Genomic DNA, 49,504 nt, shown 5'->3' on the forward strand with positions numbered 1-49,504 from the left:
GCATCTCGACATTGCCGCGGGCACTGGTGAGCCGGGGCTGACCGTCGCCAAGCTCGCGCCGAGGGGACACGTCGTTCTGACCGACCTTGCGGCTGAGATGCTCGATATCGCGACGCGACGAGCGAACGCACAAGGGATCACCAATGTTGAGACCAAGGTGTGCAGCGCCGACGACCTGCCATTCGATGACGCGACATTCGACAGTATCTCGGTGCGGTTCGGATACATGTTCTTTCCCGACGTCGCCAAAGCGACCGCCGAGTTCGCGCGCGTGCTCAAGCCGGGCGGACGTCTCTGCTCGTCGGTATGGATCAAGCCCGAGGAGAACCCGTGGACGACGATCGCCATGCAGGCAATCGCAGCGGAGGCGGTGCTGGCGCCACCCGACCCGGACGGGCCGACCATGTTCCGGTGCGCTGCCCCGGGATATGTCAGTGCCCTGTACGAGGCCGCGGGGCTGCGCGACGTTGCCGAGTGGAACGTCGACGTCGAACTCGTGACGCGATCGCCAGCGCAGTATTGGGAGATGATCAGCGAGCACGTCTCGCTCGCAGTTGCGGCGCTTCAGCGGGTCGACGAACCGGCGCGGGAGCGGATCGCGAAAGCCGTCATCGCCAAGGTCAGCACCTACGAACAAGACGGCAAGGTAAGGATTCCGGGCGTGGCCCGCTGCATCGTCGGCACGAAGTAGGGACTCCCGAACTGCCGGTCTGACCGAACGCAAGGTGTAGATATGCCGGTGGCGCGCACCCAGCGCCTTGGATCCCAGGCGCCACACGGAGGTGCAGTCCCGCAACGGGGCGAGCCGCGCCCGGGGAAGACCGCCCTGCGTCCGCAGGATTGTGCGGCTCTCACCTCACCTTGCCGGCGAAGTCATGTCGACATGAGGCCCACGGCGCGCTCCGCCATGTCGACGCGCGTCGTCCCCACCGAGCCGGCGGCCCGGGTGAGCAGGCCGTCCACGTACACGGCCACGCTGATGGCGGCCGCCACCGGGTCGGCGACCTGGAGGGGTATCGGCTCGGTGCGCGCGTCGAGCCCGGCCGCGTCCAGAAGGGCAGCGCGTAGGCTGAGCAGCGCGTGACGGGCACCGTGCACGTCGAGGCCGCCGCGACGCATCCACAGGCTCAGCCCGAGCGGAAGCGAGAGGTTCCCCGCGGCGTGATCCTCGGGCCCGAGCACGGCGAGGCCGTGCAGGGCCTCGTGCGCGAAGCGTGTGGACCGCTGTTCGCCGACTTCGTCGGGTTGTGCGCCTGGCACCGGGAACCTCCTGGTCAGCACTCCGTCGGACCCTGTGGCCAGTGTGCTCCCCGGGTGTAACGGGGTGGTGGATCCGGGTAAGTCCTGGTCAGGGGGTCGTGACCCGTGGTTGACTGGTGGGACCCCGCCGGCGAAAGGAGCCGCCATGCCCAGGGCGATCTGGACGGGGTCGCTGAGCTTCGGCCTCGTCAACGTGCCGGTCGGGCTCTTCACCGCAACCGAGGACAAGACCGTTCACTTCAACCAGTTCCAGTCGGGGACGTCCGACCGGATCCGGCAGAAGCGCGTCAACGAGCGCACCGGCGACGAGGTGGAGTTCGCAGACGTGGTGAAGGGGTACGACCTCGGTGGTGGCGAGTACGTGATCGTCACGCCCGAGGAGCTCGAGTCCGTGGAGCCGGGCCGTACCCGCACGATCGAGATCACCGACTTCGTCGACCTCGGGGAGATCGACCCGATCTACTTCAAGTCCTCGTACTACGTGGGGCCCCAGGGCGAGCAGGCGGCGCGCCCCTACGCCTTGCTGCGCGAGGCCATGGCGGCCACGAACAAGGTGGCGATCGCCTCGCTGGTCCTGCGCACGAAGGAGCACCTCGTGGCGATCAGGCCCACCGAGTCGGTGCTCACGCTCGAGACGATGTACTTCGCCGACGAGATCCGTGACCCGGTGAACGAGCTCCCGAACCTGCCCACGGGCCTCGACTTCACCACCCGCGAGATGAACACGGCCAAGCTGCTGATCGAGTCGATGGGCAGCGCCTGGGACCCGGCGGTCTACGAGGACGAGTACCGCAAGCGCGTCGAGCAGCTGATCGACGACAAGCGCCAGGGCACGGTGGTCGTCACCGAGCGCCCTGCCGCCGCCCCGACGCCGGTCGTCGATCTCATGGCGGCCCTGCAGGCGAGCGTGGAGGCCGCCCGCTCGCACCGGCCGGGAGAACGCGTGGCCGACGCCGCCGGCACCGAGGGCACGTCACCGGCCCGGCGCCGGGCCCGGGCGGCCGCCCCGCCACCACCGGCGGCGCCGGGGGTCGACGGGGACCTGTCCACCCTCAGCAAGGCCGAGCTGCAGGCCAGGGCGGCCGCCCTCGGCGTGCCCGGGCGGTCGAGGATGTCGCGTCAGGAGCTCGAGGCGGCTCTCGCCGGCGTCCCCAGGGCGCCGAAGCGGCGCAAGGCCTCGTAGCGGGCGCCTCGGTGCCGCGCCGGGCACGGTGTGCCCGGCGGTGCCCCCCGGGGTTCCCCTGCCCTGGCGACCGGGCGGCCACCGCCGCGCCGCTCGAGTGGTCGAGGATGGCGGAGCTGTCGAGCGACCGCGCCGCCGCCCTCGTGCTGGGCGACCCGTTGGCGGCGGGTTCGACCCCATCCGGGCCGGGCACGACGTGCGACGGGGGCAGGAGCCCCCGGCGTCGGTCGAGTTCGAGGCGGCCGTCGAGCACTACGGCGACCGCTTCGTGGGCGACCGGGGGGACCTCGACCCGCGCCGAGGTCCGTGACGGGGGCGCTACGGGGTGAGGGTGCCGACGTCGCCCGGTCGGCCGCAGGTCGAGGGGGCCGGGCTCCCGTGCAGCCGGTCCGTCATCCACCGGATGATGGCGGGCACCGACACGTTCACCACCGTCCCGTGGGTCGCGCCCGGCACGTGGAGGTAGTCGACCGTGTCGCCGATGGGGCAGGCCATCGTGGTGACGTACCCGTCGGTGAGTGCCGGGGGCACGGTGGTGTCGGCGGTCCCCTGCACGACGAGCATGGGCGAGAGGTTCTTGACCCTCCCCGGGTCGTTCAGCTTGGCGTGGGCCAGCACCACGGGATTGGTGGCGGCGCCGGGCAGGAAGACGTCGCCGGCGGTGAGGTGCCGCGAGGAGATGGCGTTCACCGTGGCGTCGAGGCAGCCGTGGGGCACCACCGACGCGGCGACCTGCTCGCCGGCCGGGGTGAACAGATCCGACAGCGGGAGGTCGCGGTAGGTCCGGGCCCACGTGTACGCCACCGGGATCGTGAATTCCAGGATCCCCTGGCCGACCGACGTGTCCACCACCGACACGATGGTGCTCAGCTCGGTGGCCGGGGCGGCGGCCACCACCCCGGCGACGTGCAGGTCGGGCGCGTAGGTCGGGGCGAGCTCGCCGGCGAACAGTGCGGCGTGGCCGCCCTGTGAATGGCCGTAGATGATGACGGTGCTCGAGGTGTGCGTGCCCGGGAGGCGGTGCGCGGCGCGTGCCGCGTCGAGCACACCGCGTCCTTCGCTGGCGCCCAGGAGGTACGGGTGGATGCCGGGGGTGCCGAGGCCCTCGTAGTCGGTGGCGGCGACGACGAATCCGGCGCGCAGGTAGCTGGCCAGGCCGGGCACGAGGTACGGCCCCACCCCGCCCTGGGACGTGAACAGCGACGGGGCGCAGATCCCCGTGAACCCCGTGGTGCCGTGGGCCCACGACAGGATCGGGAAGCCCCCCGCCGGCGCCGGGCCGCCGGGCACGACGACGTAGCCCGACTCCGGGATGTCGTCGCCGTAGATCGAGCGCGAGTGGAACAGCACGCGCCACACCGTCGCCCCGGCGGGGACACCGGGGACGCCGGTGACCTTCTCGGTGCGGATGATGGTGCCGGGCGCCGCCGCCGGGAGCGGGCGCGGCGGGCTGTAGAACGCGGGGATGCCCGTGGCGTTGACGTCGGCGGCGACCGTCTTCGTGCCGGAGGACGCCGCCGCCGACGGCGTGGTGCCGCCCCCGCAGGCGGCCAGGCCCAACGCCGCGGCACCGAGGGCGGCGCCGATCGCCAGCCGGTACCGCGCCGGCCGGACGCGACGTGGGTGCGGTCTCATGGTCCCCCTTCCGGCTCCGGTGCGCGTCGGAGCGGGCGGGAGCACACTACCGCTGCGACGTCGGCGTCCCCGGTGACTCCTCGCCCACCTCTCGACGCCACCCCGGGCCCACCGGGATGACCATGCAACCCGGGGACCGCAGCCCGCGGTGGGTCCACGGTGCCGGTGTCCCTCACAGGAGCCGCCGGCCACCACCCCGCCACCACCCGGCCGCAGGGCCCGTCAGTCGGGGAAGTGCCGCTCGGCGACCACCTGGCCCACCGAGATGGAGTACGAGGCGTAGAAGCGCTGCCGCCCGAGCCGCTGGGCGGCGCGGTGCTCCGGATGGTCACGCCAGGCGTGCTGGTCCTCCAGGGTGGCGAACGTGATCACCGACACGCGCTCGCCGTCGCTCGCCTCGAACGTCTTGAAGTCCACGAATCCCGGCATCGCCCGGGCGAGGTCGAGCATGCGGGCCGCCGTGTCGTGGTACTCGGCGCCGGCCTCTGGTCGCAGGCGTGAGCGGAAGACCGTGACCACCACTGCCGCGGGTTCTCCCTCGGATGCGCCCTCGTGCACGTCGGTCAAAGGGTCGCTTCGGGTTCTTCGGCTGTTTCGAGGTGATCGGGCTGATCTGGGGAGCATGGCTGCTGGTCAGGACTCCACCAGTCCGGCGGTCCGGTGTCAAGGATCCGAGCGCCGCGTCGTCGGGGCGACGGCCCGTGGTGCCCGGCCCGGCGAAGGTCCGCGGCCTACAGCGCCAACGGCCGGATGGGGCTGAACACCAACGTCGGGTCGGTCCGCCAGTCGACCCCGGGGACGTCGATGTAGAGCTCGATCTCGTTGCCGTCGGGGTCTTTGATGTACAGGCTGTGGGTCACGGCGTGGTCGCTGGTGCCGACGACGGTGACGCCGGCGGCTTCGACCGACCGCAGCGCCTCGCGCAGCTCGTCGTCGGAGTCCCCGACCTTCAGGCCGAAGTGGTACAGCCCGAGCCGCCGCCCGGGCGGGAGGGCCTGGGCGTCCTCGCCGACCTCGATGAGCAACAGCTCGTGGTGCGTCCGGTTGGCGGGCGCGGAGAAGGCCGCGGCGGGGAAGCCGAGCTCCACGGTGGGCGCCAGCTGCCGCCACCCGAGCACGTCGCGGTAGAACGTCGCCGACCGCGCCAGGTTCCGCACGTACAGCACCAGGTGCCCGAGCTCCTTGACCTCCACCGCGCCTCCGATCCTCGTCCGGCCGTGCAGGACAACCGTGGGCGGCCACCGGCTATTCCGCGCCCGGCCCGTATGCTCGGCGCGATGGACGTCTCGGCCGAGGAGATCCGGGTGCTCGGGTGCTTGGTCGAGAAGCAGCTCACCACACCCCAGCAGTACCCGCTCACCTTGAACGCGCTGGCGTCGGCGTGCAACCAGGCCTCCAACCGCGACCCGGTCGTGGCGTACGACGAGCCGACCGTCGAAGCCGCCGTCACCAGGGCCAAGACCAAGGGGCTCGCCGGGTTCGTGCACCCTGCGCACGGCCGATCGGCCCTGCGCTTCCGCCACGCCCTCGACGAGGCCCTCGGTCTCGGCGACCGGCCGCTGGCGCTGTTGGCGGTCCTCATGCTCCGAGGCCCGCAGACCCCGGGGGAGCTGCGCGGGCGGACCGAGCGCATGGTCCCGTTCGCCGACCTGCGCGAGGTCGAGGCCGAGCTCGCCGCCCTGGCCGGCCGCGCCGAGCCCCTGGTCGCTCGCCTGGCGCGGGTTGCGGGCCAGAAGGAGGACCGCTACGCGCAGCTGCTGGGCGGCACCGCCGAGCCTGGGAGTCGCCCCGCTGCCGCGGCGACGCCGGGCGCCGCGGGCGACGGGGCCGGCGGGGCCGCGCCCTCGGGCGGGGGCCCCGACGTGGGCGATGACGCCACGACCGCCGTTCGGGGCGAAGACGGGCCGGCGGCGGGGACGTTCCCCGGCGGTCTTCGAGCCGACGTCGAGCGACTCCGGTGGGAGGTGGAACGCCTGCGGGCCGAGATCGACGGGCTCCGGCGTGACCTCGACGACCTGCGGGGACAGCTCGGGGCCTGACGGCGCGTGGCGCCGCGCCGCGCGTGCGGCTCCGGCATGATGGGACCGACCACGGCAGAATGCGGACGGAGGATCCATGGACAGTGCAGGCCGGACACCGACGATCGTCGTGGGCGTGGACGGGTCCGAGCCCTCGCGCCGGGCCCTGAAATGGGCCGCCGGGCAGGCGCAACGCACCGGCGCCGAGCTCAACGTGGTGACCACCTGGGAGTACCCCACGACCTTCGGCTGGGCCCCTCCCTACCCGCCTGCATTCGACCCCGAGGGCGACACCCGCGCCGCGCTCGAGGAGACGGTCAACGCCGTGTTGGGGCCCGAGCCGTCGGTCCCCGTGCGCCTGACGGTGGTGGAGGGCCACCCCGCGCCGGTGCTCACCGAGCAGGCGGAGGGCGCGGAGATGCTCGTCGTGGGCAGCCGCGGCCACGGCGCCTTCATGGGCATGCTGCTCGGGTCGGTGAGCGAGCACTGCGCGTCGCACGCGTCGTGCCCCGTGGTCGTCGTGCGTCACCCAGAGGATATGCAATAGCAGGTGCGCGCCGTCGACCAGTGGCGGGTGCGCCCCGGGGAGACCGTGCGCCTCGACCGGCGCGACCCGGCGTCTGTCGCCGGCGCTCCCGGCGACAAGACCGCGACCGAGCAGGCCACGCTTCCGCTGCACGAGGAGCTCTTCGGGATCCAGGACCGTCTGTGGGCCGAGTCGACGCACTCGGTGCTGGTGGTGCTGCAGGGCCTCGACGCGTCGGGGAAGGACGGCACGATCAAGCACGTCTTCCGGGGTGTGAACCCCCAGGGCACCAACGTGGCATCGTTCAAGCAACCCACCCCGGAGGAGCAGGCCCACGATTTCCTGTGGCGTGTCCACCGGCGCACGCCCGCCGCGGGCGAGATCGCCATCTTCAACCGGTCGCACTACGAGGACGTGCTCGTGGTGCGGGTGCACGGCCTCGCGCCGGAGAAGGTGTGGCGGGCCCGCTACGACGAGATCAACGCCTTCGAGCGGTTGCTCGCGCGCGGCGGCACCACCACGGTGAAGTTCTTCCTGCACGTCTCCTTCGAGGAGCAGGGTCGGCGGCTCCGGGACCGCCTGGAGCGGCCGGACAAGCGCTGGAAGGCCCGCGCCGCCGACTTCCTCGAGCGCGGACACTGGGACGCCTACCAGCGGGCCTATACCGAGGCGATCGAGAAGACCTCGACGGACGTGGCGCCGTGGTACGTCATCCCCGCCGACCACAAGTGGTACCGGAACTGGGCGGTCAGCCAGGTGCTCCTCGCCACGCTCGAGGAGATGGCCCCGCGCTATCCGGACCCCGCACCGCCCGACCTTCCCGACGGCGTGACCTGAGCCCGCTCGGGGGCGCCGCCCCCGTCACCGGCCGCCGCCCCGAGCCTCAGGCGCTGCCCGTGGCGCCGCGCTCCGCGTACCGGCAGACGCGCACGGCGAAGCCCCGCACCATGCGCCGGAGTGCGAAGCGAAGGGCCGGGCCCGTCCCCGGGACCAGCGGCTCGAGCTCGCAGCGCCATGTCACGAGCGTGCCGCCCCCGTCGTCGTCGAGGTGCACGTCGGCGCGGTAGTAGCGCACCGGGAGCCCGCGCACGGCGACGTAGCCGAGATGGCGCGGCGGGTCCCACGCCACGACCTCCTCCTGGCTGCCGCCGGGGCCGACGGCGAAACGCCGCAGCGCCCCGACCCCGTCGGGGGGCGGGTCACCCTCGCGCAGGAGGGACGTGCGTGTCATCCACGCCCATTCCTTCCAGCGCGCCACCTCGCCCACCAGCGGCCAGACCACGTCCACGGGCGCGGACGTGCGTGCCGACGCCTCGAATTCGTAGCGGCGAGTCACGTCACGTCGCGGACAGGTGGTCCTTCAGCGCCTGCAGGCTCTGCTGGTACACCTGGTGCATCATGTCGGTCATCTCGTCGGGCTCGACCTCCACGTCCCAGGTCACGTGGGACGTGGCGCCTGCACCGCTGACCGCGATGGTCGCCCGGTGGTTGCCGACGGGCACGCCGCCGGCGATGCCGTAGACGAGCACCCGATCATCGTCGTCGCGCCGCTCGAGCCGCTCGATGACCTCCATGCCCATCATCTTGATCACGCGGTCGTCGCCGTCCAGTTGGCACGACTCGACCCCCGGCATCCAGCCGGCGATCCCGCCGAAGTCACCCACGACGGCCCACACCGCGTCGGCGGGGCGGTCGATGTCGATCTCTGCACGTGCCTTGCCCACTGCTCCTCCATCGTCCAGGCGGCCATCCGCCGTCGTCCAGGCGGACAGCAGCATGCCACGGCCCCGCGCCGGTCAGGTCTGCAGGTCGAGCAGACCTCGGGCGAGGTCCTCGAGCTCGTGGCGCCAGGACGGCGGCGCCACGACGGGGCGCACCACGAACTTGGAGAACCCCACGTCGACGAACCGCTCGATCAGGCCCCGGAGCTCGTCGAGCCCGTTGGGCACGAGGTCGCGCACCGCCACGTCGGTGGGCGTCCCGCCCGCCGACGACGGTCCGTCGGTCCTGCCGGCGCCCCGTCGGGCGGCGACGCGGCGGACGAGCTCGGCCGGGGGGTTCCCCCTCGTGTAGCCGATGCTCACGCCGAAGTGCTCGGGGTCGATGCGCCTGCCGGCGGCGTCGGCCGCCTCCTCGACGGCCCGGCGACCGGCGGCGGCCTCGTCGGGGGTGCACAGTGCGGGCAGCCACCCGTCGGCGAGGGCACCGGCGCGTCGGAGCGCCCCGGGGGCGGTGCCGCCGAGCCACACGTCCAGGGGGACCTGGAACGGCTTGGGCTCGACGGTGACACCGTGCAGGGCCCAGGTGGCGCCCTCGTGCTCGACGCGGTCCTCGGTCCACAGCCGTCGCAGCAGGGGGAGGGCCTCGTCGACGGCGCGGCCCCGGTCGCCGGCGCGCACCCCCATGGCGTCGAGCTCGGCCGGCAGGCGGAGTCCCAGGACGAAGGTCACGAGGAGCCGGCCGCCGGACAGGCGGTCGAGGGTGGCGAGCTGCTTGGCCAGGCGCACGGGATTGCGCCCCGGGAGGACCAGGGTGGTCCCGATCTTCAGGCGGGCCACCCGGCCCGCCGCGAACGCCATGGCCGCCAACGGGTCGTCACCGGGGACGGTGAGGACGTCGGACCACCACAGCGAGTCGAACCCGACCTCCTCGAGGTCCTCCACGAGCGCGCCGAGCACGTCGCCGGACATGGCCGCGGTGCCCGTGCCGATGCCGATGCGGACCTTCACCGCAGGTCCCCGGCGCGGTCGGCGTCATGCATGGTCGCGAGGGTAGCGGCGCATGTCGCTGGTAGCGTCCCGCACCGCAGCGGACAGCACCGCAGCGGACAGCACCGCACGACAGGGGAGCGAGACCATGAACGCCGAAGAGGCCGCCCGCGCCACCACGGACGCCGTCGTCTATCTGCCCGCCGGCTTCATGCTCGACGGCGCCACCTACGCCCGGGGCGCCGAGCTCGGGTTCGACGGAATCGACTTCTACACCGCGGGCCGCGGCGGCGCGCTCGGGGACGTCCACGGGTCGGTGGTCGCCGCCGCCTTCGTCTTCTTCAACCCGACGTCGGTCGTGGAGGCGTGGGACCGGACCGCGCCGGTGATGGCGCGTGGCGAGGCGGCGGGCGAGTTCGCGGGGTGCCTGCGGACGTGGGCGCAGGCACACTTGGCGGACGAGGTGGACTACGCACGCCTGGCGGCGCTGACGGCGCGGGTCCTCGACGCCGCCTCGCCGTCGGCCGCACCGCTCTTCGCGGCATGGCGGGTGCTCCCCGAGCCGGCCGAGCCCAAGGCGCTGGCCCTGCACCGCCTCAACGTGCTGCGCGAGTTGCGGGGTGCCATCCACGGCGCCGCCATCGTGGCGTCGGGCCTCCAGCCGCTCGAGGCGGTGCTCGTCAAGACCCCGTTCATGGCCGGGCTCTTCGGGTGGCCCGAGCCCTACCCCGACGTCGACGAGCGGCGCGCCCAGTGGGAGCAGGCCGAGCACTCCACCGACCGTGTCCTCGCCCGTGCGTACGGCGCCCTCGACGAGAGCGAGCGCTCCGAGCTCGTCGACCTGATGGTGACGGCCCACAAGGGCGCCGGCTGAGCGACGCCTCAGGCCCCCTGGGCCAGGAGGTCGCGCACCTCCGCCAGGGTCGAGCCCTCGTGCGGCACGACCAGCTCGGAGGTGCGGACGTCGTCGGCGGCGACGAGCGTCCCGGTGTGCCGGACCTGGCCGATGAGGTCCGCGAGGGTCCCGGAGAACTCGGCCTCGTCCCCGCGCTCGAGGGCGTCGACCAGTTGGGCGTCGAGTTGCTCGATGGCCGGCAGGTCTGCCTCCGGCACGTCGTAGCGCGCCTCGCCGAGGATGCGGACGATCATCAGGCGTTCCCTCCTTCGCCCGACGCATCGCCGCCGGGCGCCGTGTCGGTTCCGGGGGCGGTGCCGGCGGCAAGGCCCGGGCTCTCGGCTCCTGCGCCGACCTGCGCCTTCAAGGCGGCGAGCTCGGCGTCCACCTGGCCTGCCCTCGACGTGGCGTCGAGCTGCTTCTGGATGTCGTCCCCACCGCCCCCGAGGGCGTCGGGGAGCGCCCCGGTGTCGAGGAGCTCGTCGATGGCCCCGGCTCTCGCCTGCATCTGGGCGATCTTGTCCTGGGCCCGGTCGAGCGTCATGCCGGCGTCGGTCATCGACTCGGAGATGCCCGACACCGCCTCCCCGATGCTGGCCTGGGCCTTGGATGCGGTGTAGCTGGCCTTCAGGGTCTCCTTCTTCGTCCGGAAGGCGTCGACCTGGGTCTGCAGGCGGGTGGCGGTGGTCTCGAGCTGCTGCTGCTGGGTCTCGACCTGCTGGTGCTGGGTGCCGAGGCTCTCGAGCTGCTCGGCCAGGGTCGCCCGTCGGGCGAGCGCCTCGCGGGCCAGGTCCTCCTGGCCCTGCCCCAGCGCCTGCTTGGCCTGGTCCTGCAGCTTCTGTGCCTGGGCCTGGAGCTGGGAGGCCTGGAGCTCCAGGCGCTTGCGGGCGGTGGCGACGTCGGCCAGGGCGCGGCGCACCTTCTGCAGGTTCTCGACCTGCTTCTCGTAGGAGAGGTCGAGCATGTCGGCGGGGTTCTCGGCCTTGTCGAGGGCCTTGTTGGCCTTGGCCTGGAGGATCCCGGACAGCCGCTTCATCACACTCATGCGTTGTGCCTTTCTGGTGTTCTCCGGTCGTGATCAGAGCACGTCGGGGACCCCCCGTCGAGAGCGGGCACCGCGGGGCGCCGCCCCGTCACCGGCTCGTGGCGGCGTCGAGGAGGTGGGCGCGGCCGTGCCGCTCGAACTCGGCGCGCAGGGCGTCGCGGTCCTCGTCCGACAACGGCCGGTAGTGCAGCGGGCCGCGTCCCGGGCTCCAGAACACCGGGTCCGTGCACCGCCAGCCCTCGTCCGCCAACGACGTCTTCGTGATCTTGCCCGTGGCGGTCAGAGGGAGGCCGGGCGACAGCCGGACGAAGCGCGGCGACCACTTGGTGCCGAGGTCGGCCTGCGACGCCAGGAAATCGGCGAAGGAGTCGGGGTCGAACCGGCTGCCGGGGCGCATCTCGAGCGCCACCATCACCTCGTCGCCCGAACGGGCGTCGGGCACGGCGTAGACCGCGGCGGCGGCCACGTCGGGGTGGCGCTCCACGATCCGCTCGACCGGCGCCGCGGCGAAGTTCTCCGAGTCCACCCGCAACCAGTCGCCGCGCCGTCCCGCGAAGTAGAAGAACCCCCGCTCGTCGCGGTAGCCGAGGTCGCCGGTCCAGTACCAGTCGTTGCGCAGGCGTTCGGCGTCGCCCTCGGCGTTGTGGTGATACCCCTCGAAGCCGCGCCCACCGCTGCGGTTCACGATCTCGCCGATGGCGACGCCGGCGTTGTCCAGCCGTCCGGCGTCGTCGAAGCGCGCCCGGGGGCATTCAGCCATGGTCCGGGGGTCGAGCACGGCCACGTCGTCGGTCGGCAGGGGGAGGCCGAGCGAGCCCGGGGGGGTGTCGGGCGTGACGTTGATGGCGGCGCCCCCCTCGCTCGATCCGTACCCTTCGACGAGCGCGCACCCGAAGCGACGCTCGAAGATGGCGCGGTCGGGGGCCGAGGCCTCCGTGCCGAACCCCTGCCGGAGGGTGTTCTCGGCGTCGTCGGGCCGCTCGGGCGTGGCCAGGACGTAGGCGAGCGCCTTGCCCACGTAGGTGAACCGCGTGGCGCCGAACCGGCGGATGTCGTCGATGAACCGGGAGGCGCTGAAGCGCCCCGCCAGCGCCACCGACGCCCCCACCGCCAGCGCCGGGGCCCACAGGGCCATGACGGCGTTGCCGTGGAACAGCGGCATCGGGCAGTAGCAGACCTCGTCGCGCTCGAAGCCGTACGCCGTGGCGGCGCGCCCCGCGATGGCGGCCAGGCGTCCCTGGGTGCAGCGCACCGCCTTGGGATCGCCGGTGGTCCCCGAGGTGAAGAGCAGCAGGAGCAGGTCGTCGGGCGAGGGCGCGGCCCACCCGTCCACGCCCGGGGCGGCGGGCGTCGCATCCGCCGCCGCCCGCGCCGCCAGGCGGGCGCCGTACTCGTCGCCGTCGACACGCAGGACCGATCCCGGGGCGACACCCAGGTCGAGTCCGGCCAGCACGCCCGCGCCGGCTTCGTCGGTGACGAGGAGCCCGCAGTCGGTGAACCGGATGTCCCGGGCGAGCTCCTCCCCCCGGCGTGTGGGGTTGATGCCCACCACGACGGCTCCGGCGAGCGCCGCGGCGCCGAGCCAGAAGAGGTACTCGGGGACGTTGTCGAGGAGGACCCCGATGTGGAACGGCCCGGGCCCGCGCATCCCCGCCGCCAAGGCCGCCCTCCGGGAGCTCTCGTCCACGACCTGGCGCCACGTCCAGCGCGCGTCGCCGAAGAGGAGACCGGGCCGGTCGTCGTCGGCCCGGGCGTGCAGGAGGTCCGCCACCGTCGCCGCCGTGGGTGGCGCCGCCGTGGGTGGCGCCGCCGTGGGTGGCGCCGCCGTGGGAGGCGCTGCCGTCGGAGGCGCCGAGGCCGGAGGGCCCGGGGGACCGCCGTGGCCCGGGTTCGGGACTTCCGGCACTAGCCCCGTCTCCGACCCGGCCGCACGATCGGAGCGTAGGGAGCGGGAGAGCCCAATGGCCAGCTCGACGAGGACCGTCACCGAGACGATGAGTGACAGTGACGCCCTGCTGTGGACGATCGGGCGTGATCCGGTCCTGCGCACCACGATCGTCGCCGTCCTGGTGCTCGACCGGTCCCCGCGCTTCGGGGAGGTGCGAGCCCGGATGGAGGGCCTGACCCAGGCCGAGCCGCGGCTGCGGTCCCGGGTGGAGCCCGCCCCGCTCGGGTGGGGACGGCCGGCCTTCGTGGACGACCCGGGCTTCGACGTGGATCTCCACCTCCGGCGGATGGTGGCGCCGCCACCGGCCACGCTGCGCACCGTGCTCGACCTGGCCCAGGTCATGGGCACCGTGAGCTTCGACCCCGCCCTGCCGTTGTGGGAGGCGGTCGTGGTCGAGGGGCTCGACGCCGGGCAGGCCGCCATGGTGATCAAGCTGCATCACGCCGTCGTGGACGGCGTGGGCGGGATCGGCGTGGCCATGCGGCTCCTCGACCGCCACCGCGGGGCGCGCCCGTCCGACCGGCCGGAGACGCCCGCCGGGCCCGGCGGGCCCGCGCCGCCCGCCGGGCCCGCATCGCCGTCGGCGTCGGCGGCGGGTGTGCTGCGGGCCGGCTGGGCACAGGCGGCGTCGGCGAGCCGTCAGCTCCTCGGCCTGGCCGCCCGCACGGCCGCCCGCCCCGTCGAGCAGGCCGCCCGGGCACGGGCGGGGGCTCGGTCCGTCGCCCGCCTCCTCGCCCCGGCGCGCCGTCCGATGTCGGCACTGCTGTCGGAGCGCGGCATCGCCCGGCGCTTCGAGGTCCTCGACCTCGACCCCCGCCGGCTGCACGAGGCCGGGGCGGCCACGCACAGCACGATGAACGACGTGTTCGTCACCGGCGTCCTGGGCGGTCTGCGCCGGTACCACGAGGCGCACGGCCGGCCCGTCGAAGCGTTGCGGGTGCTCATGCCGGTGAGCGTGCGCACCGGCGGTCACGAGGCCACCGGCAACCACTTCGTCCCGGCGCGGTTCGTCCTGCCGGCGTGCGCAGATCCGGCTGAGCGCCTGGGTCGCGTGCGCGAGATCACCGCGTCGTGGAAGAACGCTCCCGGCCTCGCCGTCAGCGACGTGCTGGCCGCCGGCCTCGACCGGCTGCCACCCCCGCTGGTGAGCCGGGTGTGGGGTTCGCTGCTGAAGGGCGACGACTTCGTCGCCACCAACGTCCCGGGCCCCCGGTTCGAGACCTACCTCGCGGGGGCGCGCATCGAGCACTTCTACGCCTTCGCGCCGCCGTCGGGTGCCGCGCTCAACGTCGCGCTCGTCACGCCGGCGGGACGGGCCTGTGTCGGAGTCAATCTCGACGCCGCCGCCGTGCGCGACCCGTCCGTGATGACCCGGTGCCTGCAGGACGGCTTCGACGAGGTTCTCGGCCTCGCCGGGCGCGTGACCCGGGCCAGCGCATGATGGCCCCCTACGAGCCGCTGGCGCCGCTCGACGCGTTCTTCCTCTACCTCGAGTCGCCGGCGACCCCCATGCACCTCGGTTCCGTGGCGATCTTCGAGGGCGGCCCCCTGCGCGACCGGCACGGGGTGCTGCGGATCGGTGCCATCCGCGACGAGATCGCCTCGCGTCTGCACCTCGTGCCGGCGCTGCGCCGACGGGTCCGCTTCCCCGCGGGCGGCGGGACGGCCCCGGTGTGGGTGGACGACGCCGGGTTCGACATCGGGTTCCACGTCCGCCACGTGGCCGTGCCCGCACCGGGCTCGGACGCCGACCTCACCGACCTGTGCGCCGAGCTCATGGCCGTGCCCCTGGACCGGGCCCGCCCGCTCTGGGAGATGTGGTTCGTGGAGGGCCTCGCGGGTGGCCGGGTCGCGCTCGTCGAGAAGCTGCACCACGCCATGGCGGACGGCATGGCCAGCGTGGAGCTGGCGACGGTGCTGCTCGACCTGGAGCGTCGCCCGGCCGAGCACCACCCGGCACGGCCGTGGCACCCCCGCCCCGGGCCGACGGGGGCGGCCGCCGTGGCCCGTGACCTCGCCCACCGGGGCACCGCGGCGGTGCGCGCCGGCACGCGGGCCCTCGGTGCCATCGTCGACCCCGCCGCCGCCGGTCGAGGCGGGACCGAGCTGCTCGAAGGGCTCGGCACCCTGGCCTCGCCGCGCACCATCGCCCCGACGTCGTCGATCAACGTCCCGGTGACCCGGGGTCGGCGCTTCGCCGTGGTGCGCCGGGACCTGGGCTCCCTGAGGATCGTGGAGGAGCGGTTCGGCGTGACCCTCAACGACGTCGTGCTGGCCGCCGTCACCGGCGGGCTCCGGGTGCTGCTGGCCGGGCGCGGGGAGTCCACCGGCGGGCGGTCGCTGCGCGCCCTGGTGCCCGTGGGCGCCGATCATCACGGTGACCGCCGGCTCGGGAACCGGGTGTCCGCGCTGCTCGTGCCGCTCCCGCTCGGCGCGGAGGACCCCGTGGCCAGGCTGCGGTCGGTGGCGGACGCCGTCGGTGTCCGCAAGGCGAGACACCAGGCACTCGTGGGCGAGGCGCTGCTCGGCCTGCTCGACCCGATGCCCACCCGCCTGCTGGCCACGCTCACGCCGCTCGTGCACCACCAGCGCCTGTGCAATCTCGTCGTGACCAACGTGCCGGGCCCGCAGTTCCCGCTCTACGCCATGGGGGCGCGCATGCTCGAGGTGTTCCCCGTGGTCCCTCTGGCCGGGAACCTGAGCGTCGGCGTCGCCGTCTTCACCTACGACGGGCAGCTCACCGTCGGGATCCTCGCGGACCGGGAGCGGTGCCGGGACGTGGCGGTCCTCGCCGCGGGGGTCGACCGTTCGTTCGCCGAGCTGGTGTCGGCCGCCACCGGCGGGCACAGCCGGCGCCCGGCGCCGGAGTCCCTCGGCGTGTCGCCGGCGCGTCCGCGCGGTGGGAGCGCGACGAGGCACGTCGAGCAGGCGAAGCGCAGTGCCGCGGCCAATGACGGAGCTCGGCGGGCCGCGCCGCCTGGGGGGTCGGTCCTATGAAGACGCGTGGTTCCACGAAAGAGCTCGTCTACCCGCGCTTCCTGCTGCCGCGTGCCGAGCGGTTCGCCGACAAGGTGGGTTTCGTGGACGTCACCAGGAACGGCACCGTCTACGAAGGCACGTTCGCCATGCACGTCGAGCGGGTGCAGCGCCTCGCCGGCGCACTGGGTGGTGAGCTGGGCGTGGGCCGCGGTGACCGGTTCGCGGTGTTGGCCATGAACGGCCACGAGTTCATCGAGCTCTACCACGCCGCGCTGTTCGGGGCCGGGATCATCAATCCCCTGAACATCCGCTTCAGCGTGGCGGAACTGGCGTACGTGCTCCAGGACTCGGGCACCACGGTGGTGTTCACCGACCCCGTCTTCGTCGGCCTGGTTGACCGGGCCCGGGACGAGGAGGGCGTCAAGATCGAGAAGATCGTCATCATCGGGGGCACGCCCGACGACGGTGTCACCGGGCGCGACGACGACACCATCTCCTACGAGGACCTGCTCGCCGCGGCCGCGCCCACGATGCCGCCCGAGCCCGCCGAGGACGACCCCGCGGTGCTGATGTACACGGGCGGGACCACCGGGCTCCCCAAGGGGGCCGTGCTCGACCAGCGCGCCGAGGTCCTGAACGTGTACCACGTGGGGCTGCAGATCGGGCTCGAAGAGACCAGGCGCTTTCTGTTCCAGTCCCCGATGTTCCATGCGGCCGTGGTCGCCGGCGTGGTGGGGATCCCCGCCAGCGGGGCCACCTCGGTGTCGATCCCGCTCTTCGACCCCGAGCTCGTACTGGCGACGATCGAGGAACAGAAGATCGACACGACCATGATGGTCCCCGTCATGCTCTCGATGCTCGAGAAGCACCCCGGGTTCTCGCCCAAGCGCCTGCGGGGGCTCCGCCAGCTCGTCTACGGCGCCGCCCCGATCGCGGCGCCGCTGCTCGAGCGCTGGCTCGACATGCTCCCCGACACCGACTTCTACCAGGGCTACGGCATGACCGAGGCCGCGTCGGTGCTCACCATGCTCGGCCCGGCCGATCACCGGCGGGGCAAGGAGTGCCTGGGCGCGGCCGGCGCGCCGCTGTTCGGCGTGGAGCTGCGGATCACCGACTCGTTCGGGAACGTGGTCGCCCCCAACCAGCCCGGCGAGGTGTGCGCCCGGGGCGGCAACCTCATGCGCGAGTACTGGGGCAAACCCGAGGAGACCGCGGCGGCGTTCCGCGACGGCTGGTACCGCACGGGTGACGTCGGGTTCGTCGACGGCGAGGGACTGCTCCACCTCACCGACCGCGTGAAGGACATGATCGTCACGGGCGGCGAGAACGTGTACTCCACCGAGGTCGAGAACGCCCTGGCCATGCACCCGGCGGTGCAGGACGTCGCCGTCATCGGGATCCCCAGCGACGCGTGGGGGGAGGCCGTCCACGCCATCGTGGTGCTCCGGGAGGACATGAAGGCGTCGGGTGAGGAGCTCATCGAGCACGCCCGCAAGTTCCTGACCAACTTCAAGGTCCCCAAGAGCGTGGAGTTCAGCGACGGGCCGCTCCCGCTGTCGGGCGCGTTCAAGCCGCTCAAGCGTGAGCTGCGGCGCCGCTACTGGGAGGGCCAGGAGCGGCAGGTCAACTGACGCGGGCGCCGCTCGGGGCCGTCGCCGCGGTCGCGCCGGGCGCGCCGGTCGCCTGCGACAGGTCTCCGTCGGTGTGGGGGTCCAGGTAGCCGTGCATCACCACATTCCCGGCGTGGTCCCGGATCCAGACGCTCTTGATCTCGGACAGCTGCAGGGCGCAGGCCATCGTCACCCGGACCGACGCGCCTGCCGTGCGGTAGGTGCCGGTCTGCCACCACGAGCCCGACACGGTCTGCATGGCGACCGACAGGACCTCGCCCTGCGGCTGCCCCGACTCCCACAGCTCCATCGCCGTGCCCCACGGCTCCGCCGTCAGGCGCACGACGGCGTGGACGCGGGGACGGCCCTGGAGCGCCACGGTCCGCGTCACCGACCCCGAAGGCCAGGCCACCGCGGCCACCACTGCGACGACGGCCACCAGTGCGGCGGCAGCAGACCCGAGCACGATGCGGGACCGGCGGCGGTGCCGGTCCGACCGGCTGTCGTCGCGCAGCCGGTCGAGCACGGCGGTGCGCAGGCCGAACGGGAGTTCCTGCTCGTCGAAGTGGTCCGGGTCCGCGGTCGGGAGGACCAGCGAGAGCACGGTGAGGTCGCGCCGTTCGTCGCGGCACGCCGGGCACCCGTCGGTGTGGGCGCTGAGCGCGAGCCGCTCGTCGACCGAGAGCCTGCCCACCACGTCCATGGCGATGAGCCCGCGGTGGTGCTCGCAGCCGTCGGCGATCACCGGTCCCACCCCATCTCCTCGAGCGTGAGCCGCAGTGACCGCAGCGCGTAGAAGAGGCGGCTTCGGACCGTGCCCTCCGGGATGCCGAGGTCTTCGGCGACCTCGCGCCCTGACCGGCCCCGGTAGTACGTCTCCACCAGCACCTGGCGGTGCTCGGGCCGGAGCCTGCGGATGGCTTCCTCGACCTGCCATCCCACCATCGCCACGTCGATCCCGTCGTCGGCCAGGGCGATGTCGGCGCTGAGGGGGTGGGCCTGGCGCACGGCGCGCCACCGGGCGTGGTCGATGACGACCCGCCGGGCGATGGTGAAGAGCCACGTCCGCAGCGTCCCCAGGGTGGTGTCGAACCGGTCCCGCGCCCGCCAGGCGCGGATGAACGTCTCCTGCACGACGTCCTCGGCGGCCGTCGCGTCACTGAGCGACCGCCGCGCGTACCCGTAGAGCTCTCCGCCGTGGGTCAGGAAGGCGGCGCGCAGGCCGGCCTCGTCGGCGGCCTCTGACACGGCCTCCGACTCGGTCACCTCCGACGCTGCCGACTCCGGAGCCGACCCCGGGGCCGCCCCCGCTCGCCCGCGTCCGCGCCCGCCGCGTCCCGGCACGGGGTCGGCGGAGGCGCGACCCGGCGTCAGCACGGCGGCCGCCCCGCGGCGCGACGGGGCGAGGGGCTCGGGCTCAATACCTGTACCCACTCGAGGTGGTCGTCGTCGTGGACGCGGGCCCGCCCGACGAGGCTGTCGTGGCCGAGCCGCTGGACGACCCCACCGCCACCTTGGCGACCGAGAACCCGCCGACGCCGTTCCCCGTCACCTGGCCGGGGGAGGGGTCGGAGAGGAACGTGTAGAGCAGGTTGCCGTTGTAGGTCACCTGCTGCGACCCGTTGGACTGCCTGGACGTGCCGAGTGTGCCGGTCACGCCGGCGCCGGGGGTGGGTGTCGTGCCGGCGGGCACCGTCAACGGCGGCCACGCCTGGATGCACGTCCCGGTGCACGTGCTCTGGGCGGCCCCGTGGTCGGGGCCGTAGGTGTACAGCGCCATGCCGCTGCTGTTCACCAGGACGGTTCCCTGGCTGGTGGACGCCGTCTTCACGGTGGCGGTGGTGGTGGACCCACCGGTGGTGGTGGCGCCCGCTCCGCGGTTGGCGCTCGGCGAGGTGGTGGCGCTCGAGCTCGCCGACGACCCGCAGGCGGCGAGGACGAGGGCGAGCGCGGCCAGGGCGCCTGCGGCGGCTCCCCCCCGGGCCGCGGCCGGGATTCGGGCCGCCGCCCGGCCCGCTCGGTGCGGGGTGTCGGTGGTGACGTCCGCGTGCTGGGTCATCGACGTTGCTCCCTCGGTGGGGCCGGCGGAAAGGGCCGGGTGGGGTCTGACACCAAGGATACGGACGAGGGTGTTCCGGTGTTCACCCGGTGTTCGCCCGGTTTCCACCCGGTGTGACGGGGGTCACCCGCGGGGTCACGGCGGTCGCGTGACCGGGTCGCTACGGTGGCCCCGGTGGCCGCACAGGACAGCCCTCCTCCGGGGGGCAGGGGCCGGGGTGACGGGGAACCGGGCACCCGGGGCTCGGACCATGCCGCCCGGGCCGAGGACGACGCGGGCACCGCCGCCCGAGCGCGCCGGGACGCGGCCGAGGTGCGCCAGGAAGACGCCGAGGTGCGCCAGGAGGAGGCGGAATGGGGGGAGCAGGCGCGTAGTGAGCCTCGCTGGCCGGCGTCGCTCGCCGTGGCGGGGTCGATCGCCCTGTACGTCGTGCTCCCCAAGCGGCTCATCGCCGGCCTCGGGCCCCGGTGGCTCGTCCCGACGCTCGAAGGTGTCCTCGGCGTGGCGCTCCTCGTCGCCAGCCCCCGCCGGATGCCACGCGAGTCGATCCGCCTGCGCTCGTTCGCCATCGTGCTCATCGCCTTCGTGAACCTGGCCAACGTGGTGTCGCTGGGCCAGCTCGTCCACGAGCTCCTCGCGGTGCACCGGCACGGGGCACCCGGCGGGCGCGCCCTCATCTACGCGTCCGCCCCGGTGTGGCTCACCAACGTCCTGGTGTTCGGGTTGTGGTACTGGGAGCTCGACCGCGGCGGCCCGGCGGCCAGGCTCCGCGTGAGCCGTCGGCAACCCGACTTCCTCTTCCCGCAGATGACGGCGCCCTCGGCGACCGTGCCGGACTGGGGACCGACGTTCCTCGACTACCTCTACGTGTCGTTCACCAATGCCACGGCCTTCAGCCCCACCGACACGATGCCGCTCACGTCGTGGGCGAAGATCCTGATGATGGTGCAGTCGCTGGCGTCGCTCCTGACGGTGGCCCTCGTCATCTCGCGGGCGGTCAACATCCTGAGCTGAACCGGGACCGCAGGGCCCCCGGGTAGTCTCCGCCGGGTGCGCCGCCGTCGAGGATGTCGTGCCGCCGCCCAGCTCGCCGATCACGCCCTCCTCCGGCCCGGCGCGTCCGTCGCCCGATTCTCGTCGGTGACGGTCCCCGCCGGCGCCGTGTGGGTGCAGCCCGGCACCGAGTACGACACGGGCGGCTACCGGCGCGTCTCCGGCGCCACCATCCACTACGTGGTGGACGGGCGGCCCGGGTCCTTCGTGATCGGCTCGATGATCAGCTGGTGCGGGGAGTGGTATGGCGTGCACCTGGCGGCGATCCGGTGACACCCCGTCCGGAGGTACCCGGCGCCCAGGGGCACGGCGCCCAGGTACCCGGCGCCCAGGGGCACGGCGCCCAGGGGCACGGCGCCCAGGCACCCGGCGCCCAGGGGCACGGCGCGGCGATATTCGACATGGACGGGTTGCTCGTCGACAGCGAGCCCATCTGGCACGAGGTGGAGATCGACGTGTTCGGCCGCCACGGCGTCCCCCTGACCGTTGAACGGTGCCTCGAGACCAAGGGGATGTTCCTCGGCGAGGCCGTCTCGCACTGGTACGCGCGCTACCCGTGGACCGGTGCGTCGGCGGCGGACGTGTCGGCCGAGATCGTCGACGCCATGGCCGCTCGCCTGGAGGAGAAGGTGGAGCTGAAGCCCGGGGCCCTGCGCTCGCTCGACTTCTGCCGCGACCGCGGGGCGCGCCTGGCACTCGCCTCCTCGTCGCCACGCCGGCTCATCGGCGCCGTGGTGCACCGGTTCGGCCTCGGCGCGCGCTTCACCGTCGTCCACTCCGCCGAGGACGAGCCCGCGGGCAAGCCCGATCCCGCCATCTTCCTCACCACGGCGAGGCAGCTGGGCGTGGCCGCGGCCGAGTGCGTGGTGTTCGAGGACTCGGTCGCGGGCGTGCTCGCCGCCAAGGCCGCCGGCATGGCGTGTGTGGCGGTGCCGGAGCCCGACCCCGTGTCGCGGCCCGCGGGGAACGAACGCGGCCTGCCGGAGGCGTTCGCACTGGCCGACGTGGTGCTGGGGTCGCTGCTCGAGCTCGACGACGACGTGTGGGCGCGGGTGGCGCCGCCGCCTGCCCGTTAAGCGCCGGAACCGCGCCGGGCGGCCATCTCTGACCGGTACCCGGGGAAGTAGCCCTCGATCACGTCGAGGCTGAACCGTCGGAGGATCGACGTCGCCGGCTCGCGCTCGAGCAGGAACTCGAACGACGCCCGGACGAGTCCCGCGCCGTCCTCGCCCCACCCCAACGCCTCGGCGAAGCCGGCGGGCACCGTGACGGCGTGGGCGGTGGAGCCGCCGCCGCCGAGCACCTCGACGGCGAACCTGCCCTCGCCTCCGGTCACGGTGATGTCGGGCACCCGGGTGACGGTAGCGTCCCCCGGCCTGCCAAGCTCAGGCCCGCCGTGCGACAATGCCCCGCCGGCCGAAGTCCCGCCCCAGGAGGAGAACGTGCCCGAGCTCTACGACATCCCCATCCACACGCTGGCCGGCGAGGAGTCGTCGCTGGCGCCCTACAAGGGCATGGCCCTGCTGCTCGTCAACGTGGCGTCGCGCTGCGGGCTCACGCCGCAGTACGCAGGGTTGCAGCGGCTGCAGGACGCCTACGGCGACAAGGGGTTCAGCGTCCTCGGGTTCCCCTGCAACCAATTCCTCGAGCAAGAGCCCGGCACGCCCGGCGAGATCGCCGAGTTCTGCTCGGTCAACTACGGCGTCACCTTCCCGCTCTTCGAGAAGATCGAGGTGAACGGCCCGGGCCGCCACCCCCTGTACGAGCAGCTCACGGCCACGGCCGACGCCGAGGGCGCCGCCGGCGACGTGCAGTGGAACTTCGAGAAGTTCCTCGTCTCGCCCGACGGGGAGATCGTGTCCCGGTTCCGGCCGGGCGTGGAGCCCGAGGACACCGGCCTGGTCGGCGCCGTCGAGGGGGCGCTGCCGGGCGGCGCCGGGTGAGGCTCGCCGACACAGCGGTCCCGTCGGGGTGCTGGGGCGCGGCCTGAATGGACACCACCCTGATCGGCGTCGACACCTCACGCCGGCGCGTCGTGGACCTGACCGAGCTCGTCGAGACGTTCTGCACCGGGCGCGGCGACGGGTTGTGCTCGGTCTTCGCCCCCCACGCCACCGCCGGTGTGGCGCTCATGGAGACGGAGTCGGGCTCCGAGCCCGACCTGGTCGATGCCCTCGACCGGCTCCTGCCGCGTGACGACCGGTACCGCCATCGTCACGGTGCGCCCGGACACGGCGCCGACCACCTGCTCCCGGTGCTGGTGTCGCCGTCGCTCGTGCTCCCGGTGCTCGGTGGCCGTCCGGCCCTCGGGACGTGGCAGCGCGTCGTGTTCGTGGACAACAACACCGACAATCCCGACCGGCAGGTGCGGCTCAGCTTCGTCGCCGACTCCTCCGCGCAGCTGGCGTGACGCGCGGGCCGGCTCGGGGCCGGCCCCGCGCTTGTGCCGGCGGCGAAAGCCGTCGAGGATGGCCGCCATGACATCCCCCATCGCATCCTCGCCGGCCACCTCGGACCATCGGGAACTGGCCGACGCCCTGTCCAGGGCACTGCACCTCGCCGTGGCGCCCATCGGGATCTCCTTCTCCGACGAGGCGCCCGCCGGTGTCCCCGCCTTCGACGAGCCCATGTCGGAGCCCGCCGCCGACGGCCGCGCCGGGCGGGTCCCCGCCGGGTGCGTGTTCTGGGTGCGCGCCGCCGAGCGGAGCTTCACGACGGTCCCCGAGGACCACGGCAACTGCTCGGTCGGCCGGTACACGCACGGGCTCGCCGGCCTCGACGACGTCGCCGGCAACGCCGACGTGGCCGCGCTGCTGGCGTCGGGGTGGGTGGACGCCGAGGCCGTGGGCGAGATCCCCACGATCACCGAGCGTGCCGCGGTGATCGCCTACGGGCCCGTGGCCGAGGCCGCCACCGTCCCCGACGTGGTGCTGCTGCGCGTGAACGGCCGGCAGATGATGGTGCTGGCCGACGCCCTGCCGGGCCTGCGCATCGAGGGCAAGCCCCAGTGCCACATCGTGGCGCTGGCCAAGGAGAGCGGCGCGGTGGCGGCCAGCGTCGGGTGCGCGCTCAGCCGGGCCCGCACGGGGATGCGCCCCGACGAGATGACCGTCGCCGTGCCCGGGAGCCGGCTGGCGGAGGTCACCACCGCGGTGGAGCGTGCCGCCGCCATCGACACCGTGGTGGCCAAGTACGCCGCCGACGACGCCCGGCGCTTCGCGGCCACCGGCTGACCCCGGGAGGTCCCGCCGGCCGCTCCCCGGCCGGTGCCGGCGGGGTCAGTAGGACTTCGGCAGCTGCAGCGAGTGCTGTGCCACGAAGTTCAGGATCATCTCCCGGCTGACCGGTGCCGTGCGCATGAGCCGGGCCAGGCCCCACATGTCGGCCAGGCCGAACTCCGACGACATGCCGTTGCCGCCGTGGGTCTGAATGGCCTGGTCGAGCGCACCCAACGCGGCCTCGGCGGCGGCGTACTTGGCCATGTTGGCGGCCTCGCCGGCGATGCCCGCGTCGGCGCCGGCGTCACACGCCCAGGCCGCCTTCTGGCACATGAGGCGCGCCAGCTCGACCTCGATCTTGGCCTTGGCGAGCGGGTGGGAGATGCCCTGATGGCGGGCGATGGGCGTTCCCCACACCACGCGCTCACGCGCGTAGGCGGCGGCCTTGTCGAGCGCGTAGCGCCCGATGCCGTTGGCCATGGCCGCGGTCATGATCCGCTCCGGGTTCAGTCCCACGAACACCTGGCGCAGCCCGTCGCCCTCGGTGCCGAGCAGCCGGTCGGCCGGGACCTCGACGTTGTCGAAGAACAGGGTGAACTGTTTCTCGGGCGCGACGATCTCCACGGGGATGAGCGTCTTGTCGAGGCCCGGGCTGTCGAGGTCGACGACGAAGAGCGACAGCTTGGCGCGCCCGGTGCCCTCGTCGACCCCCGTGCGCGTCACCACCAGGACGGCTTCGGACTCGTCGGCGCCGGAGATGTAGTACTTCGTGCCCTGGAGCCGGTAGACGTCGCCGTCGCGCGTCGCCGTGGTCGAGATGTTGTGGCTGTTGGACCCGGCGTCGGGCTCGGTGATGGCGAACGCCATCTTGAGCTCGCCCGAGCCGAAGCGGGGCAACCACCGCTGCTTCTGCGCCTGCGCGCCGAAGGCCGCGACGATCGTGGCGCAGATGGCCGGCGACACGACCAGGAGCAGCAGCGGGCAGCCGTTGGCAGCCAGCTCCTCGAGCACGATGGCGAGCTCGGCGATGCCCATCCCGCCCCCGCCGTACTCGGCGGGGACGTTGACGCCCATGAAGCCCCCCGCCGCCAGCTCGTCCCACAGCTCGTCGGCGCGCCCGCCGGCCCGCGCCCGCTCGGCGAAGTAGCCGTGGCCGTACTTCGACGCGATGCCGCCCACCGCCTCGCGCAGCATGTGCTGCTCGTCGGTCTCATTGAAGTCCATGGCTCACCTCGTGTCGTCTGCCGGTGCGGTCACTGGCGGCGCCCCGGTGTCGGTTGCGATCGGATCAGTCGGAGCGCCCCCGTCGAGCAGGGCGACGGGCACGTCCACCAGGCGTGACCGCAGGTACTCGCCCAGGCTCTTCGCCTGGGGGTCGGGCCGGGTCGACGAGGCCACGCCTTCGCCGAGCAGACCGTGCACCACGAAGTTGACGGCGAGCAGGTTGGGCAGCTCGTAGCGGTCCACGGCGAGGTCCTGGGCTTCGGGCAGCAGGCGGCGCAAGCGCTCGACCGTGAGCTCGCCCGCCAGCCAGTCGTACTCGGCCGGCCTGCGGACCCACAGGCCCACGTTGGCGTTGCCTCCCTTGTCGCCGGACCGGGCCCCGGCCAGGGTGCCCAGCGGCAGCCGGCGTGTCGCGCTCGCGCCCCGGGCCGCTCCGGCGCCGCCTGCACCGGCCGGGCCACCCGAGCCGGCCGTCGCCTCAGTGCTTGTCCGCGCCGCGGCCGTCGTGCCGGCGGGCGCGGTGGGACCCGGTGGGATCGGGACTCGGCGACCGTCGTGGAGCACCGCCGTCTCGACGGCCACGTCGCGCGGCACGAGCGTCGGCCAGAAGACCCCGTAGGCCGTGCCCTCGCCCGGCGGCGCGGTCAGGTAGAAGCCGGGATAGCTGGCCAGGGCGAGCTCGGTCGCCGCGTTCGAGAACCTCCGCCCCACCTTGTCGGGGTCGGGGTCCTTGACGGTGATGCGCAGCTGGGCGCTCGCCTGCTCGTTGGTGGGGGCGTCGGGCACGTCGGTGCGGACGAGGCGTGTGTCGTAGTGCGCCACGCGCCCCGCTCCCGACAGGAGCTCGTCCACGGTGCGACGGACGAGGGCCGCCTTCTCCTCGATGTCGAGGCCGGTCAGCACGAAGGTCATCGTGTTGCGCCATCCGGCGAGGAGGTTGACCGACACCTTGAGCTTCTCGGGCGCGGGGTGGCCGACGGCGCCCGACACGCGCACCCGGTCGTCCCCCACCTGCTCGACATGGAGCGTCGAGAAGTCCGCCACGACATCGGGGTTGGCGTACAGGGGTCCGCCGATCTCGTAGAGGAGCTGTGCGGTCACGGTGCCGACCGACACCAGGCCTCCGGTGCCGGCGTGCTTGGTGATGACCGCCGAGCCGTCCTCGGCCACCTCCGCCACGGGGAAGCCGGGGTGCTCGAGCCCGGGCACCTCGCGGAAGAACGCGTAGTTGCCACCGGTCGCCTGGGTACCGCACTCGATGACGTGGCCGACGGCCACCGCGCCCGCCAGGCGGTCCCAGTCGCTGCGGGCCCACCCGAAGTGCCACACCGCGGGGCCCACCACCAGCGAGGCGTCGGTCACCCGCCCGGTCACGACGACGTCCGCCCCGCCGGCGAGCGCCTCGGCGATGCCGAACCCGCCGAGGTAGGCGTGGGCGCTCACGGGGTCGCTGCCGGCCTCGGCCAGCGGCCTCCCGGTGTCGAGGTGGGCCAGCGGGTCGCCCGCGGCCTGCAGGCCCGGAAGGCGGTCGAGGACGTCGTCGCCTTCGACGTGGGCCACGGCGGCGTCGATCCCCAGCGTGCCGGCGAGCTCGCGCAGGCGCTCGGCCAGCCCGGCGGGGTTGAGGCCACCGGCGTTCGTCACCACCTTGACGCCGCGGTCGACACAGGTGCCGAGGACGTCCTCCATCTGCCGGTAGAAGGTGCGGGCGTAGCCGAGGCTGCGGTCACGCTGGCGCGACTTCCACAAGATGAGCATCGTCAGCTCGGCGAGGTAGTCGCCCGTGAGGACGTCGACATGACCGCCGTCGAGGAGCTCGCGCGGCGCCGCCAGGCGGTCCCCGAGAAAGCCCGAGCAGTTGGCGATGCGCACCACCCCCGGCGCGGCGCCGTCCACCATCAGCCGCCCTCGACCGAGTCGTCGTCGTCGACGACCACCAGGAGGCGTCCCGCCTCGACCTGCTCGCCCGCAACCACGTGGACCTCGGTGACCGTCCCCCCGGTCGGCGCCCGCACCTCGTGCTCCATCTTCATGGCCTCGATGGCCACGAGCGTGTCGCCCGCGGCCACGAGATCACCGGTCCCCACCGCCACCTTGACCACGGTCCCCGGGAGCGGGGCCACGAGGGCCCCGGCCGCCAGCTGCGCGCCCGGGAGCGGGAAGCGCTCGACGTCGGTGAGCACCGACGACCCGTCGGGGCCGTCGACGAACGTGCGCGGCCCGGCGCGCTCGACGTCGTAGCGGCGCGACACACCGTCCACGGCCAGCACCACGGCACCCGGCGCACACGACCCGACGGAGATGTCGCCGCGCTCCTCGCCGTCGACGGCGACGGCCGTGCACCGCCCGGCCCTGTCGAACTGGTAGCTGACCTCGACCGGGCCGTCCGGGCCGAGGAACGCCGTGCGCTGGGGCAGCGACGGGTTGTTGCGCCACCCGGAGGGCATCGCCCCGAGCACGGTGGCATCGTGCCGGCGTTGGGCCTGGGCGGCGAGGGCGCCGGCCACGGCGTGCAGCCGGCGGGCGGGGGCGTCGGCCAGTGGTGCGCCCAGCGTGGCGGGATCGTGGCGCTCCAGGAAGCCGGTGTCGATGTCGCCGGCGAGGAATTCGGGATGGCGCAGGATGCGGACGAGGAGGTCGCGGTTGGTCACGACCCCGTGGATCCGCGCCCGGGCGAGCGCTCCCGCCAGCGCACGCGCCGCCTCGTCGCGAGTCGGCGCGTGGGCGATCACCTTGGCGAGCATCGGGTCGTAGAACGAGGAGACCTCCGAGCCGTCCTCGACGCCGCTGTCGGTGCGTATCCCCGCAACGGCCGGGATGGTGACGCGATGGAGGTGGCCGGCGCTCGGTTGCCACGACCGGGTGGCGTCCTCGGCGTACACCCGGGCCTCGATGGCGTGGCCCGTCATGGTGGCCCCGAGGACCTCGGGCGGGAGGGGGAGGCCGTCGGCCACCAGGAGCTGCAGCCGCACGAGGTCGAGCCCGGTGACGCACTCGGTGACCGGGTGCTCCACCTGCAACCGCGTGTTGACCTCCAGGAAGGCGAAGCGCCCGTCGGGGAGCAGGAGGAATTCGACGGTGCCGGCGTTCACGTACCCGATGGCGCGCGCCGCGGTGACGGCGGCCTCACCCAGCTCGCCGCGCCGCGCCGGGGAGATCGCGGGGGACGGGCTCTCCTCGATGATCTTCTGGTGGCGGCGCTGGATGGAGCATTCCCGCTCGAAGAGGTGCACGACGTTGCCGTGGCTGTCGCCGAAGATCTGCACCTCGACGTGGCGCGGCCGCGCCACGTAGGGCTCGAGGAACACGGTGCCGTCGCCGAAGGCCGACGTCGCCTCGCGCTCCGCGGACACGAGGGCGTCGGCGAGGTCGTCGGGGCCCTCCACGATCCGCATGCCCCGCCCGCCCCCGCCGGCGGATGCCTTGACCAGCACGGGCCAGCCGAGGGCGGCGGCCGCGGCCACGAGGTCGGCGTCGAGTGCGCCGCCCGACCCGGTGCCGCCGCCGGCGGCGGCCGCCGTGGCGGCGGGGGAGACCTCGACCGTCGGGAGCACGGGCACGCCGGCGGCCGCCATCGTGGCCTTGGCGGCCAGCTTCGACCCCATGGCCTCGATGACCTCCGGCGGCGGTCCCACGAAGACCAGCCCCGCCGCCGCGCAGGCCCGGGCGAAGCCCGCGTGCTCCGACAGGAAGCCGTAGCCGGGGTGCACGGCGTCCGCCCCGCTGGCGGTGGCTGCGGCCACGAGGGCATCCACGTCGAGGTAGGTGTCGACGGGGGCGGCGCCGGGCAGGCGCACGAACTCGTCGGCCTCCGACACGTGCGGCGCGCCGGCGTCGGGATCGGAGCACACGGCCACGCAGGCGACGCCCAGCGCGTGCGCGCTGCGGATCACGCGGCGGGCGATCTCACCGCGGTTGGCGACGAGGAGCTTGGTGATCACCGGTTCACATCCGGCACTGGGTCACATCCGGCACTGGGTCACATCCGGCACTGGGGTCACATCCGGAACACGCCGTACCCACGGGTGCCCCGAATCGGCGTGTTGTCGATGACCGAGAGGCACATGCCGAGCACGTGGCGGGTGTCGCGGGGGTCGATGATGCCGTCGTCGTAGAGGCGGGCGGTCAGGAACAGCGGCAGGGACTCCGACTCGATCTGGGCTTCCACCATGGCGCGCATCTGCGCGTCGGCCTCCTCGTCGAACTCCTGGCCCCGCGCCGCGGCCCCCTGGCGTCCCACGATGGACAGCACGCCGGCGAGCTGCGCCGGCCCCATCACCGCCGAGCGGGCGTTGGGCCACGCGAACAGAAAGCGCGGGTTGTACGCCCGGCCGCACATGCCGTAGTTCCCGGCACCGTAGGAGGCCCCGATGTTGACGGTCAGGTGGGGGACCTGCGAGTTGGACACGGCGTTGATCATCTTGGCGCCGTCCTTGATGATCCCGCGCTGCTCGTAGTCCTTGCCCACCATGTAGCCCGTGGTGTTCTGCAGGAAGAGCAGCGGCGTGTCGGCCTGGTTGGCGAGCTGGATGAATTGCGTCGCCTTGTTGGCCTCCTCGCTGAACAGCACCCCGCGATGGTTGGCCAGCACCCCGATCGGGTAGCCGTGGATGGACGCCCAGCCGGTCACGAGGCTCGACCCGTACAGGGGCTTGAACTCGTCGAAGCGCGAGCCGTCGACCACTCGGGCGAGGACGTCGCGCGGGTCGAAGGGGACGCGCAGGTCGGCCGACGCGATGCCGAGGAGCTCCTCGGGGTCGTGCAGGGGCTCCTCCGCCCCCGTGGAGGGCCCCGGCCCGAGCTTGCGCCGGTTCAAACGCGCCACGATGTCGCGTCCGATGCGGACGGCGTCGATCTCGTCGGTGGCGAGGTAGTCGGCCAGGCCGCTCACCCGGGCGTGCATCTGGGCCCCGCCCAGCTCCTCGTCGTCGGACTCCTCGCCGGTCGCCATCTTCACGAGCGGGGGCCCGCCCAGGAACACCTTGGAGCGGCCGTCGATCATCACGATGTGGTCGCTCATCCCCGGCACGTACGCCCCGCCGGCGGTGGAGTTCCCGAACACCAGGGCGATCGTGGGGACGGCCGCCGCCGAGCGCTGGGTCAGGTCGCGAAAGCCCCGGCCGCCGGGGATGAAGATCTCCGCCTGGGTGGGCAGGTCGGCCCCCCCCGACTCGACCAGGCTGATCGACGGGAGGCGGTTCTCGAGGGCGATGTCGGCGAGGCGCGACGACTTGCGCATCGTGAAGGGGTTGGTGGCGCCCCCCCGCACGGTCGGGTCGTTCGCCGACACGAGGCACTCCACCCCGTTCACGACCCCGATGCCCGAGACCAGGCCGGCCCCGACGTGGTACTCGGTCCCCCACGCGGCCAGGGGAGCGAGCTCCAGGAAGGGGGAGTCCTGGTCGAGCAGGAGCTCCACCCGCTCGTGGGCCGGGAGCTTCCCGCGCGTCCGGTGCCGCTCCACGTAGCGGGCGCCGCCCCCGGCCCGGGCCTCGGCGAGCTGCGCCTCCACCTCGGCCAGCGCCACCTCCATCGCCTGGCGGTTCTGGCGGTAGGCGTCCGAGGCGGGGTCGACCGTCGAGGTCAGGACCGGCATCGTGCGGGGGCGGGCACGCCCGGGGGCGCGCCGGCGGCGCCCGGGGTCGTCGTGGCCTGCGCAGTCCCCCCCGTCATCGGGTGACAGACTAAACCGCATGCCGCCGCGCCCGCTCTCCGCCGTCGTGCTCGCCGCCGGTGAGGGCACCAGGATGCGCTCGTCGCGCCCGAAGCCGCTCCACCGCCTGTGCGGCCGGCCCATGATCCTCCACGTCCTGGACGCGCTGGCCGAGCTGCCCGTGCACAAGGTCGTGGTCGTCGTCGGCCACCGGGGTGACTGGGTGACCAAGACCCTCGTCGACCACGCGCCGCCGTCGCTCGCCATCGAGTTCGTCGAGCAACCCGCGCAGCTCGGGACGGGGGACGCCTTGGCCGTGGGGCTCACCGCCCTGCCCGACGGGCTCGACGACGCCGAGGGGGACGTGGTCGTGCTCCCCGGCGACACGCCGCTGGTCCGCCCGGCGACGCTCGCCGCCCTGGTGCGCCACCACCGCACCGCCGGCGCGGCCGCCACCCTCCTCACCGCCGTGCTGCCCGACCCCACCGGGTACGACCGGGTGGTCCGGGGCAAGGACGACGCCGTCGTGCGGGTCGTGGAGGACGCCGAGGTCGGCGGCGACGACGACGCCGTCGACGAGGTGGCGACGACGATCCACTGCTTCCGTCACGCCGTGCTGGCCCCCGCCCTCCGCCGCCTGCGGCCGATCGGCCGGACCGGTGAGCACTCCCTGACGGGGATCTACGCCGTGCTCCACGACGCCGGGTACCGGGTGGAGTCCCTGGTCGTCGCCGATGCCATGGAGGCGGCGGGGGTGAACGACCGCGCCCAGCTGGCGGTGGCCGACGCCGAGCTGCGGGACCGCATCAACGAGCGGTGGATGCGCCGGGGGGTCACGATGTGGGACCCCGAGCGCACCTACGTCGACGCCAACGCCCAGCTCGAGCCCGACGTCGTCCTTCTGCCCGGGGTGGTCCTCCAGGGGGAGTGCGTCCTGGGTGCCGGGGCCGAGGTGGGCCCCGACTGCCACGTCGTCGACAGCCGCATCGGGCCGGGCGCCCGGGTCACGAAGAGCACGGTGGTGCGAGCCGAGGTCGGGCCGGACGCCCGGGTCGGGCCCTTCGCCGTCCTCGGCCCCGGGGCGCACGTCGCCGCCGGTGAGGTCGTGCACCCCTTCACCCGGCTGGGGGCCGACTCGCCCGCGCTCGACTGATCGGCCCGGGACGCGCCGGCGGGGCCGACGCGCCGGGGGCCAGCTGTGCGCCGCGCGCGACGGTCGGACCCGGGGTCAGGTGGCGGGCACGGGGCCGCCGGATCAGGTGGTCTGCACGATGAAGACGGCGCAGGGCGCCTGGTGGGCCACCGAGTTCGGCACGCTCCCCAGTACCCGGCGCACCCCCGCCATGCCCCTGTTGCCGACCACGATCAGGTCGGCCCTCTCCTGCTCGGCCACCCGCACCAGGGCCTCCGCGGGGTCCCCGGTCTCGGTGTGGCCCTCGACGGCGACCCCCGCCGCCCGCGCCCGCGCGCACTGGTCGTCGAGCAGGGCCTCGGCCACGCCACCCGGGCCCAACTGGTGGCGGAACTCGTCGGGCACGCCCGAGGACCGCACCGGGCGAGGTTTGTAGACCGTCACGATGTGCAGGGTGGCCGAGAACATCTTGGCGACCTCTGTCGCGCTGCGCACCGCCTCGGCCGCCGAATCGGAGCCGTCCGTCCCTACCACCACCGACGAGAACACGGGCACCCCCTCGGCGCGCACTTTATCCAGGTCCCGCCCCTGTCGCTCCCGCTGCCCCTGCCGTACCCGCGGCTGGCGCCGTCCCCGCCGCCGCCGGCGTCCCGCGGCGCCCCGCAGGCCCGGGTGGCGCCCCGGTGCCGGGAAGGCGTCCGCCGGGAGAGGAGTGCCCACGACGCACGACCCTGGTGGCGCGGTAGCGTGCGGGCGCATGGAGCTGGTCCCCGTACGGCGTCTCGAGTTGGTCACCGGCCGGTCGCACCCGGCCCTGGCCCAGGAGATCGCCTCCCACCTCGAGGTCGAGCTGAGCGGGGTGAACCTCCGGGAATTCGCCAACGGCGAGGTCCACTGCCGCTACGACACGTCACTGCGCGGCAGCGACGTCTTCATCGTGCAGACACATGCCGGCCCGGTCAACGACGCCATCATGGAGCAGCTCATCATGATCGACGCCGCCAAGCGGGCGTCGGCCAAGCGCATCACCGCGGTGTGCCCCTACTACGGCTACTCGCGCCAGGACCGGAAGGCGACGGGGCGCGAGCCCATCACCGCCAAGCTGGTGGCGGACGTGCTCCAGGTGGCGGGCGCCGACCGCGTCGTCAGTGTCGACCTGCACTCGGGGCAGATCCAAGGCTTCTTCAACGTCCCCTTCGACCACCTGACCGCCACCCCGGTCCTGGTGGAGGAGCTCCACCGCCTCGGGACGAGCGATCTCGTGATCGTGGCGCCCGATGCCGGTCGGGTCCGGGTGGCGGAGCGCTTCAGCCAACACCTCGGCGCCGACCTGGCCTTCGTGCACAAGCGCCGCCCCCGGGGTACCCACAACCAGGTCGAGGCCCTCGACGTGGTGGGCGAGGTGGATGGTCGCCACTGCGTGCTGATCGACGACATGATCGACACCGCCGGCACCATCTGCGCGGCGGCCGAGCTCCTGGCCGAGCGGGGTGCCGCCGAGATCTCGGCCATGGCCACCCACGGGGTCCTGTCCGACCCCGCGCTCGAGCGCCTGGAGAAGTCGCCGCTGTCGCGGGTCGTGGTCACCAACACCCTGCCGATCCCCGAAGAGCGCCGCATCGACAAGCTCCACGTGCTCTCCGTGGCGAAGCTCATCGCCGACGCCATCGACGCCGTCTTCGAGGACACGTCGGTCTCCGAGATCTTCGGCGGCGACAACCTGTCCTGAACAGGCGGCCGCCCACCCGGTCCGGGTGCACGGGCGAACGTGGGGATCGTGTCGTCGTGGTGCGGGCGGGCCCCGGTTTTCGCCGTCCCTGGCCTGGCCCTCTATGCTGTGAGGTCCGTTCGCATCCCCGAGGAGCCCGTCGAAATGGCCGAACTCACCCTGGTCGCCGAAGCCGGCCGCCGTCCGGGCAGCCGCCCGGCGCGTCGACTGCGCCACGAGGGCCGCATCCCCGGCGTGGTCTACGGCCCCGGGGTGGAGCCCATCGCCGTGTCGGTGGCGGCGCGTGACCTGCGCACCGTGCTGAGCACCGACGCCGGTCTCAACGCCGTGGTGTCCCTGCGGGTCGACGGCCAGCGGTTCCTGACCATGGCGCGCGAGCTCCAGCGGCATCCGGTGCGCGGCAGCGTGACGCACGTCGACTTCCAGGTCGTCGACCCCGACCGCGAGGTCTCGGCCGAGGTCCCCATCACGCTGACCGGGGAGGCCGTCGAGCTCGGCCGGGCCGACGGTGTGCTCGAGCAGCAGATGTTCGCGCTCACGATCAAGGCGCGTCCCGCCGACATCCCGTCGCACCTCGAGGTCGACATCACCGACCTCGTGATCGGCGCCGCCGTGCGGGTGTCGGACATCGCCCTGCCGGCGGACGTGGTGACGGAAGTCGACCCCGAAGCCATCGTGGCCGCCGGCCAGCCCCCGCGGGTGCAGACCGCCGCGGAGGGCGCCGAGGGTGCCGCCGAGGGCGCCGAGGGTGCCGGCGAGCCCGAGTCGGGCGGCGGGGCCGAGTCCACCGGCGAGTCGGGCGCGGAGAGCTGAGTCATCCGGCGACTGCTGCCCACGGGCAGGGGGGCGGCCGCCGACCTGCTGGTGGTGGGGCTCGGTAACCCCGGAGCGGAGTACCAGCGGACGCGCCACAACCTCGGCGCGGACACCGTCGACGTGCTCGCCGGCCGCTTCGGTGAGCGCCTGCGACCGGAGAAGGGCACCCGCGCCGTCGTCGCCCAGGCCCGGCTGGGCGGGTCCCTGGTGGTGCTGGCCGTGCCCCAGACCTACATGAACGAGTCCGGCCTCGCCGTGGCCGCCCTCGTGCGACGGTACCGCCTGGTCGAGCTCAGCCGGCTCGTCGTCGTCCACGACGAGCTCGACCTCCCCACGGGCCGCGTCAAGGTCAAGGTGGGCGGCGGCACGGCCGGCAACAACGGGCTCAAGTCCGTGCACGCGCACCTCCACGATCCGGGGTACGTGCGGGTGCGGATCGGCATCGGCAAGCCGCCCGGGCGCGAGGCGGGCGCCGACTACGTCCTGCACCGACCGAGCCGCGCCCAGCGCGAGGCGCTCGACGTGGCCGTGGAGGTGGCGGCGGACGCCGTCGAGGCCATCGCCACCGAGGGCGTCGAGGCCGCCATGCAGCGCTTCAACACGGACACGCTCCCGTAGCCGGGTGCCGGCCGCGTCGTCGGTAGCCTGACCAGGTGAGCCTGCGCTCGCTCCCCCAGATGCTCCGGCACGAGCCCGCCATGGTCGACGCCATGGCGGCGGGGACCGGCGCGTTGGCGGTGCCCGACGCCGCCACCGCCTTCGTGCTGGCGGGACTGTGCCGCCTGGGCGAGCGGCGACCGCTGCTGGTGGTCACACCCACGGTCGGCGACGCCGAGCGGCTCACCCACGACCTCGGGGCCTTCCTCGGTGCCGACACGGTCGCCCTCTTCCCGGCGTGGGACACCCTTCCTTTCGAGCGCGTGAGCCCCGAGCTCTCCACCATGGGGGCGCGCCTGCGCCTGTTGTGGCGCGTCCAGGACCCGTCGACCTCGCCGGCGGTGATCGTGGCGCCCGTGCGCGCCCTGCTCCAACGTCTGGGCCCCTTCGAGGATGCCGCCGTCCCCGTGCGCGTGGCGCGCGGGGAGCGCCTCGACCAGCGGGGGCTGGTGGAGCGGCTCGTCGGCCTCGGGTACCGGCGGGAGTACCAGGTCGAGCACCGGGGCGAGCTCGCCGTGCGGGGCGGGATCGTGGACGTGTTCCCGTCGACCGCCGAGCTGCCGGTGCGGATCGACCTGTGGGGCGACGAGGTGGACCGCCTCACGGAGTTCGACCCCGGTGACCAACGTTCTCTGGACGACCTCGCCGAGGTCGAGATGTTCGGCTGTCGTGAGGTGCTCCCCACCCCGGCGGCGCGTGCCCGGGCGGCGGCCCTCGTGGGCGCCGAGCCCTGGGGGCGGTCGCAGTGGGAGCGTCTGGCGGCCGGCCAGCTCTTCGACGGCATGGAGTCGTGGCTTCCCTGGTTGGTCGAGGAGGAGCGCGTGCTCCCCGACCTCGTCGCTCCGGGCGGACGGCTCGTGCTGCTCGACCCGAGGCGCATCCGGGACCGCGCCGCCGAGCTCAACGACGAGGAGGCGGCCCTGGCCGGCGCTCTCGCCGTGACCTGGGGCGTCGCCGGGCGGGCGACCGGCACCGGGGCACAGGAAGCCGGTGCACAGGAAGCCAGTGCACAGGAAGACGGGGCACAGGAAGCCGGTGCTGTCGGGCCCGGGGGCTTCCCTCGCCTCCACGTGCCCTACGACCGACTGCTCGAGCACTGTGCGGCCCCCGTGCTGTCGATCGTGCCCGTCGCCGACGCGCCGAGCATGCCGGGCGTCACGGCCCATGGCTTCGAGCCCGTGCACGGGGACCGGGCCCGGCTGGCGGCCCAGCTGTCGTCGCTCGTGTCGGGCGGGTACTCGGTGACGGTGTGCGCCGAGGGCTCCGGCTCGGCCACCCGCCTGGCGGCCGTGCTCGCCGAGGAGGGCCTCGCCGTCGAGGTCGTGGAGACCGGGGACGGCGACGGGCCCGACCTGTCCCGTCCGGGCATCCGCGTGGTGGCCGACCCGCTCGAGCACGGCTTCGTGATCCCCACCGTCAAGGTGGCGGTGCTCGCCGAGGCCGACATGACCGGCCGGCGCCGTGCGCACCGTCCCGCCCGGGCCCGCGCCCGACCCACGGACGGCTTCTTCGACGACCTCGCCCCCGGCGACTTCGTGGTGCACCGCCAGCACGGCGTCGCCCGCTACGCCGGCATGGTGACGCGCACCGTCAACGGGGCGTCGCGCGACTACCTGCTGCTGGAGTACCGCGGCGACGACAAGCTCTACCTGCCGTCCGACCAGATCGACGTGCTGACCCCCTACAGCGGGGGGGAGACGCCCACCCTCAACCGGTTGGGCGGGTCCGAATGGCAGCGCACGCGGGCCAAGGCCCGGGCCGCCGTGCACGAGATCGCCCAGGAGCTCGTCGAGCTGTACCGGCGACGCCTGCACAGCAAGGGCCACGCCTTCGCGCCCGACACGCCGTGGCAGCGCGAGCTCGAGGACTCCTTCGCCTTCACCGAGACCCACGACCAGCTGCGCGCGGTCGAGGAGACCAAGCGCGACATGGAGTCCGACGTTCCCATGGACCGCCTGGTGTGCGGCGACGTCGGCTTCGGCAAGACCGAGGTCGCCGTGCGCGCCGTGTTCAAGGCGATCCAGGACGGCAAGCAGGCCGCCGTGCTCGTGCCGACCACGCTCCTGGCCCAGCAGCACGCCCAGACGTTCGCGGAGCGCTACGCCGGGTTCCCGGTCCGCGTGGAGATGTTGTCGCGCTTTCTGACCCCCGCCCAGGCGCGCGCCGTGGTGGCGGGCGTGGCGGCGGGCACCGTCGACGTGGTCATCGGCACCCACCGGGTCCTCGCCGGCGACGTCACCTTCAAGAACCTCGGGCTCCTCGTCGTGGACGAGGAGCAGCGCTTCGGCGTGAGCCACAAAGAGGCCATGAAGCAGATGGCCGCCGACGTCGACGTGCTCACGCTGACCGCGAACCCCATTCCCCGCACCCTCGAAATGGCGCTGACCGGCATCCGCGACCTGTCGCTCATCAACACGCCGCCGGCGGCACGCCAGCCGATCCTCACCTACGTGGGCGAGTTCGAGGAGGCCGCCGTGGTCGAGGCGCTCCGTCGCGAGCTGCTGCGGGAGGGGCAGGCGTTCTTCGTGCACAACTGGGTCCAGAACATCGAGGCCGTCGCCGCACGGTTGCGGAGCCTCGTGCCCGAGGCCCGGGTGGCCGTCGCCCACGGCCAGATGGACGAAGGATCGTTGGAGCAGGTGGTCCTCGACTTCTGGGAGAAGCGCTACGACGTCCTCGTGTGCACGACCATCATCGAGTCGGGCATCGACATCCCCGCCGTCAACACGCTCGTCGTCGACCGCGCCGACCGCCTCGGGCTGGGCCAGCTGCACCAGCTGCGCGGCCGGGTGGGACGCGCCGGGCAGCGTGCCTACGCGTACCTGTTCCACCCCGCCGACCGGGTCCTGACCGAGGCGGCCTACGAACGGCTGCGGACGATCGGCGAGCAGACGGAGCTCGGAGCCGGGTTCAAGATCGCCATGCGCGACCTCGAGATCCGCGGGGCGGGCAACCTGCTCGGGCGCGACCAGTCCGGGCACATCGCCGCGGTGGGCTACGACCTCTACGTGCAGCTCGTGGCGGAAGCGGTGGCGGAGTTGAAGGGCGAGCCGCTGCGCACCGCCGTCGACGTCACCATCGACGTCCCCTCCGACGCCCACCTGCCCGCCGCGTACGTCGCCCGTGAGGACCTGCGCCTCGAGGCGTACCGGCGCCTGGCGGCGGTCTCCACCGGGGCCGAGGTGGACGACATCCGGGCCGAGTGGGCGGACCGCTTCGGGCCGCCGCCGCGCCCGGCCGAGGGCCTGTTGTCCGTCGCCCGGCTGCGCGCCGCGTGCCTGCGCACCGGCGTGCGCGAGGTGTCGGCCACGGCGGCCCGCCCCGGCCAGGGCGCCGGCCCCCCGGGCCGACGCGGGCTGGTGGCCCGCCTCGCCCCCCTCGACCTCCCGGCTTCGGCCCGGGTCCGGCTGCGGCGCCTGCGACCCGCGGCGGTCGTCAAGGAGGACCTGCACCAGCTCGTGGTCCCGCTCGGGCCCGACGAGCAGCCGGTGGAGGCCCTGACAGACCTCCTGGACCAGCTGGTTCCGGTGGTGTCCGCCGGTGACGGGGCCGAATCGTCGGGGGTCGCGGGGCGCCGGTAGAGTGCCCCTTCCGTGAAGCGCATCCTGGCTCTGGCCGTCGTCGGCGCGCTGGCCGCGGCGGTGTCGGGATGCGACCTCTCGCCGCCGGCGGCGACGGTGAACGGGGCCACGATCAGCCGGGCCCAGCTCAACGACACCCTGTCGGTGGTGTCGGCGGACACCGTCGCACAGTGCGCCCTCGCCGTCCTCAGCCAGGGCAACGGCAGCACGCTGCCGGCGGTGGCGGGCAGCGGTGACGCCACCGTCACCACCCAGTTCGCCGCGGTCGAGCTCACCGGGCTGGTGCAGCAGGCCATCGAGCAGCAGGGTCTGGCGCGGCGCCACGCCGCGGTGAGCGCCGCGGACCTGGCGGCGGCCCGGACGGACTACGAGACGGAGCTCAGCGACGCGTCGGCTCAGAACGGCTCCCCGTGCAACCTGACCGGGAGCACCCTGGTCCACAGCCTCCCGGCGAAGTTCCTCGACCAGCAGGCGCAGGCGCTGGCCGCCGAGGAGAAGCTCGAGGAGGTCGCCGGGCACGTCGACGTGAGCAGGCGTGCCCTGCGCGCCTACTACGACACGCACCAGCCCGCCGTGACGCAGCTGTGCCTGAACCTCATCGTGGCCAACGACCAGGCCTCGGCGCAGGCCATCCACGACCAGATCGCCGGGGGGACGACCTTCGCGGCCGCGGCCCAGGGCCCGGGCGCCAACCACAACGGGCCGCCGGGGGGCCAGGAGCCCTGCGTGTTCCCGTCGACCGTGCTGAGCCAACTCGGTCAGTCGATCGCCACGGCCGTCGCCACCCTGGCCGACGGCCAGCTGGCGCCGCCGCAGTCGGTGACGGTGACCGACCCGTCCACCGGCACCCCGTCGACGGCGTGGATCGTCGTCGGCATGCGCCAGCACCACCTCGTCGCCTTCGGGGACGTCGAAGGCGGCATCCGGCTCCAGCTCCTGCAGCAGGGGCGGTCGGGCCTCAGCACCGCCCTCACCGCGCTGAGCGCCCGGCTCTCCGTGCAGCTCGACCCGCGCTACGGGACATGGAGCGCGCGACGCGGTGTCTCGGTCCCGACGCCGCCCCCGACGGCGTCGCTGCTGAACCCCGGCACCGGCCAGGCCCAGTCGGGCAGCTCGAGCCTGATCCTGCCGCCGGGCGGCCGGTCCACGGGCTGACAGCGGTCGTGAGCCCGCCCACGTCCCGGGGAGCAGTCCGTCCGCGGGTCGTGGTGGTCGGGTTGGGGCCCGCCGGTCCCGAGCTGGTGCCGGCGGCGACGACGGAGCTCGTCCGCCGCGCCACGCGCTGTCTCGTCCGCACCGCCCGGCACCCCTCCGTGGCGGCGGTGTCGGCGGTGGCGAGGGCCCCCGTCGAGTTCCTCGACCGCCTCTACGAGGAGGCCGAGAATTTCGACGACGTCTATTCGGCCATCGTCGAGGCGGTGGTGGCGGCCGCCTCGTCCCTGCCCGTCGCCGGGCCGACCGCCACCGGGCCCGATCCCGCATACGTCGTCTACGCCGTTCCCGGCTCGCCGCTCGTCGCCGAGCGGACGGTCCCCCTGCTGCGCGCCGACACCCGGGTGTCGGTCGAGGTCGTCCCGGCCCTGTCGTTCCTCGACCTGGCCTGGGCCCGCCTCGGTGTGGACCCCGTCGACGCCGGCGTGCGCATCGTGGACGGCACCGACTTCGCGGCCCAGGCGGCCGGTGAGCGTGGGCCGCTCCTCGTGGCGCAGTGCCACGCCCCGTCGGTGCTGTCGACGATCAAGCTCGCCGCCGACGACCCCGCGGGCGAGGACCCCGGGCGCCGGGCGGTGATCCTGCACCACCTCGGGCTGCCGGACGAGGTGGTCCTCGACGTGCCCTGGGCCGAGCTCGACCGGACCATCGAGCCGGACCACCTCACGTCGGTGTGGGTCGAGCGCCTGGCGCCACCCGTGGGGGCCGAGCTGGTCGGGCTCGAGGAGCTGGTGCGGACGCTGCGGGCGCGCTGCCCGTGGGACCGGGAACAGACGCACGGCTCGCTCGCCCGGCACCTGCTGGAGGAGGCCTACGAGGCGCTCGACGCCATCGAGGCGGTGGCCGCCGCCGGGCCCGACGTCGCGCCCGAGGCCGTCGCCCACATGGAGGAGGAGCTCGGCGACCTCATGTTCCAGGTGTACTTCCATGCCCAGCTGGCCGCCGAGGAGGGCCACTTCACGCTGGCCGACGTGGCCCGGACGCTGCACGACAAGCTCGTCCACCGGCACCCCCATGTGTTCGGCACGGCGTCGGCGACGACCCCCGAGGAGGTCGCGGCGCGCTGGGAGGTCCTGAAGAAGGCCGAGAAGGGTCGGGCGAGCGTCACCGACGGCATCCCCCTGGCCCTGCCCGCCCTGGCGCTGGCGGCGAAGCTGCAGCGCAAGGCGGAGTCGCTCGGCGTCGACACCGGCACGCTCGACGACCGACGCCGCCAGGTCGCCGCCGGGCTCGACGCCCTGGCGAAGGCTTCCGGTGACGCGTCGGGGGAGACCCTCGACGCGCCGGCGGAGATCGCCGTGATCCTGGGCGAGATGCTCTTCGCCCTCGCCGACGCCGCCCGCCGCCTGGGCGTGGACCCCGAGACGGCGCTGCGGGCGCGGGCCGGCGAATTCCGCCGGGCGCTGCAGGCCGACGAGCAGCGCCTGCCATGAAGCCCGCCGTCGACGCCGCTGCCACCGCGAGCTCGAGCGAGGGCGCAGGCGTGAGCGCCGGCGCAGGCGTGAGCGCGGGCGCAGGCGTGGAGGTCGTCGCACCCCGGCGCCCCGGGCGCCTCGCCGCCGCCTGGGTGTCGTGGCGGCGGCCCGTCCTCGTGGGTGCGCTCGGCACGGTCCTGCTGCGCCTGGTCACCGAGTGGATCGGGCTGGTCGGGCGCTTCGGCGTCGACTTCCCGCACCGCGTCGCCCGGACCCCCTCCCTGCTCACCCAGGTCTGGAGCCAGTGGGACGTCGGCTACTACCTGTCGATCGCCCAGTACGGCTACGCCGGGAGGCACGCGGGGCCGGGGCAGGCGGCCAACGACATCGCCTTCGCTCCGCTCTTTCCCTGGGGGACACGAGCGCTGCACGCCGTCACCGGGCTCGGCTACCTCACGAGCAGCGAGCTCCTCAGCGCCGGCGCCCTCTTCGTGGCCCTCGTCGTGGTCTACCGGCTGACGGCGTCGGAGCACGGCGAGGCGGTCGCCGGCACCGGCATCACGATGGTCCTGGCCTGGCCGGCGGCGTTCTTCCTCCTCGCCCCCTACCCGGAGTCGCTCGCCCTCGCCCTGGGGGCGGGTGCCTTCCTGGCGCTGCGTCGCGGCCGGTGGATGGCGGCCGGCGTCCTGGGCGCGGCGGCGACGATGACCAAGTACTACCTGGCCGTGTTCGTCGTGGCCTTCGCCGTCGCGGTGTGGGAGGCGCGCCCCGCCGGGTCGCGGCTGGCGGACACCTGGCGGCGGGACCTGCGGCGGTTGGCCTGCGCCGTGGTGCCGACGCTCGTGGCGTTCGGCGCCTGGATGCTCTACCAGGCCGTCCATGTCGGCGACGCCCTGGCCTTCGAGCGCGCCCAGTCCCGGCAGTGGCACCGGCACTTCGCCGCGCCGTGGACGCTCTTCGCCACCACGATCTCGCACCTGGTGCACTGGCGGTTCCTCGACACCTCCACCGCCAGCGTCGTCGAGCTGTTCGACTTCGTGACCGTCGTCCTCCTCGCCGTCGTCGCCGTCGCCGTCTTCCTGCGGGTCCGTCGCTCCTACGGCGTCGTCCTCGGGCTGTCGTGGTGCGTGTACTGCTTCGAGTCGTTCCTCGTCGGCGAGGTCCGCGAGGTGCTCGTGCTGTTCCCCTTCTTCGTGGGCCTCGGCATGTGGGCCGCGCGCCACCCGTGGCGCGAGCGGGTCCTGCTGGCACTGTTCGTGCCGTGCTCGTACTTCCTGGTCGAACGCTTCGTCCGGGGCGCCTTCGCCGGGTAGGCGGGGGACCGCCGGGGACCGCGGGGCCGGCGGACGGTCTGCTCCCGCGCCCGCGCCCCGGGCCCCGTCGCGGCGCTCGGCCTCCGCCGCCCGCAGGTGGCCAACGAGTAACTTCTACAACACCAACAACAGGGATGTCGGCACCGATGAGCGCTATCGAGCAGATCCTGGCCCGGGAGGTCCTCGACTCCCGCGGCAACCCCACCGTCGAGGTCGAGGTGTCCCTCGACTCCGGCGCGGGAGGCCGGGCCATCGTCCCGTCGGGCGCGTCGACGGGGGTGCACGAAGCCACCGAGTGGCGTGACGGCGGCGACCGCTACGGGGGCAAGGGCGTCCTCGGCGCCGTCGAGCACGTGAACGGCGAGATCGCCGAGGTGCTCTCGGGCTTCGACGCCACCGACCAGCGGGGGATCGACATGGCCATGGTCGACCTCGACGGCACGCCGTCGAAGGGCCGGCTGGGCGCCAACGCCGTCCTGGGCGTGTCGCTGGCGGTGGCCCGGGCCGCGGCGCTCGATGCGGGGATGCCCCTGTACCGCTACGTCGGCGGCGCCAACGCGCACGTGCTGCCCGTGCCGATGATGAACGTCGTGAACGGTGGCGCGCACGCTGACAACTCCATCGACCTCCAGGAGTTCATGGTGATGCCGGTCGGCGCGGCCTCGTTCTCCGAGGCGCTGCGATGGGGCGTGGAGACGTACCACGCGCTGGCGGCCGTGCTGAAGGCGCGTCGCCTGTCGACGGCGGTGGGTGACGAGGGCGGGTTCGCGCCGGACCTGCCGTCGAACGCGGACGCCGTGGGCATCCTGGTGGAGGCGATCGAGGCGGCCGGACGCGTGCCCGGTGACGAGGTGGCCATCGCCCTCGACCCCGCCGCCAGCGAGCTGTTCAGAGACGGCGCCTACCACCTGCCCGGCGAGGGCCGGCAGCTGTCGTCGGCCGAGATGGTGGACTACTGGGTGGACCTGTGCGACCGGTTCCCCATCGTGTCGCTCGAGGACGGCATGGCCGAGGACGACTGGGACGGGTGGGCGTCGCTCACGGGCGCCCTCGGCTCGAGGGTCCAGCTCGTCGGGGACGACGTGTTCGTCACCAATCGCGAGCGCCTGGAGCGGGGCATCACCAAGGGCGTGGCCAACGCCATCCTGGTCAAGGTCAACCAGATCGGGACGCTGAGCGAGACGCTCGACACCATGGCGGCGGCGGGACGCGCCGCCTACGGCTGCGTCATGTCGCACCGTTCCGGCGAGACCGAGGACACCACGATCGCCGACCTGGCGGTCGCCACCAACTGTGGCCAGATCAAGACCGGGGCCCCGGCGCGTTCGGACCGGGTCGCCAAGTACAACCAGCTGCTGCGGATCGAGGAGGAGCTCGGCGAGTCGGCGTCGTTCCTCGGCGTCGACGCGCTGTCGACCACCCGGGCGGGAGGCGGGGCGACCGGGTGAGACGACGCCCCCTGCACGCCGCCAACCGGACGCGCCGCCTCCGTCCCCCGACGCTGCACGACCTCCCGAGGCGGCGGGGACGCCTCCGGCCCCCGACGCTGCACGACCTCCCGAGGCGGCGGGGACGCCTCCGGCCGATGCTGCGGCGCCTTCCCCGGGCGCTGCCGTCGTTCCAGACCGTCTGGGCGGTGGTGTGGCCGCGTGACGGCTCGACGCGCTCGCTCGAGCGACGCCGGGCCCGGGCCATGGTGGCCGCCGCCGTGGCGTTGGCGGCGGTCGTGCTCCTGACGAGCTTCCCCGTCGCCGAGGTGTTGTCGCAGCGCTCGGCCCTGTCGAGCACGGCGCGCCAGCTCTCGACCGTGCAGTCGGAGAACGAGACGCTCGCCCGTCAGGCCGCCGCGCTGGCGAACACGTCCACCGTGGAGGGGCTCGCCCGGCACGACTTCGGGTTCGTGCGCGCCGGCCAGCGCGCCTACGACATCCTGCCCGGGTCGGGCACGTCGCCAGGGGTGTCCGGGCCCGACCACGTGCCGCTGAACGGCCCGCCGGTGGTGCCCGGGTCGTCGCGGTCACAGGCGCTCATGGGCATCGTCGCACCCGTCGCCACGGCGGCGTCGTCGGGGAAGGGTGCCCGGCCGGGGCCGGCGGCCGGCCCGCCACCGCCCCCGCGCGGCTACTGGGGCCGCGTCGTCCGTAGCCTGGAGTTCTGGAACTGAGCCCACCACGGGACATGGACGCCGACGCCGACCGGGCGGCGGTGGCCCGGCTCCTCGGACGGCCCCCCTCCGGCGCGTTCTCGGTCGCCGTCAGGCGCCGCGACGGTACTCCCGCCGTCATCGAGAACGACCCCTTCCTCGACGACGGCACGCCCATGCCCACCCGCTACTGGTTGGTCGACGACGAGCTGCGCGACGCCGTGAGCAGGCTCGAAGCAGCCGGTGGTGTCCGCCGGGCGGAGGCTGCCGTCGATCCTGACGCCGTGGCCGACGCCCACGCCCGCCACGGTGCCGAGCGCGACCACGCCATCCCGGCGACCCATGCCGGGCCCCGGCCGACGGGCGGTGTCGGTGGCACGCGCCGGGGGGTGAAGTGCCTCCACGCCCACGTGGCCTGGTATCTCGCCGGTGGGGACGACCCGGTCGGGCGCTGGGCCGCCGGGCAGCTGGGGCTGGATGTCTCGGGCTATGTGGTGGTGCGGGGTGTGGTGGATGCGCCGCTCGGCCCCGTGGCCGCCGTCGACTGCGGGACCAACTCCACCCGGCTGCTGGTGGTCGGGGCGGACGGGGCGGTGCTCGACCGGCGGATGCGGATCACGCGGCTCGGCGAGGGGGTCGACGCCACGCACGAGCTGGCGCCCGAGGCCATCGGCCGAAGCCTGGCCGTGCTCGGGGAGTACCGACAGCTGATGGACCGTCACGGTGTCGTACGCACCCGGGTCGTCGCCACGTCGGCGGCCAGGGACGCCGAGAACGCGCCGGAGTTCCTGGCGGCGGCGGCCGACGTCATCGGGTGCCGACCGGAGGTGTTGAGCGGTGCCGACGAGGGAGAGCTGTCGTTCACCGGCGCCACCGCGCACCTGCCGGACGACATGGTCGACGCCGGCACCGTGCTCGTCGTCGACATCGGGGGAGGATCCACCGAGCTCGTCGTCGGGGACGTCGGGCGGCGGGCGCCGGGCGCCGCGGTAGCCACGGTCTCGCTCGACATCGGGTGCGTGCGGGTGACGGAGCGGTTCATGCACCACGATCCGCCACTCGGCCACGAGCTGGCCGCTGCCCGTCAGGCGGTTGACGCCGACGTCGGACGCGCCCGCGCCATGCTGCCCCCATTGTCACCGGGGGCGCCACTGGTCGGGCTGGCCGGGACGGTATCGACGATCGCCGCGCTCGACCAGGGGCTCACGGACTACGAACGGTCCCGCATTCACCATGCCGTGCTCAGCCGGAGCACGGTCGAGCACTGGCTCGAGGTCCTCGCAGGAGAGGACAATGCCGCCCGCCTTTCGCGCCCCGGCATGATGGAGGGTCGTGCCGACGTGATCGCGTCCGGCGCGTTGATCCTGGCAGCCGTCATGACCGGCTTCGACCGGGACGCGTGCCTGGTGTCAGAAGACGACATCCTCGACGGGCTCGCGGCGAGCATCCGCTGATCGGTGTCGGGGCGCCTACGCTCCGGCGGCAACTGCTGTCGCCGCGATCCATTCCCGACACGCGGCGCCCCCGAGCACCGATGCTGTGATCAGTGACGGGGTGACAACCGGTCCGAGCCCTCGGAGGGCCGTTCCGGGGACTGGTCAGCGGCAGCCTCGTCGGGTGTCTTCGGGTCCCTGGCCGTCAAGAGCCCGATCTCCTGGACCAAGGCGATCTGCTTGGCCGACAGCCGGTCGAGGCTCAAGGCCAGGTGGAAGACGAGGATCATGAGGAACAGGACCGCCAGCAACAAGAGGAATGCGGGCGAGTACGCCACCCCGACGAGGAGCGATACGCGATCAATGAGATGAGCCGGAAGGGTTGCGCTCACGACGACCATGAACAGGCTCGCCGACAACCAGAGCATGGCCGTCTGCTCACGAAGGCGCTGGCGGCGCATGGCGACGACCGAGCCGATGAGGAAGCTCACACTCAACACCATGGCCAGAGCAAACGACTTCACGAAGCCTCCTTGTTCCCTAGTCCGTCCCGCTCCCGAGCCCGTCCCGATTCAGGCCGCCGATCAAGAGCGCGACAGTCACGCGCGCCATGTAATACGCGGACCGGATCCCGGCGATGCTCGATCGGCCATGAAGACGCGGCGTCATGCGGACCGGGACCTCCTCGAGCCGAAGCCCGTTGCGGCTGGCGAGCACCAGGGACTCGACTTCGGGGAAGTCGGTGGGATACGTGCGAGCGAAGAGGGCGATGCCCCCGAGCCCCACGGCGCGGAAGCCCGAGGTCGTGTCAGTGAACGTATTGCCGGCACGCCAGCGCACGAGTGTGGCCAACAGGCGCATCCCGAAACGACGGCCGACAGGAGCGATGTAGTCCCCGCGTCCGAGCCAGCGCGAGCCGATCGTCATGTCGGCTCGGCCTGCCCGGATGGGTTCCAGGAGTCGTTCGATCTCCGACGGGTCGTGCTGGTCGTCGCCGTCAACCTGGATGGCGATGTCGTATCCCTGGCGAAGCGCGTATCGGTAGCCGCACTGGACGGCACCACCGATGCCGAGGTTGACCGGCAGGGTGATGACTGCGGCCCCGGCTTGGAATGCTCGAGCGGCTGTGGCGTCGCGAGAGCCGTCGTTCACGACCACGACGTGAGCTTCGGGGACCGCCGCGATGACGCGCTGTATGACACGGGCGATCGAACCGGCTTCGTTGAACGCAGGGATCACGATACAGACCCGCGCATGTTCCAGCGCCTGGAGCTTCGCCTGGGACGCCCGTGCCTCGTGTGCCGGGATGCCGTCGTGGACGCCTGCGAGGTTCGGGGACCCCTCCCCGACGTCGGCGCCGACCGGCGGGTCGGCGCCGCCCGGGATGGCCCGCTCGACGCGCCCCGATCGCGTCACCATTCCAGGAAGCAGGCGGACTCGGACGTCGTGGGTCGCATCGCCCCCTCCCAGCGCTGAATGACCTCCAGGTAGGATAGTCCCTGCGGGCCGCGGCGAGTGATGAGCACCCCGCCGGCCACGAGGCTGCCGCCGGCGTCCCGTTCCTCCTCGATCATCGGGACCAGGGCACGTGCCGCTGTCAGCGGGTCCGTGTCCTTCGGGTCGGGATCGGACGTGCACGGGGTGGGTCGACTTGTCGAGCTGGGCGCTCCGGTCAGCTATCGGTCGACCGCCAGGAATGCCCCGGCAGTCTTTCAGGACCTGTAGATGTACACGGGACTGCCGGCGAAGCCAGTGTGCACGTCCAACCTGAGACATGGTGCCGACAGGGGCACCCCGGAGACGACGAAGCCCACACCCAGTCGCCTGGCTTCCGAGCCGCAGGGATCGATGGCGATCCGGACCGCGGCATGGTAGGTCCCTCCGAGGGTGAGCGTGGGGGGTGCTCCGCTCGGTGCCGGCACAAAGGTCAAATTGGCATAGCGATCCCAGACGACGCGAAACCTTCGATGGGGATCGAGGATCTTCCACGTCTTCGCCTTCGGGTAGACGTCAGGCGCACTGAGCGTCTTGAGTCCTGATGCGATGAGGACCGTGTTGACCTTCAGATCGGCGAAGCTGAGCCACGTCCGATGACTCGCATCCGGTGCCGCCACCGCTTCCCGGGAGACGGTGGCAAGGAGGGGGGATGACGTCAGCGGTCCAAGTCCCCGGTAGAGCGGGTTGGCAGTCAAGGAAACCGTCGCGCCGAAGACCACCAGAGCCACGCCCCCGAGGATCACCCTGCGGGCCGATGTCAGGAATACGACGATCGCAGCAGCGGCGCTGACGGATCCGACCTCCCAAAGGCCGAGGTGAAGGCCCGGCGCCGCCTCTCTGAGGTTGCGCCCACCCCAGAGGTACATCGCGAATGCGAGGACGGCACAGACGGCTGCTCCGGTGAGGATGCGTCGCTGACGCTCGTCGACGCCGAAGAACCCTCCCCCTGTCTTGACCGCTTGGGGTTCGTCGCGTTGTTCCAGCTCGGCAGCACAGAACACGGCCATCAGCAGGATCCCACCAAGCCCGACGCCGAGGATCGCTCGCTGGGGTTCGACTCTGTCCAGCAAGAGCAGAGACGCCAGGACGGGGGGGAGACTGACGAAGTACCAGATGCTTATGAGTACGAAGACCCCAGCCGATCCCGCCAGCAGCACCCTCCAGCGGCGTGCGAACTCGTGGAGTCGCACACGGTGAATCTGCAGCATGGCGAACGGGCCGAGCAAGATGAACGAGGAGATCTCCGACTGGTTCGTGAAGGTCAGTGAATCTCCGTGTCGAGCAAGAGTCAGCCCGAAGGGCGCCGAGAGGAGTTGGAAAAGGGACGTACCACCTCCGGTGACCCGACGGTGACCTGGGTACACCGTGTCATTGATGGCTGCGATGGTGCTGCGTGAATGGAGGTAGTAGGCGCCGAGCGTCGCTCCGATCACGAGTGCCAGGGCGCCGATATCGACGATCAACCGCCGTGCGGTCATACCAAGCTCCTGCCAACGACCGACGATGTAGCACACGCCGACAACGCCGAGAACGAGCGCCGTCGGGATCTGGAATGGCGGATA

Annotated in this window: 49 protein-coding genes; 26 read left to right on the plus strand and 23 right to left on the minus strand. The window is 73.3% G+C overall.

Features of this window, described 5'->3' with window-relative positions; all coding sequences use genetic code 11:
* Positions 1-691 (plus strand): class I SAM-dependent methyltransferase (locus tag VMV22_12305; protein ID HUY23108.1); only part of this gene is annotated, 691 nt, incomplete at its 5' end.
* Between the two features lie 182 nt (positions 692-873).
* Here the strand turns inward: VMV22_12305 and VMV22_12310 are convergent.
* Positions 874-1,260, minus strand: a complete 387-nt coding sequence (locus tag VMV22_12310) for a hypothetical protein (protein ID HUY23109.1) — start codon at positions 1,258-1,260, stop codon at positions 874-876.
* A gap of 145 nt (positions 1,261-1,405) precedes the next feature.
* On the opposite strand from VMV22_12310, the gene VMV22_12315 reads away from it, so the two are divergent.
* Positions 1,406-2,443: a Ku protein gene (locus VMV22_12315; GenBank protein HUY23110.1), complete on the plus strand. Its 1,038-nt coding sequence runs from the start codon at positions 1,406-1,408 to the stop codon at positions 2,441-2,443.
* Between the two features lie 318 nt (positions 2,444-2,761).
* Here VMV22_12315 and VMV22_12320 read toward each other — a convergent pair whose 3' ends face one another.
* From VMV22_12320 to VMV22_12330, 3 genes are all read right to left on the minus strand, one after another.
* Complete coding sequence (locus VMV22_12320) at positions 2,762-4,078, minus strand: lipase family protein (protein ID HUY23111.1); 1,317 nt, start codon at positions 4,076-4,078, stop codon at positions 2,762-2,764.
* Positions 4,079-4,300: 222 nt separating this feature from the next.
* Positions 4,301-4,636 carry an antibiotic biosynthesis monooxygenase gene (locus VMV22_12325; protein ID HUY23112.1) on the minus strand — a complete coding sequence of 112 codons (336 nt, stop codon included), beginning with the start codon at positions 4,634-4,636 and terminating at the stop codon, positions 4,301-4,303.
* A gap of 173 nt (positions 4,637-4,809) precedes the next feature.
* Positions 4,810-5,271 (minus strand): VOC family protein, encoded by a 462-nt coding sequence (locus VMV22_12330; GenBank protein HUY23113.1) that lies wholly within the window; start codon positions 5,269-5,271, stop codon positions 4,810-4,812.
* An 84-nt stretch (positions 5,272-5,355) separates the two neighbouring features.
* On the opposite strand from VMV22_12330, the gene VMV22_12335 reads away from it, so the two are divergent.
* The 3 genes from VMV22_12335 (at position 5,356) to VMV22_12345 (ending at position 7,459) form a co-directional block, all read left to right on the plus strand.
* The gene (locus tag VMV22_12335; protein ID HUY23114.1) at positions 5,356-6,117 is read left to right on the plus strand and encodes a DUF480 domain-containing protein; all 762 of its coding nucleotides are present in this window, start codon (positions 5,356-5,358) and stop codon (positions 6,115-6,117) included.
* Between the two features lie 76 nt (positions 6,118-6,193).
* Positions 6,194-6,643, plus strand: a complete 450-nt coding sequence (locus tag VMV22_12340) for a universal stress protein (protein ID HUY23115.1) — start codon at positions 6,194-6,196, stop codon at positions 6,641-6,643.
* A gap of 3 nt (positions 6,644-6,646) precedes the next feature.
* Positions 6,647-7,459: a PPK2 family polyphosphate kinase gene (locus VMV22_12345; GenBank protein ID HUY23116.1), complete on the plus strand. Its 813-nt coding sequence runs from the start codon at positions 6,647-6,649 to the stop codon at positions 7,457-7,459.
* Positions 7,460-7,505: 46 nt separating this feature from the next.
* Here VMV22_12345 and VMV22_12350 read toward each other — a convergent pair whose 3' ends face one another.
* From VMV22_12350 to VMV22_12360, 3 genes are all read right to left on the minus strand, one after another.
* Complete coding sequence (locus VMV22_12350; protein ID HUY23117.1) at positions 7,506-7,958, minus strand: SRPBCC family protein; 453 nt, start codon at positions 7,956-7,958, stop codon at positions 7,506-7,508.
* A gap of 1 nt (position 7,959) precedes the next feature.
* Positions 7,960-8,346 (minus strand): SRPBCC family protein, encoded by a 387-nt coding sequence (locus VMV22_12355; protein ID HUY23118.1) that lies wholly within the window; start codon positions 8,344-8,346, stop codon positions 7,960-7,962.
* 72 nt (positions 8,347-8,418) lie between these two features.
* A complete protein-coding gene (locus VMV22_12360; protein HUY23119.1) occupies positions 8,419-9,351 on the minus strand; it encodes an LLM class flavin-dependent oxidoreductase in 933 nt (310 codons plus the stop codon).
* A 127-nt stretch (positions 9,352-9,478) separates the two neighbouring features.
* Here VMV22_12360 and VMV22_12365 point away from each other — a divergent pair, with 127 nt between their 5' ends.
* On the plus strand, positions 9,479-10,204 hold the full coding sequence (locus VMV22_12365; GenBank protein HUY23120.1) for a hypothetical protein: 726 nt from the start codon (positions 9,479-9,481) through the stop codon (positions 10,202-10,204).
* An 8-nt stretch (positions 10,205-10,212) separates the two neighbouring features.
* On the opposite strand, the gene VMV22_12370 is transcribed toward VMV22_12365, so the two are convergent.
* The 3 genes from VMV22_12370 to VMV22_12380 all read right to left on the minus strand — a co-directional run bounded on the left by VMV22_12370 (position 10,213) and on the right by VMV22_12380 (position 13,041).
* Positions 10,213-10,479, minus strand: coding sequence for a hypothetical protein (locus VMV22_12370; GenBank protein HUY23121.1), 267 nt, complete (start codon positions 10,477-10,479; stop codon positions 10,213-10,215).
* A complete protein-coding gene (locus tag VMV22_12375) occupies positions 10,479-11,270 on the minus strand; it encodes a PspA/IM30 family protein (GenBank protein HUY23122.1) in 792 nt (263 codons plus the stop codon). The genes VMV22_12370 and VMV22_12375 overlap by 1 nt, the downstream gene beginning before the upstream one ends.
* Positions 11,271-11,358: 88 nt before the next feature.
* A complete protein-coding gene (locus VMV22_12380) occupies positions 11,359-13,041 on the minus strand; it encodes an AMP-binding protein (GenBank protein ID HUY23123.1) in 1,683 nt (560 codons plus the stop codon).
* Between the two features lie 223 nt (positions 13,042-13,264).
* Between VMV22_12380 and VMV22_12385 the strand changes: the two genes are divergently transcribed.
* From VMV22_12385 to VMV22_12395, 3 genes are read left to right on the plus strand one after another with little or no spacing between them, the layout of a single operon-like run.
* Positions 13,265-14,659, plus strand: coding sequence for a wax ester/triacylglycerol synthase domain-containing protein (locus VMV22_12385; GenBank protein ID HUY23124.1), 1,395 nt, complete (start codon positions 13,265-13,267; stop codon positions 14,657-14,659).
* Positions 14,659-16,215, plus strand: coding sequence for a wax ester/triacylglycerol synthase family O-acyltransferase (locus VMV22_12390; protein HUY23125.1), 1,557 nt, complete (start codon positions 14,659-14,661; stop codon positions 16,213-16,215). The genes VMV22_12385 and VMV22_12390 overlap by 1 nt, the downstream gene beginning before the upstream one ends.
* Positions 16,212-17,828 carry an AMP-binding protein gene (locus VMV22_12395; GenBank protein HUY23126.1) on the plus strand — a complete coding sequence of 539 codons (1,617 nt, stop codon included), beginning with the start codon at positions 16,212-16,214 and terminating at the stop codon, positions 17,826-17,828. Before VMV22_12390 ends, VMV22_12395 begins: the two co-directional genes overlap by 4 nt.
* Here the strand turns inward: VMV22_12395 and VMV22_12400 are convergent.
* The 3 genes from VMV22_12400 to VMV22_12410 all read right to left on the minus strand — a co-directional run bounded on the left by VMV22_12400 (position 17,821) and on the right by VMV22_12410 (position 19,866).
* Positions 17,821-18,561 (minus strand): hypothetical protein, encoded by a 741-nt coding sequence (locus tag VMV22_12400; protein ID HUY23127.1) that lies wholly within the window; start codon positions 18,559-18,561, stop codon positions 17,821-17,823. The two genes, VMV22_12395 and VMV22_12400, sit on opposite strands and share 8 nt — an antisense overlap.
* On the minus strand, positions 18,549-19,073 hold the full coding sequence (locus VMV22_12405) for a sigma-70 family RNA polymerase sigma factor (protein HUY23128.1): 525 nt from the start codon (positions 19,071-19,073) through the stop codon (positions 18,549-18,551). The genes VMV22_12400 and VMV22_12405 overlap by 13 nt, the downstream gene beginning before the upstream one ends.
* A gap of 151 nt (positions 19,074-19,224) precedes the next feature.
* On the minus strand, positions 19,225-19,866 hold the full coding sequence (locus tag VMV22_12410; protein ID HUY23129.1) for a hypothetical protein: 642 nt from the start codon (positions 19,864-19,866) through the stop codon (positions 19,225-19,227).
* A gap of 174 nt (positions 19,867-20,040) precedes the next feature.
* Between VMV22_12410 and VMV22_12415 the strand changes: the two genes are divergently transcribed.
* The 3 genes from VMV22_12415 to hxpB are packed head-to-tail and all read left to right on the plus strand — an operon-like array spanning position 20,041 to position 21,995.
* Positions 20,041-20,880 carry a hypothetical protein gene (locus VMV22_12415; protein ID HUY23130.1) on the plus strand — a complete coding sequence of 280 codons (840 nt, stop codon included), beginning with the start codon at positions 20,041-20,043 and terminating at the stop codon, positions 20,878-20,880.
* 36 nt (positions 20,881-20,916) lie between these two features.
* Positions 20,917-21,192 carry a hypothetical protein gene (locus VMV22_12420; protein HUY23131.1) on the plus strand — a complete coding sequence of 92 codons (276 nt, stop codon included), beginning with the start codon at positions 20,917-20,919 and terminating at the stop codon, positions 21,190-21,192.
* Positions 21,189-21,995, plus strand: a complete 807-nt coding sequence (hxpB, locus tag VMV22_12425) for a hexitol phosphatase HxpB (protein HUY23132.1) — start codon at positions 21,189-21,191, stop codon at positions 21,993-21,995. The genes VMV22_12420 and hxpB overlap by 4 nt, the downstream gene beginning before the upstream one ends.
* On the opposite strand, the gene VMV22_12430 is transcribed toward hxpB, so the two are convergent.
* Positions 21,992-22,270, minus strand: a complete 279-nt coding sequence (locus VMV22_12430; GenBank protein HUY23133.1) for a hypothetical protein — start codon at positions 22,268-22,270, stop codon at positions 21,992-21,994. The two genes, hxpB and VMV22_12430, sit on opposite strands and share 4 nt — an antisense overlap.
* 91 nt (positions 22,271-22,361) lie before the next feature.
* On the opposite strand from VMV22_12430, the gene VMV22_12435 reads away from it, so the two are divergent.
* The 3 genes from VMV22_12435 (at position 22,362) to VMV22_12445 (ending at position 24,152) form a co-directional block, all read left to right on the plus strand.
* Entirely contained in the window at positions 22,362-22,862 is a 501-nt protein-coding gene (locus VMV22_12435; protein HUY23134.1) for a glutathione peroxidase, read from the plus strand.
* A gap of 47 nt (positions 22,863-22,909) precedes the next feature.
* Positions 22,910-23,329: a secondary thiamine-phosphate synthase enzyme YjbQ gene (locus VMV22_12440; protein ID HUY23135.1), complete on the plus strand. Its 420-nt coding sequence runs from the start codon at positions 22,910-22,912 to the stop codon at positions 23,327-23,329.
* A gap of 67 nt (positions 23,330-23,396) precedes the next feature.
* The gene (locus VMV22_12445; GenBank protein HUY23136.1) at positions 23,397-24,152 is read left to right on the plus strand and encodes a DUF169 domain-containing protein; all 756 of its coding nucleotides are present in this window, start codon (positions 23,397-23,399) and stop codon (positions 24,150-24,152) included.
* A 45-nt stretch (positions 24,153-24,197) separates the two neighbouring features.
* Here VMV22_12445 and VMV22_12450 read toward each other — a convergent pair whose 3' ends face one another.
* Genes VMV22_12450 through VMV22_12465 form a run of 4 tightly spaced genes read right to left on the minus strand, consistent with a single transcriptional unit; the run spans position 24,198 to position 30,957 of the window.
* Positions 24,198-25,361 carry an acyl-CoA dehydrogenase family protein gene (locus tag VMV22_12450; protein ID HUY23137.1) on the minus strand — a complete coding sequence of 388 codons (1,164 nt, stop codon included), beginning with the start codon at positions 25,359-25,361 and terminating at the stop codon, positions 24,198-24,200.
* 3 nt (positions 25,362-25,364) lie between these two features.
* On the minus strand, positions 25,365-27,260 hold the full coding sequence (locus VMV22_12455; protein HUY23138.1) for an acyclic terpene utilization AtuA family protein: 1,896 nt from the start codon (positions 27,258-27,260) through the stop codon (positions 25,365-25,367).
* Complete coding sequence (locus VMV22_12460; GenBank protein ID HUY23139.1) at positions 27,260-29,302, minus strand: biotin carboxylase N-terminal domain-containing protein; 2,043 nt, start codon at positions 29,300-29,302, stop codon at positions 27,260-27,262. Before VMV22_12460 ends, VMV22_12455 begins: the two co-directional genes overlap by 1 nt.
* A 56-nt stretch (positions 29,303-29,358) precedes the next feature.
* Positions 29,359-30,957 (minus strand): carboxyl transferase domain-containing protein, encoded by a 1,599-nt coding sequence (locus tag VMV22_12465; GenBank protein HUY23140.1) that lies wholly within the window; start codon positions 30,955-30,957, stop codon positions 29,359-29,361.
* Positions 30,958-31,054: 97 nt separating this feature from the next.
* Between VMV22_12465 and VMV22_12470 the strand changes: the two genes are divergently transcribed.
* Positions 31,055-32,167 carry an NTP transferase domain-containing protein gene (locus VMV22_12470; protein HUY23141.1) on the plus strand — a complete coding sequence of 371 codons (1,113 nt, stop codon included), beginning with the start codon at positions 31,055-31,057 and terminating at the stop codon, positions 32,165-32,167.
* A 102-nt stretch (positions 32,168-32,269) separates the two neighbouring features.
* Here VMV22_12470 and VMV22_12475 read toward each other — a convergent pair whose 3' ends face one another.
* Positions 32,270-32,716, minus strand: a complete 447-nt coding sequence (locus VMV22_12475) for a universal stress protein (GenBank protein ID HUY23142.1) — start codon at positions 32,714-32,716, stop codon at positions 32,270-32,272.
* 187 nt (positions 32,717-32,903) lie between these two features.
* Here VMV22_12475 and VMV22_12480 point away from each other — a divergent pair, with 187 nt between their 5' ends.
* From VMV22_12480 to VMV22_12525, 10 genes are all read left to right on the plus strand, one after another.
* Positions 32,904-33,875 carry a ribose-phosphate diphosphokinase gene (locus VMV22_12480; GenBank protein HUY23143.1) on the plus strand — a complete coding sequence of 324 codons (972 nt, stop codon included), beginning with the start codon at positions 32,904-32,906 and terminating at the stop codon, positions 33,873-33,875.
* Positions 33,876-34,019: 144 nt separating this feature from the next.
* Positions 34,020-34,688: a 50S ribosomal protein L25 gene (locus VMV22_12485; GenBank protein HUY23144.1), complete on the plus strand. Its 669-nt coding sequence runs from the start codon at positions 34,020-34,022 to the stop codon at positions 34,686-34,688.
* Between the two features lie 51 nt (positions 34,689-34,739).
* A complete protein-coding gene (gene pth / locus VMV22_12490) occupies positions 34,740-35,309 on the plus strand; it encodes an aminoacyl-tRNA hydrolase (protein ID HUY23145.1) in 570 nt (189 codons plus the stop codon).
* A gap of 35 nt (positions 35,310-35,344) precedes the next feature.
* Positions 35,345-38,929 (plus strand): transcription-repair coupling factor, encoded by a 3,585-nt coding sequence (gene mfd / locus VMV22_12495; protein ID HUY23146.1) that lies wholly within the window; start codon positions 35,345-35,347, stop codon positions 38,927-38,929.
* Between the two features lie 12 nt (positions 38,930-38,941).
* A complete protein-coding gene (locus VMV22_12500; protein HUY23147.1) occupies positions 38,942-40,084 on the plus strand; it encodes a hypothetical protein in 1,143 nt (380 codons plus the stop codon).
* Between the two features lie 50 nt (positions 40,085-40,134).
* Positions 40,135-41,574: a MazG family protein gene (locus tag VMV22_12505; GenBank protein HUY23148.1), complete on the plus strand. Its 1,440-nt coding sequence runs from the start codon at positions 40,135-40,137 to the stop codon at positions 41,572-41,574.
* Complete coding sequence (locus tag VMV22_12510; protein HUY23149.1) at positions 41,571-42,869, plus strand: hypothetical protein; 1,299 nt, start codon at positions 41,571-41,573, stop codon at positions 42,867-42,869. The genes VMV22_12505 and VMV22_12510 overlap by 4 nt, the downstream gene beginning before the upstream one ends.
* A 146-nt stretch (positions 42,870-43,015) precedes the next feature.
* Entirely contained in the window at positions 43,016-44,317 is a 1,302-nt protein-coding gene (gene eno / locus VMV22_12515) for a phosphopyruvate hydratase (GenBank protein ID HUY23150.1), read from the plus strand.
* Positions 44,314-45,033 (plus strand): hypothetical protein, encoded by a 720-nt coding sequence (locus VMV22_12520; protein ID HUY23151.1) that lies wholly within the window; start codon positions 44,314-44,316, stop codon positions 45,031-45,033. Before eno ends, VMV22_12520 begins: the two co-directional genes overlap by 4 nt.
* 14 nt (positions 45,034-45,047) lie before the next feature.
* Positions 45,048-46,466: a DUF501 domain-containing protein gene (locus VMV22_12525; protein ID HUY23152.1), complete on the plus strand. Its 1,419-nt coding sequence runs from the start codon at positions 45,048-45,050 to the stop codon at positions 46,464-46,466.
* 89 nt (positions 46,467-46,555) lie between these two features.
* On the opposite strand, the gene VMV22_12530 is transcribed toward VMV22_12525, so the two are convergent.
* From VMV22_12530 to VMV22_12545, 4 genes are all read right to left on the minus strand, one after another.
* On the minus strand, positions 46,556-46,969 hold the full coding sequence (locus VMV22_12530) for a DUF2304 domain-containing protein (protein HUY23153.1): 414 nt from the start codon (positions 46,967-46,969) through the stop codon (positions 46,556-46,558).
* Positions 46,970-46,985: 16 nt separating this feature from the next.
* The gene (locus VMV22_12535; protein ID HUY23154.1) at positions 46,986-47,864 is read right to left on the minus strand and encodes a glycosyltransferase family 2 protein; all 879 of its coding nucleotides are present in this window, start codon (positions 47,862-47,864) and stop codon (positions 46,986-46,988) included.
* Positions 47,858-48,019, minus strand: a complete 162-nt coding sequence (locus tag VMV22_12540; protein ID HUY23155.1) for a hypothetical protein — start codon at positions 48,017-48,019, stop codon at positions 47,858-47,860. The genes VMV22_12535 and VMV22_12540 overlap by 7 nt, the downstream gene beginning before the upstream one ends.
* Positions 48,020-48,157: 138 nt before the next feature.
* Positions 48,158-49,504: hypothetical protein (locus VMV22_12545; GenBank protein ID HUY23156.1), on the minus strand; the 1,347-nt coding region annotated here is incomplete at its 5' end.

This window comes from Acidimicrobiales bacterium (assembly GCA_035531755.1).
GTDB lineage: Bacteria > Actinomycetota > Acidimicrobiia > Acidimicrobiales > UBA8190 > DATKSK01.

What these genes read in the sequence shown, in the direction of transcription:
- VMV22_12315 (HUY23110.1), top strand. Translation starts at nt 1,406, where the DNA reads ATGCCCAGGGCGATCTGGACGGGGTCGCTGAGCTTCGGCCTCGTCAAC.
- VMV22_12320 (HUY23111.1), bottom strand. Translation starts at nt 4,078, where the DNA reads ATGAGACCGCACCCACGTCGCGTCCGGCCGGCGCGGTACCGGCTGGCG.
- VMV22_12335 (HUY23114.1), top strand. Translation starts at nt 5,356, where the DNA reads ATGGACGTCTCGGCCGAGGAGATCCGGGTGCTCGGGTGCTTGGTCGAG.
- VMV22_12340 (HUY23115.1), top strand. Translation starts at nt 6,194, where the DNA reads ATGGACAGTGCAGGCCGGACACCGACGATCGTCGTGGGCGTGGACGGG.
- VMV22_12365 (HUY23120.1), top strand. Translation starts at nt 9,479, where the DNA reads ATGAACGCCGAAGAGGCCGCCCGCGCCACCACGGACGCCGTCGTCTAT.
- VMV22_12370 (HUY23121.1), bottom strand. Translation starts at nt 10,479, where the DNA reads ATGATCGTCCGCATCCTCGGCGAGGCGCGCTACGACGTGCCGGAGGCA.
- VMV22_12375 (HUY23122.1), bottom strand. Translation starts at nt 11,270, where the DNA reads ATGAGTGTGATGAAGCGGCTGTCCGGGATCCTCCAGGCCAAGGCCAAC.
- VMV22_12385 (HUY23124.1), top strand. Translation starts at nt 13,265, where the DNA reads ATGAGTGACAGTGACGCCCTGCTGTGGACGATCGGGCGTGATCCGGTC.
- VMV22_12390 (HUY23125.1), top strand. Translation starts at nt 14,659, where the DNA reads ATGGCCCCCTACGAGCCGCTGGCGCCGCTCGACGCGTTCTTCCTCTAC.
- VMV22_12395 (HUY23126.1), top strand. Translation starts at nt 16,212, where the DNA reads ATGAAGACGCGTGGTTCCACGAAAGAGCTCGTCTACCCGCGCTTCCTG.
- VMV22_12410 (HUY23129.1), bottom strand. Translation starts at nt 19,866, where the DNA reads ATGACCCAGCACGCGGACGTCACCACCGACACCCCGCACCGAGCGGGC.
- VMV22_12440 (HUY23135.1), top strand. Translation starts at nt 22,910, where the DNA reads ATGGACACCACCCTGATCGGCGTCGACACCTCACGCCGGCGCGTCGTG.
- VMV22_12445 (HUY23136.1), top strand. Translation starts at nt 23,397, where the DNA reads ATGACATCCCCCATCGCATCCTCGCCGGCCACCTCGGACCATCGGGAA.
- VMV22_12450 (HUY23137.1), bottom strand. Translation starts at nt 25,361, where the DNA reads ATGGACTTCAATGAGACCGACGAGCAGCACATGCTGCGCGAGGCGGTG.
- VMV22_12455 (HUY23138.1), bottom strand. Translation starts at nt 27,260, where the DNA reads ATGGTGGACGGCGCCGCGCCGGGGGTGGTGCGCATCGCCAACTGCTCG.
- VMV22_12465 (HUY23140.1), bottom strand. Translation starts at nt 30,957, where the DNA reads ATGCCGGTCCTGACCTCGACGGTCGACCCCGCCTCGGACGCCTACCGC.
- VMV22_12470 (HUY23141.1), top strand. Translation starts at nt 31,055, where the DNA reads ATGCCGCCGCGCCCGCTCTCCGCCGTCGTGCTCGCCGCCGGTGAGGGC.
- VMV22_12480 (HUY23143.1), top strand. Translation starts at nt 32,904, where the DNA reads ATGGAGCTGGTCCCCGTACGGCGTCTCGAGTTGGTCACCGGCCGGTCG.
- VMV22_12485 (HUY23144.1), top strand. Translation starts at nt 34,020, where the DNA reads ATGGCCGAACTCACCCTGGTCGCCGAAGCCGGCCGCCGTCCGGGCAGC.
- VMV22_12510 (HUY23149.1), top strand. Translation starts at nt 41,571, where the DNA reads ATGAAGCCCGCCGTCGACGCCGCTGCCACCGCGAGCTCGAGCGAGGGC.
- eno (HUY23150.1), top strand. Translation starts at nt 43,016, where the DNA reads ATGAGCGCTATCGAGCAGATCCTGGCCCGGGAGGTCCTCGACTCCCGC.
- VMV22_12525 (HUY23152.1), top strand. Translation starts at nt 45,048, where the DNA reads ATGGACGCCGACGCCGACCGGGCGGCGGTGGCCCGGCTCCTCGGACGG.
- VMV22_12535 (HUY23154.1), bottom strand. Translation starts at nt 47,864, where the DNA reads ATGGTGACGCGATCGGGGCGCGTCGAGCGGGCCATCCCGGGCGGCGCC.
- VMV22_12540 (HUY23155.1), bottom strand. Translation starts at nt 48,019, where the DNA reads ATGATCGAGGAGGAACGGGACGCCGGCGGCAGCCTCGTGGCCGGCGGG.